This window comes from Citrobacter sp. Cpo089, assembly GCF_030332695.1.
Classification (GTDB): Bacteria; Pseudomonadota; Gammaproteobacteria; order Enterobacterales; family Enterobacteriaceae; genus Citrobacter; species Citrobacter portucalensis.
Map to the genome: position 1 here is coordinate 158,121 of NZ_JAOWHJ010000073.1, position 57,671 is coordinate 215,791.

51 protein-coding genes, 3 tRNA genes and 1 pseudogene (2 of these 55 cut by a window edge) are annotated in these 57,671 nt (G+C 53.9%); 32 read left to right on the forward strand and 23 right to left on the reverse strand.

All coding sequences use genetic code 11. From position 1 onward, the window contains the following. The 7 genes from fecD to OGX92_RS20625 all read right to left on the reverse strand — a co-directional run. On the reverse strand, positions 1–68 hold the beginning of the coding sequence (fecD, locus tag OGX92_RS20595) for a Fe(3+) dicitrate ABC transporter permease subunit FecD (protein WP_240389264.1). It extends 889 nt beyond the left edge of the window; the window shows 68 of its 957 coding nt (coding positions 1–68); the start codon lies at positions 66–68; the stop codon falls past the left edge of the window. Then, positions 65–1,063: an iron-dicitrate ABC transporter permease FecC gene (fecC, locus tag OGX92_RS20600; RefSeq protein WP_240389265.1), complete on the reverse strand. Its 999-nt coding sequence runs from the start codon at positions 1,061–1,063 to the stop codon at positions 65–67. Before fecC ends, fecD begins: the two co-directional genes overlap by 4 nt. Further along, complete coding sequence (locus OGX92_RS20605; RefSeq protein WP_003832216.1) at positions 1,060–1,959, reverse strand: Fe(3+) dicitrate ABC transporter substrate-binding protein FecB; 900 nt, start codon at positions 1,957–1,959, stop codon at positions 1,060–1,062. Before OGX92_RS20605 ends, fecC begins: the two co-directional genes overlap by 4 nt. 73 nt (positions 1,960–2,032) lie before the next feature. Continuing rightward, positions 2,033–4,357, reverse strand: coding sequence for a TonB-dependent Fe(3+) dicitrate receptor FecA (gene fecA / locus OGX92_RS20610; RefSeq protein WP_286587009.1), 2,325 nt, complete (start codon positions 4,355–4,357; stop codon positions 2,033–2,035). Positions 4,358–4,443: 86 nt separating this feature from the next. Further along, the gene (fecR, locus tag OGX92_RS20615; protein WP_128317709.1) at positions 4,444–5,397 is read right to left on the reverse strand and encodes a ferric citrate uptake sigma factor regulator FecR; all 954 of its coding nucleotides are present in this window, start codon (positions 5,395–5,397) and stop codon (positions 4,444–4,446) included. Then, positions 5,394–5,915 carry a ferric citrate uptake sigma factor FecI gene (gene fecI, locus OGX92_RS20620; protein WP_003832221.1) on the reverse strand — a complete coding sequence of 174 codons (522 nt, stop codon included), beginning with the start codon at positions 5,913–5,915 and terminating at the stop codon, positions 5,394–5,396. The genes fecR and fecI overlap by 4 nt, the downstream gene beginning before the upstream one ends. A gap of 291 nt (positions 5,916–6,206) precedes the next feature. Further along, positions 6,207–7,190 carry an alpha/beta hydrolase gene (locus OGX92_RS20625; RefSeq protein WP_240389266.1) on the reverse strand — a complete coding sequence of 328 codons (984 nt, stop codon included), beginning with the start codon at positions 7,188–7,190 and terminating at the stop codon, positions 6,207–6,209. Between the two features lie 183 nt (positions 7,191–7,373). Between OGX92_RS20625 and OGX92_RS20630 the strand changes: the two are divergent. After that, positions 7,374–7,460, forward strand: a pseudogene (locus OGX92_RS20630) (type II toxin-antitoxin system PemK/MazF family toxin); the annotation flags it as partial. 75 nt (positions 7,461–7,535) lie between these two features. On the opposite strand, the gene OGX92_RS20635 reads toward OGX92_RS20630, so the two are convergent. Further along, a tRNA-Asn gene (locus OGX92_RS20635) sits at positions 7,536–7,611 on the reverse strand. Between the two features lie 326 nt (positions 7,612–7,937). On the opposite strand from OGX92_RS20635, the gene nac reads away from it, so the two are divergent. Beyond that, a complete protein-coding gene (nac, locus tag OGX92_RS20640; protein ID WP_008784390.1) occupies positions 7,938–8,855 on the forward strand; it encodes a nitrogen assimilation transcriptional regulator NAC in 918 nt (305 codons plus the stop codon). Positions 8,856–8,956: 101 nt separating this feature from the next. Further along, positions 8,957–9,907, forward strand: a complete 951-nt coding sequence (cbl, locus tag OGX92_RS20645) for an HTH-type transcriptional regulator Cbl (protein WP_003832224.1) — start codon at positions 8,957–8,959, stop codon at positions 9,905–9,907. Between the two features lie 530 nt (positions 9,908–10,437). On the opposite strand, the gene OGX92_RS20650 is transcribed toward cbl, so the two are convergent. Continuing rightward, positions 10,438–10,513: transfer RNA gene (locus OGX92_RS20650), tRNA-Asn, on the reverse strand. A gap of 99 nt (positions 10,514–10,612) precedes the next feature. Next, positions 10,613–12,100, reverse strand: coding sequence for an EmmdR/YeeO family multidrug/toxin efflux MATE transporter (locus tag OGX92_RS20655; protein ID WP_003846749.1), 1,488 nt, complete (start codon positions 12,098–12,100; stop codon positions 10,613–10,615). A 160-nt stretch (positions 12,101–12,260) separates the two neighbouring features. Between OGX92_RS20655 and OGX92_RS20660 the strand changes: the two genes are divergently transcribed. After that, positions 12,261–12,336, forward strand: a tRNA-Asn gene (locus tag OGX92_RS20660). Between the two features lie 82 nt (positions 12,337–12,418). Here OGX92_RS20660 and paaZ read toward each other — a convergent pair. After that, on the reverse strand, positions 12,419–14,464 hold the full coding sequence (paaZ, locus tag OGX92_RS20665; protein ID WP_126956023.1) for a phenylacetic acid degradation bifunctional protein PaaZ: 2,046 nt from the start codon (positions 14,462–14,464) through the stop codon (positions 12,419–12,421). Between the two features lie 285 nt (positions 14,465–14,749). On the opposite strand from paaZ, the gene paaA reads away from it, so the two are divergent. The 13 genes from paaA (at position 14,750) to paaY (ending at position 25,895) form a co-directional block, all read left to right on the forward strand. After that, a complete protein-coding gene (gene paaA, locus OGX92_RS20670) occupies positions 14,750–15,679 on the forward strand; it encodes a 1,2-phenylacetyl-CoA epoxidase subunit PaaA (RefSeq protein ID WP_193133915.1) in 930 nt (309 codons plus the stop codon). A 10-nt stretch (positions 15,680–15,689) separates the two neighbouring features. Next, entirely contained in the window at positions 15,690–15,977 is a 288-nt protein-coding gene (gene paaB / locus OGX92_RS20675) for a 1,2-phenylacetyl-CoA epoxidase subunit PaaB (RefSeq protein WP_003832229.1), read from the forward strand. Between the two features lie 7 nt (positions 15,978–15,984). Beyond that, the gene (gene paaC, locus OGX92_RS20680; RefSeq protein ID WP_286587010.1) at positions 15,985–16,740 is read left to right on the forward strand and encodes a 1,2-phenylacetyl-CoA epoxidase subunit PaaC; all 756 of its coding nucleotides are present in this window, start codon (positions 15,985–15,987) and stop codon (positions 16,738–16,740) included. 11 nt (positions 16,741–16,751) lie between these two features. Next, entirely contained in the window at positions 16,752–17,249 is a 498-nt protein-coding gene (gene paaD, locus OGX92_RS20685; RefSeq protein WP_063941442.1) for a 1,2-phenylacetyl-CoA epoxidase subunit PaaD, read from the forward strand. 7 nt (positions 17,250–17,256) lie between these two features. Next, on the forward strand, positions 17,257–18,327 hold the full coding sequence (paaE, locus tag OGX92_RS20690; RefSeq protein ID WP_286587011.1) for a 1,2-phenylacetyl-CoA epoxidase subunit PaaE: 1,071 nt from the start codon (positions 17,257–17,259) through the stop codon (positions 18,325–18,327). Then, the gene (gene paaF, locus OGX92_RS20695) at positions 18,324–19,091 is read left to right on the forward strand and encodes a 2,3-dehydroadipyl-CoA hydratase PaaF (RefSeq protein WP_063941444.1); all 768 of its coding nucleotides are present in this window, start codon (positions 18,324–18,326) and stop codon (positions 19,089–19,091) included. Before paaE ends, paaF begins: the two co-directional genes overlap by 4 nt. Before the next feature lie 2 nt (positions 19,092–19,093). Next, positions 19,094–19,882 carry a 2-(1,2-epoxy-1,2-dihydrophenyl)acetyl-CoA isomerase PaaG gene (gene paaG / locus OGX92_RS20700; RefSeq protein ID WP_063941445.1) on the forward strand — a complete coding sequence of 263 codons (789 nt, stop codon included), beginning with the start codon at positions 19,094–19,096 and terminating at the stop codon, positions 19,880–19,882. Positions 19,883–19,885: 3 nt separating this feature from the next. Beyond that, positions 19,886–21,301: a 3-hydroxyacyl-CoA dehydrogenase gene (locus OGX92_RS20705; protein ID WP_286587012.1), complete on the forward strand. Its 1,416-nt coding sequence runs from the start codon at positions 19,886–19,888 to the stop codon at positions 21,299–21,301. Beyond that, positions 21,234–21,650, forward strand: coding sequence for a hydroxyphenylacetyl-CoA thioesterase PaaI (paaI, locus tag OGX92_RS20710; RefSeq protein WP_286587013.1), 417 nt, complete (start codon positions 21,234–21,236; stop codon positions 21,648–21,650). The genes OGX92_RS20705 and paaI overlap by 68 nt, the downstream gene beginning before the upstream one ends. Next, a complete protein-coding gene (pcaF, locus tag OGX92_RS20715) occupies positions 21,650–22,855 on the forward strand; it encodes a 3-oxoadipyl-CoA thiolase (protein WP_003832241.1) in 1,206 nt (401 codons plus the stop codon). Before paaI ends, pcaF begins: the two co-directional genes overlap by 1 nt. A gap of 28 nt (positions 22,856–22,883) precedes the next feature. Next, entirely contained in the window at positions 22,884–24,203 is a 1,320-nt protein-coding gene (gene paaK / locus OGX92_RS20720) for a phenylacetate--CoA ligase PaaK (RefSeq protein ID WP_286587014.1), read from the forward strand. 157 nt (positions 24,204–24,360) lie between these two features. Beyond that, the gene (gene paaX / locus OGX92_RS20725) at positions 24,361–25,287 is read left to right on the forward strand and encodes a phenylacetic acid degradation operon negative regulatory protein PaaX (RefSeq protein WP_286587015.1); all 927 of its coding nucleotides are present in this window, start codon (positions 24,361–24,363) and stop codon (positions 25,285–25,287) included. Positions 25,288–25,298: 11 nt separating this feature from the next. Continuing rightward, positions 25,299–25,895, forward strand: coding sequence for a phenylacetic acid degradation protein PaaY (gene paaY / locus OGX92_RS20730; RefSeq protein WP_003832248.1), 597 nt, complete (start codon positions 25,299–25,301; stop codon positions 25,893–25,895). 22 nt (positions 25,896–25,917) lie between these two features. On the opposite strand, the gene fhuE is transcribed toward paaY, so the two are convergent. Beyond that, entirely contained in the window at positions 25,918–28,104 is a 2,187-nt protein-coding gene (fhuE, locus tag OGX92_RS20735) for a ferric-rhodotorulic acid/ferric-coprogen receptor FhuE (protein WP_286587016.1), read from the reverse strand. Between the two features lie 349 nt (positions 28,105–28,453). On the opposite strand from fhuE, the gene hinT reads away from it, so the two are divergent. The 8 genes from hinT (at position 28,454) to OGX92_RS20775 (ending at position 35,306) form a co-directional block, all read left to right on the forward strand. Continuing rightward, complete coding sequence (hinT, locus tag OGX92_RS20740; protein ID WP_003030826.1) at positions 28,454–28,813, forward strand: purine nucleoside phosphoramidase; 360 nt, start codon at positions 28,454–28,456, stop codon at positions 28,811–28,813. 2 nt (positions 28,814–28,815) lie between these two features. Next, positions 28,816–29,190 carry a YcfL family putative periplasmic lipoprotein gene (locus OGX92_RS20745; RefSeq protein ID WP_079937935.1) on the forward strand — a complete coding sequence of 125 codons (375 nt, stop codon included), beginning with the start codon at positions 28,816–28,818 and terminating at the stop codon, positions 29,188–29,190. Positions 29,191–29,203: 13 nt separating this feature from the next. Next, positions 29,204–29,845, forward strand: coding sequence for a penicillin-binding protein activator LpoB (gene lpoB, locus OGX92_RS20750; protein ID WP_003832255.1), 642 nt, complete (start codon positions 29,204–29,206; stop codon positions 29,843–29,845). Further along, entirely contained in the window at positions 29,826–30,650 is an 825-nt protein-coding gene (thiK, locus tag OGX92_RS20755) for a thiamine kinase (protein ID WP_003832257.1), read from the forward strand. The genes lpoB and thiK overlap by 20 nt, the downstream gene beginning before the upstream one ends. A gap of 10 nt (positions 30,651–30,660) precedes the next feature. Continuing rightward, positions 30,661–31,686: a beta-N-acetylhexosaminidase gene (gene nagZ, locus OGX92_RS20760; RefSeq protein WP_286587017.1), complete on the forward strand. Its 1,026-nt coding sequence runs from the start codon at positions 30,661–30,663 to the stop codon at positions 31,684–31,686. 21 nt (positions 31,687–31,707) lie between these two features. Continuing rightward, a complete protein-coding gene (gene ycfP, locus OGX92_RS20765; RefSeq protein ID WP_003030817.1) occupies positions 31,708–32,250 on the forward strand; it encodes an alpha/beta hydrolase YcfP in 543 nt (180 codons plus the stop codon). A gap of 1,043 nt (positions 32,251–33,293) precedes the next feature. Then, on the forward strand, positions 33,294–34,598 hold the full coding sequence (gene ndh, locus OGX92_RS20770; protein WP_003832263.1) for an NADH-quinone dehydrogenase: 1,305 nt from the start codon (positions 33,294–33,296) through the stop codon (positions 34,596–34,598). A gap of 168 nt (positions 34,599–34,766) precedes the next feature. Next, on the forward strand, positions 34,767–35,306 hold the full coding sequence (locus OGX92_RS20775) for a glycine zipper 2TM domain-containing protein (protein WP_003030814.1): 540 nt from the start codon (positions 34,767–34,769) through the stop codon (positions 35,304–35,306). Positions 35,307–35,363: 57 nt separating this feature from the next. Here the strand turns inward: OGX92_RS20775 and OGX92_RS20780 are convergent, their stop codons facing one another. Further along, on the reverse strand, positions 35,364–37,544 hold the full coding sequence (locus OGX92_RS20780) for a TonB-dependent siderophore receptor (protein ID WP_240389271.1): 2,181 nt from the start codon (positions 37,542–37,544) through the stop codon (positions 35,364–35,366). Positions 37,545–37,799: 255 nt separating this feature from the next. Then, the gene (comR, locus tag OGX92_RS20785) at positions 37,800–38,435 is read right to left on the reverse strand and encodes a TetR family copper-responsive transcriptional repressor ComR (RefSeq protein WP_003832266.1); all 636 of its coding nucleotides are present in this window, start codon (positions 38,433–38,435) and stop codon (positions 37,800–37,802) included. A gap of 243 nt (positions 38,436–38,678) precedes the next feature. Between comR and bhsA the strand changes: the two genes are divergently transcribed. After that, positions 38,679–38,936, forward strand: a complete 258-nt coding sequence (gene bhsA / locus OGX92_RS20790; protein WP_003030810.1) for a multiple stress resistance protein BhsA — start codon at positions 38,679–38,681, stop codon at positions 38,934–38,936. An 86-nt stretch (positions 38,937–39,022) separates the two neighbouring features. Here bhsA and ldtC read toward each other — a convergent pair whose 3' ends face one another. The 3 genes from ldtC to OGX92_RS20805 all read right to left on the reverse strand — a co-directional run bounded on the left by ldtC (position 39,023) and on the right by OGX92_RS20805 (position 44,773). Beyond that, positions 39,023–39,988 carry a L,D-transpeptidase LdtC gene (ldtC, locus tag OGX92_RS20795; RefSeq protein WP_126318429.1) on the reverse strand — a complete coding sequence of 322 codons (966 nt, stop codon included), beginning with the start codon at positions 39,986–39,988 and terminating at the stop codon, positions 39,023–39,025. A 155-nt stretch (positions 39,989–40,143) separates the two neighbouring features. After that, positions 40,144–43,590 carry a transcription-repair coupling factor gene (gene mfd, locus OGX92_RS20800; protein ID WP_286587018.1) on the reverse strand — a complete coding sequence of 1,149 codons (3,447 nt, stop codon included), beginning with the start codon at positions 43,588–43,590 and terminating at the stop codon, positions 40,144–40,146. 118 nt (positions 43,591–43,708) lie between these two features. Continuing rightward, positions 43,709–44,773 (reverse strand): acyltransferase family protein, encoded by a 1,065-nt coding sequence (locus tag OGX92_RS20805; RefSeq protein WP_003832275.1) that lies wholly within the window; start codon positions 44,771–44,773, stop codon positions 43,709–43,711. Positions 44,774–45,034: 261 nt separating this feature from the next. On the opposite strand from OGX92_RS20805, the gene lolC reads away from it, so the two are divergent. The 5 genes from lolC (at position 45,035) to cobB (ending at position 50,010) form a co-directional block, all read left to right on the forward strand. After that, positions 45,035–46,234, forward strand: a complete 1,200-nt coding sequence (gene lolC, locus OGX92_RS20810; RefSeq protein ID WP_286587025.1) for a lipoprotein-releasing ABC transporter permease subunit LolC — start codon at positions 45,035–45,037, stop codon at positions 46,232–46,234. Then, on the forward strand, positions 46,227–46,928 hold the full coding sequence (lolD, locus tag OGX92_RS20815; protein ID WP_003832278.1) for a lipoprotein-releasing ABC transporter ATP-binding protein LolD: 702 nt from the start codon (positions 46,227–46,229) through the stop codon (positions 46,926–46,928). The genes lolC and lolD overlap by 8 nt, the downstream gene beginning before the upstream one ends. Further along, positions 46,928–48,172: a lipoprotein-releasing ABC transporter permease subunit LolE gene (gene lolE / locus OGX92_RS20820; RefSeq protein WP_003030804.1), complete on the forward strand. Its 1,245-nt coding sequence runs from the start codon at positions 46,928–46,930 to the stop codon at positions 48,170–48,172. Before lolD ends, lolE begins: the two co-directional genes overlap by 1 nt. Before the next feature lie 89 nt (positions 48,173–48,261). Then, positions 48,262–49,173, forward strand: a complete 912-nt coding sequence (gene nagK / locus OGX92_RS20825; protein WP_126956049.1) for an N-acetylglucosamine kinase — start codon at positions 48,262–48,264, stop codon at positions 49,171–49,173. Positions 49,174–49,188: 15 nt separating this feature from the next. Further along, complete coding sequence (gene cobB, locus OGX92_RS20830; RefSeq protein WP_003832281.1) at positions 49,189–50,010, forward strand: Sir2 family NAD+-dependent deacetylase; 822 nt, start codon at positions 49,189–49,191, stop codon at positions 50,008–50,010. A gap of 102 nt (positions 50,011–50,112) precedes the next feature. Here the strand turns inward: cobB and potD are convergent, their stop codons facing one another. Genes potD through potA form a run of 4 tightly spaced genes read right to left on the reverse strand, consistent with a single transcriptional unit; the run spans position 50,113 to position 53,940 of the window. Beyond that, positions 50,113–51,159 carry a spermidine/putrescine ABC transporter substrate-binding protein PotD gene (potD, locus tag OGX92_RS20835; RefSeq protein ID WP_220395346.1) on the reverse strand — a complete coding sequence of 349 codons (1,047 nt, stop codon included), beginning with the start codon at positions 51,157–51,159 and terminating at the stop codon, positions 50,113–50,115. A gap of 27 nt (positions 51,160–51,186) precedes the next feature. Continuing rightward, on the reverse strand, positions 51,187–51,966 hold the full coding sequence (potC, locus tag OGX92_RS20840; protein WP_003030794.1) for a spermidine/putrescine ABC transporter permease PotC: 780 nt from the start codon (positions 51,964–51,966) through the stop codon (positions 51,187–51,189). After that, positions 51,963–52,820 carry a spermidine/putrescine ABC transporter permease PotB gene (potB, locus tag OGX92_RS20845; protein ID WP_003832285.1) on the reverse strand — a complete coding sequence of 286 codons (858 nt, stop codon included), beginning with the start codon at positions 52,818–52,820 and terminating at the stop codon, positions 51,963–51,965. The genes potC and potB overlap by 4 nt, the downstream gene beginning before the upstream one ends. Beyond that, positions 52,804–53,940 (reverse strand): spermidine/putrescine ABC transporter ATP-binding protein PotA, encoded by a 1,137-nt coding sequence (gene potA, locus OGX92_RS20850; RefSeq protein WP_003832287.1) that lies wholly within the window; start codon positions 53,938–53,940, stop codon positions 52,804–52,806. The genes potB and potA overlap by 17 nt, the downstream gene beginning before the upstream one ends. Positions 53,941–54,190: 250 nt before the next feature. Here potA and pepT point away from each other — a divergent pair, with 250 nt between their 5' ends. Continuing rightward, a complete protein-coding gene (gene pepT, locus OGX92_RS20855) occupies positions 54,191–55,417 on the forward strand; it encodes a peptidase T (RefSeq protein ID WP_003832289.1) in 1,227 nt (408 codons plus the stop codon). 102 nt (positions 55,418–55,519) lie between these two features. On the opposite strand, the gene roxA is transcribed toward pepT, so the two are convergent. Then, positions 55,520–56,641 carry a [50S ribosomal protein L16]-arginine 3-hydroxylase gene (gene roxA, locus OGX92_RS20860; protein WP_003030786.1) on the reverse strand — a complete coding sequence of 374 codons (1,122 nt, stop codon included), beginning with the start codon at positions 56,639–56,641 and terminating at the stop codon, positions 55,520–55,522. A 92-nt stretch (positions 56,642–56,733) separates the two neighbouring features. Continuing rightward, positions 56,734–57,671, reverse strand: the 3' portion of a protein-coding gene (gene phoQ, locus OGX92_RS20865; protein WP_149335809.1) for a two-component system sensor histidine kinase PhoQ. 526 nt of this gene lie beyond the right edge of the window; 938 of the gene's 1,464 nt are visible here — the last part of the coding sequence; the start codon falls outside the window, past its right edge; it ends in the stop codon at positions 56,734–56,736.

The window sequence follows — 57,671 nt, forward strand, 5'->3', positions numbered from 1 at the left end:
ATTTGTAGTGACAAAGCCGAAAGTCCTGCCAGCGCGAGGGCGATGAAAATGACGAACGCAATTTTCATCCACGCCTCCTGACCAGCCAGACAAAACAGGGTGCACCAATCAGCGCCACTACTGCCCCCGCGGGCAATTCGCCAGGGAAGGCCAGCGCTCGGGCCATAACATCAGCCAGCAGCAGCAGTGTGGCGCCCATAAGCATGCTCATCGGCAGGACCTTGCGCTGATCGAATCCCACCCAGAAGCGAGCCAGATGCGGCATCAGCAGACCGATAAACGCCACCGGACCTGCCACGCTGACGCAGGTACCGACCAGAAGCAGCACCAGAATATTGATGATCAAACGGAGCTTCGGCAGATTCACCCCCAGCGTGCGGGCGGTGCTGTCACTGACGTTAAGCAGGTTCAGTTGATTAGCCAGCAGCAATACCACCGGTACAGCAACCACTACCATTGGGAAAAGCTGCCAGAACTCCTGCCAACGAGCGTGGGATACGCCTCCCGCAAGCCAGTAAAAAATGCCGTAGGCGTGATCTTCCGTCAGCAGCAGAGTGATGCGGGTAAGGGCCATGCAGAAAGCCGAGAACGCGATGCCCGCGAGGATCAGTTTGTTTCTGTCCTGGGTGTGGCGAAATCCACCACCTGCGGTCATCACCATCAGCCAGCTTACGCCGCCACCGCAGGCGGCGATAAAGGCGATGGAGTAACCCGTAACGGGCGCAGGGCTGATAGCGCTGGTAAGCGCCATCGCCAGCGCTGCGCCACTGTTAATACCGAGTAGTGAAGGGGAGGCCATTGCATTATGCGTCAGGGTCTGCAGCAGCGTCCCCGCCAGAGCCAGGCTTGCGCCGATCAAAATGGCGACCAGGCTTCTCGGCAAACGAAGGTTTTGCACCAGCGCTTGTGGAAGCGTCGGCGTATGGCCTGGCAGCAGGGCGTGAATGGCATCAACGCCAGAAACAGGAATGGCCGAGTAGCAAAACAGACTCAGCCAGAAGATAGCGATAAGCGCGACAAGGGGAAGCCCCCACTGTAGCGCTGGATGTTTGAAAACTGTCATTTCACATCGGATAAAGGCTGGTGGTGAAAGATTTTTACCGTGTCGCTGGCAATGCGTTCGGCTGCGAAAATGCCGCGCATCCGCGCCCAGGCGTTACTGTCGACCGACGCCGTCTGCTGCTTCTGCGCCGCAGTTAACATCTGCCACAGCGGGTCTTGTTGCCAGCGTTTCACGATGCTCTCTTCACGATAGTGCGCGACCAGCAGCCATGCCGGATTGAGCGCCAGCAGCTGTTCCAGACCGATGGAAGGCATAGACGAACCCGCCATAGCCGCAGGCACCGTCAGCCCCAGAGAGGTCAGGACGCCCCCGGTCCAGGTCTCCTGCGTGTGCAGGTTGAACTGCTGCTCTCGGGACGTACCAAACACCACCATCGTGTCTTTTGGCAGTTGGCTGGCCCACTCTGACATCTGTTGTTGGTGTTGCGCCAGGCGTGACTGCATCTGTGCCTTTTTACCCACGATTTCACCGATGATGGCCGCAGACTGAAGATTTTCAGCGTAGGTTTCATTGCGGGACTTGAGCAGCAGCACCGGTGCGATTTGCTGTAAGGCGCTGTAAATACCCGCATGGCGGCTGCTGTCGGCAATGATCAGATCCGGTTTCAGCGCGCTGATGGCTTCTAAACTCGGCTGCGCACGCGTGCCGACAGACTGCCAGGGTTTCAGATGGGTACGAACCTCTGGAAGAATACGCATGGCATCGTTATCGTCGGCAATGCCGACCGGACTGACATCGACAGCAGCCAGTGCGTCCGCGAACGACAGTTCCAGCACCACTATCCGCTGTGGCGTTTTATCAAGCGTAAAGGTGCCATGTTCGTCATGAACCGTGGCGGCAAAAGCATGGCCGGTGAGCAGCAGAGCGGCGAATAGCGTGCGTAATGGTGTGAACATGTAAATTGCCTGCGTCGGGTGGCGTTTCGTTTGCCCGACCTACAAAACAGCATGCAGGCCGGGTAAACGGGGTTTAGAACTTCAACGAACCCTGCATATACAGCGTGCGCGGCTGACCTGCGTAGATGCCTTTGTTGTTGTCGTCGTAAGAGCGGGTGAAATACTCTTGGTCGAAGATATTTTTCACACCGAACGCCAGGTTCAGGTCTGCCATCTGCGGGCCGAAGTCATAGGCTACGCGTGCGCCCCAGAGCATAAAGCCAGGGATGCGACCGGTACTACCGTCAGCGCTCTCTTTAACGGTGTTGGCGTTATCCGCAAACTGGCTGGACTGGAAATCGCTATTTAGGTTGAAGGTCCAGTTGCCCGGCTTATAGTCCACGCCCAACGTGCCTTTGTGTTTTGGTGAGAAGGGCACCTGATTGCCATAGGTATCGCCTTTCTCGCGAATCTCAGCGTTCACATACGCATAGCTTGCGTAGACTGAAACGTTGTCGAGCATTGGCGTCAATGTGCCAAGATCATAGCGAGTCTGAGTTTCCAGTCCGGTATGGCGCGTTTTACCGCGTGCGGTAACGGTGTCGTTGGTTTGGTTGGAATCGTACTGATTATTAAAGTTAATCAGGAACAGCCCCATTTCCGCCGTCAGCGCGCCATCGTCGTATCGGGTTCCGAGCTCCCAGGTTCGCGCTTTTTCCGGTTCCACATTGCCGCTTTGCACAGCCTTGCCAATTTGGCTGTACTGTACGGTGCCGAATGAGCCTTCAGTGTTTGCATAAAGATTCCAGCTATCAGTCAGGTGATAAAGTACGTTTAGCGCCGGAAGTGGGGCGTTGTAGCTTACTTCCTCATGTGAGCCTTTGATGGCGTTGTTCTGGTATGACTCGATATGTTCAAAACGCATACCCGGTGTGATAGTCCAGTTGCCAATGTCGATTTTGTCATCCAGATACCAGGCGTGCGCTTCGGTGCCGGAACGAGTGTCGCGATCGTAAGGGCTGGCGCTGGACGGCAGTTGTCCGCTGCTGGTGGTCGTGTAGTAACGCATTTCATGCGTCGACTCGCTCACATAGCGGTATCCCACGCCCACTTCGTGCGCAGAAGGACCCACCATAAAGCTCTGACTGTAGCGTGGTTCAATGCCGCGTACCCAGTAGTTACGCGGTGAAAGGGTGAGGCGTTTTCCCTGTTCCAGGTAGCCGCTGCGCAGAGTTTCAGTGTAGAAGCCCTGAATATTGAATTTATGCTGGCTGTCCGGCTGGAACTGGTAGCCGAGGCTCGCCAGTTTGCGGCGCCCCCAGAAGCGATCGTAAGGGCGCGTGGATTGCCAGCGGTCGGCGTCGTAATCCGCGCGAGACAGGCCGCCGGGCATGTCAGCTTCACCGTCGTAGTATTGCAACAGGCTGTTGAAGGTATGCACTTCGTTTGGCGCATATTTGCTTTTCAGCATCAGGTCGTCGATGCGGGTCGCGCTGTGTTCGCGCCAGTCGCTTCCACGTGTGCCGGAGTAAAGCAGGGCGGTACCAAAACCGTTATCCGCCGTGCCGCCCACTATCAGGTTGTGCGTTTCTTTTGGGTTATTTTGTGAAGATGTTGGGCTGAGCTGGCCTTCCACGCCGGCTTCCATGCCGAAGTCTTGCGGAATAGCGCGGGTAACAAAGTTCACCACCCCGCCCACGCTTTGTGGCCCGTAACGCACCGCGCCACCGCCGCGAACCACGTCGATGGCGTCCATATTTCCGAGTGAGACAGGCGCCAGTGAAAGCTGCGGCTGGCCGTAAGGAGCAAACGGTACGGGAATACCGTCCATCAGCACCGTTGAACGGCTGGCCAGGCGCGGATTCAGGCCGCGAATACCAAAGTTCATCGCCAGATCGTGGCTACCGGTGCCGTTGTTTTCTGGGGCGGTAACGCCAGGAATGCGGTTCAGTACCTCGCGCATGGATGTTGCGCCGGTTTTGGCGAAATCCTCACGGCGGATAACGTCACGTGCGCCAGCATGTTCGAAAACGTCGTTTTCGCGCGCATCCCCCAGCCAGTCGCCCACCACGGTCAGGGCATCTTCTTGCGGTGTTGGTGCGGGCTCCAGCGTCCAGCTGTTATTACCCAGCGGTTTCACCTGCAGGCCACTACCGTTCAGCAGGTGTTGCAGGCCGGTTTCGACGTCGTAGTCACCGTGAAGACCGTTACTCTGTTTGCCGCGCGTCAGGCTGGCGTCAACCGACAGGGTAATTCCGCTGAGCGCGGCATACTGATTAAGGGCTTTGTCGAGCGAACCCGGTGCAATATCAACCTGCGCTGCGAAGGCGGATAACGACAGCCCGGCCAGCGGTAGCAGGCTCAGGCGAACGGCGTTAACCAAAGGTGTTGTTTTGCGAAAAACGCGTAAAGGCGTCATACCTTCTCCATCATCATTTTTGTTGTGTTCATCTATGAGTCGAATGAGAAGGGGAAAAAGGACAATAGAAATGAGAATTATTTTGCTTACAATGCGGAAATATTTACCCAGTATCGTGTAACTGACTGAATTTTCACTGGAAGAGTCTTGGCAATAACATCCAGGATTGCATCAGTATTTTTCAGCGGGAAAGTGCCACTCAGGCGTAACCCGGCCACAGCCGGATCGCAGCGCAGCACGCCGTTGCGATAACGGCTCAGCGTGGCAATCACTTCACCCAAAGGTTTATCGCTGAAGCTCAGAATGCCCTGCGTCCAGGTGGCGCTTTCATCATCCGCTGAGGCTATTGCACCAAATTCAGACGCGCTAAACTGCAGGCTCTCGCCAGCGCTGACGATGCGTTTTTCCTGCGGACGATTTGCCAGTAAGACTTCAACAGCGTGTTGTTGAACGACAACGCGTGTGACGTTGTCCTGCTGGTAGACGGTAAATTCTGTGCCTAATGCGGTGAGCTGGCCCTGGCGGGTCACAACGCGGAAAGGTCTCTGCTGCGCGTCTTTTGCGGTGGTAATAGCAATTTCGCCGTACCAGAGATGGACAGCGCGTTGACGCGTATCAAAACGAACGTCCGCGGCGCTTTGTGTGTTGAGCGTCAGCAGCGAGCCATCTTCCAGCCGCTGATGGCTGACCGCGCCTTTGGCGGTGCGGTAATCCGCGCGCAGACCTTCACCGGCTTCAGATTGCCAGAGCTGCCAGCCGCCGCCTACGCCAAGTAGCAGCAGTAGCCCTTTCATAACATGGCGACGGGTAAGGCGCGTATCGTGCAGCGCCCGGCTGGCGACATCGCCCGGTACGCGGCTGAGCTGGCTGCGCAGGTTTTCAACCTGTTGCCAGGCCCACTGATGATCTTTGTCCTCTTCGTACCATTGTTGCCAGCGCGCTTCTTGCTGTGGGCTGACACGCTCGCCGCTCAATACAGCATACCAGTGCGATGCCGAGCGCAATGCCTGGCGGCGAGAATCAGTGATAGAAGCGTTCACAGGCCGTGATCCAGACGAAACAGCAGACAATGTTCGATAGCCTTTGCCATATACTTTTTCACCGAGCTGACGGAGATACCGAGCTTCAGCGCGATCTCGCTGTATGTCAGACCATCCAGTTGCGAAAGCAGAAACGCTTCTCGTGTTTTTCCGTTCAGCCCGTCAAGCATGCTGTCGATGAGTTGCAGGGTTTCGAGCTGGCTCTCGCGTTCCTCGGGGGAAGGCGCGAGCGCCTCCGGCATAAGCGCCAACATCTCCAGATAGGCTTTTTCCAGCGCGTTTCGGCGAAACAGGTCGACCATCACCCGTTTGGCGAGAGTGCACAGAAAGGAGCGCGGATCGCGGATCGTCGAGAGCGAGTCGCTGCCCATTACCCGTAGAAAAGTGTCCTGGGCAATGTCATCTGCATCAAAGGCGGACTGGAGTTTGCGCGTCAGCCAGCTTTTCAACCAGCCGTGATGTGCGCCATAAAGCGACTCGAGCGTAAAGGAAGCAGTGGTAGTGGCGTGGTCAGACATGTGGAATGTATCAAAAGTTAATTATCACGCGTTTATAGTAATATGAGAATGGTTATCATTACAATTATAAATATAATTGTATTACGTTGAACTTCTTAATGCTTTGTTATTTATAAAAATGTTATGAGGTGGATATCGGATGGGGAAGGGGGAGTCTGCTTTTGGCATGTGACGGTTGGAATGACATCTGACCATGTCTGCTGTGAGCATGGAGCAGACGAATGCTTTAAAGCATGCTGAACTCTTTAAAAGTAAACCGTTTTTGGGAGGACACCGAGAGCAGAGCAGCTGTTACTTTTCGGGAAAAGGTGAGTTGCAGATCAGGAAATGCTCAATCGAGTCGATTAAACCGGGAGCTAAGGGGAGCGCTGGTTCAGCGTATGTCGCGATATTCGCTTTGCGATCGTCCGAAGTCACCTCTTTCATAACATGGTTCATATTGGGCAGTATAACCAGGGACGCTTGAGGATTCGCGGCCTTAAGCAGTCTTGCATCCGTTTCTTCCACCTGGAGATCGCGTTGCCCTTGTAGCACTAATACGGGTTTGGAAATACTCGAAATGAGATGACCAGGATTATATGAAAACGCATTGATCAAAAAACCCTGAACAGCAGGATTAAAGATACTTTGCAGTGCTGGGTGAATATTCGTAATATCGACTCGCCGCCGATGCTCCAGAGCATCAATTATCGGCAGTGCCTGCTTTAATAGAATTTCATTTTCCGGATTAGCGTTAAGTTGCCCCCTCAACACCTCGCCCATCGGCCTCCCGGGCGTTGCGATAAGAATCACACCGCACACATTCTCTTCTTGAGCCGAGGCAAGTGCGACTACGCCCCCTTCACTGTGCCCTAAAACCCAAATACAGGGGGTGTGCATGTGACGTCTAAGCACGTCTACCCAGGATCGAACGTCGTCAACATAGTCAGCAATCGTCACCGCATTGGCATCCTCTACGGCCATTGCGCTAGCGAACATTCCACGTTTGTCGATACGAAGCGTCGCAAAGCCTTTGGCAGCAAGGCCTTCAGCAAGAAGTCGGTAAGGCGATGCATTCACACCAAGCGGGTTGTTTCCATCCCGATCGGTTGGCCCGGAGCCAGGAATGATAAGAACAACGGCTGTTGGTTTTGAATTCGGGGTGAGTAACGTGCCTTTCAAAGGACCTTTTGGCCCTGCGGCATCCAGGACAGTTTCGGAAAAGGTCACCGGTACTGCCGCCAGACTCACAAATGGGCAAGCGCCCAAAAGGGCAATTGAGGCGGCAATATTCATTGGAGATGTTCCTGTAAAATTCAGCGTACCCGTCAATTTATATTATAAATTTGGCCTGCTCTCCATGGATTAATATATCAGCGGCGATAGAAAAGTCCTCTGCTGGCACAGAGCGGAGGTACTGGGTGAGTTTAAAGTCTGCAGTGAGCGAAGAGCGGACATCTCAACTCATTGGTGTTCCTGTCTATTGATATGGAAGCCCGGAACGGCAAGTGTCTGGAACAAATACCTGCGGCTATTATGAATGAAGTGTTGGCCAGACTAAGTTGAGGTTTTGATATGCGCAATGAGCAATGGCATAAAAGCAAAAAGCCTGCTTAGTTTCCTAAGCAGGCTTCTTAAATATGGCTCCTCTGACTGGACTCGAACCAGTGACATACGGATTAACAGTCCGCCGTTCTACCGACTGAACTACAGAGGAATCGTTTGAACGAGGCGCATATTAGCGAGGGTGGTGAGGCTTGTCAAAGGGGTAAATACATTTGTGTGTTCGTTTGCTGACAAAATCAGCAAAGCGGCGATCTTTCCGTCTTTTTATGCTTTTGCCCCATTCTGGTGCGTGTCTACCTCTTCCAGGGCAGACTGAATGAGATACTTAGGTGTGCAGAATGATCTTTCTCCGCTTTTACTCCTGACTTTACGCGGCTTTAACCGTAAAACACCGTTTTAGACGAAAGTGGCAAGCATCTTGCAGTCCTGAATTTAATGACTGCCAGCACGGGTTCTGGTATTCCGACAGGAGGCAAAATGAACTTCAGACGACTGAAATATTTCGTGAAAATCGTCGATATTGGTAGCCTGACCCAGGCAGCGGAAGTGTTGCACATTGCGCAACCCGCGCTGAGCCAGCAGGTCGCTACGCTGGAAGGTGAGCTGGATCAGCAATTGCTGATTCGTACCAAGCGTGGCGTCACGCCGACGGAAGCAGGAAAAGTGCTATATACCCACGCCCGGACGATTTTACGTCAGTGCGAACAGGCGCAACTTGCGGTTAATAACGTGGGCCAGACCTTGAGTGGACAGGTCTCTATCGGCCTTGCGCCGGGGACAGTCGCGTCATCCATTACCATGCCGTTATTACAGACGCTACGTGCCGAACTGCCTGATGTGCTGGTCTATTTGCATGAAAACAGTGGGGCAGTGCTGAATGACAAGCTGCTCAGCGGGCAATTAGATATGGCAGTGCTCTATGAGCGTTCACCTGTGGCGGGCATCAGCAGTCAACCGTTGCTTAAAGAGGATCTCTACCTGGTCGGCACGCGTGAGTGTCCTGGCCAAAGCGTCGATTTAGCCGCGGTGGCGCAGATGAATTTGTTCTTGCCACGGGATTACAGCGCGGTTCGCCTGCGCGTGGATGAAGCTTTTTCGCTACGTCGCTTAACGGCTAAAGTGATTGGCGAAATTGAGTCTATCTCCACCCTAACGGCCGCCATTGCCAGTGGTATGGGTGTCACAGTGTTGCCTGAGTCGGCCGCCCGTTCATTATGCAATGCGGCTAACGGCTGGATGGCACGCATCACAACACCATCGATGAATCTGCCATTATCGTTGAACGTATCAGCCAGAGGGAGCTTATCGCCCCAGGCGCAGGCCGTGAAGGAGATCCTGTTGTCGCTGGTCAGCCGTCCGGCGCTGGAAAATCGCGAGCTGCAGCTGGTCAGCTAAACCTTATTCCCACAAGGAATAAGATGCAGGTTTTTATTATTTGTTATGCCGGGCATCAGACTTTAACAATAGCGTAATGTCTGATGTGCCCGGAGCGAAATGTGAATTTCCAGCAACTTAAAATAATCCGCGAGGCGGCCCGTCAGGATTACAACCTGACAGAGGTCGCGAATATACTGTACACCTCGCAGTCGGGCGTCAGCCGACACATTCGTGAACTTGAAGATGAACTTGGCATCGAGATTTTTATCCGTCGCGGTAAACGCCTGTTGGGCATGACCGAACCGGGTAAAGCCTTGCTGATTATTGCCGAGCGTATTCTGAATGAGGCCAGTAATGTTCGTCGACTGGCGGATCTGTTTACCAATGACACGTCCGGCGTTCTGACGATTGCCACCACGCATACCCAGGCACGCTATAGCTTGCCTGCGGTGATAAAAGCCTTTCGTGAGCTGTTCCCTGAGGTGCGTCTGGAACTTATTCAGGGTACGCCACAGGAGATTGATGTCCTGCTACAAAATGGCGGGGCAGATATCGGAATTGCCAGTGAGCGGCTGAGCAGCGATCCATTGTTGGTGGCTTTTCCCTGGTTTCGTTGGCATCACAGCCTGCTTGTTCCTCACGACCATCCATTAGTGAAAGCTTCTCCACTCACGCTGGAGTCTATCGCTCACTGGCCGTTAATTACCTATCGTCAGGGGATTACAGGGCGTTCCCGCATTGATGAAGCATTTGCTCGCAAAGGGCTGATACCGGATATTATTCTCAGCGCCCAGGACTCGGATGTGATTAAAACTTACGTGTCGCTGGGGTTGGGGATTGGGCTGGTGGCAGAGCAATCCAGCGGCGAGCAGGAAGAGGGGACCTTAACCCGTCTTGATACCCGGCATTTGTTTGATGCAAATACCGTTTGGCTAGGGCTTAAACGCGGACAGCTGCAGCGCAACTACGTCTGGCGATTCATCGAGCTATGCAATGCAGGGTTATCCGTCGATGAAATTAAGCGCCAGGCGATGGAGCCAGATGAGGCGGTGATTGATTATCAGATTTAACTACAAAAGCCCGTGAGTAAACGGGCTTCCCTGACGTCGCTGAATGGCGGGTAGAAAGCTGCGTTACCTCAAAGTCTCCAGCCTCAGATCCTGCGTCGGTACCCGCGACAATATCGAACAAGACACCGCCCGTCCCGAATCCGCATAAATAAACTGAAATCCATTCTTCACCGAAAGAACATCTCGATTGGTAAACATATAGAATTTATTACTCTGACTACGCCGGGCAACGTAGCGTGACTTTCTCACCGGCTATTGTACTCAGTGGAATTACTAATAAAGCGGTTAGCGCTGCTTTCAGCAGTATCGGCATGGGCAAGTATGGGTCTCATTTTGATGTCGTTGCACGATAAGATACTTAACCATGACGTTAACGAATTGGATCATAGAGACATTTTGCATATGCAGACGGACATTCTCCCGTCGTCAGTATGGAAAAGCCTGGATGTGGAGTGAAGCGCTTTACCCGGCAAATGGGATCGCAGAAAAGCAAAAAGCCTGCTTAGTTTCCTGAGCAGGCTTCTTAAATATGGCTCCTCTGACTGGACTCGAACCAGTGACATACGGATTAACAGTCCGCCGTTCTACCGACTGAACTACAGAGGAATCGTTTGAACGAGGCGAATATTAGCGATGCCGCTCAGCGTTGTCAAAGCCTGAATAGATAAATGCGATCGTTTGCTGAAATATTCCCCATTTCGCCGCTTATTCAGACGCAACCGGTTGTTTTATGCACTTTTCGCGTTCGGGGCGCGGGTATTTCCACAGCCAGCGTCCGGTGACCATACGCCAGTAAAATAACGCGGCGCGTACGGCCCAGTCGAAGAACATACCTAACCAAACGCCGACAACGCCCCATCCTAATACGATACCCAGGGTGTAACCCGCGACTACGCGGCAGCCCCACATGCCCAGCATCGATACCCACATAGCAAAACGTGCATCTCGCGCACCTTTAAAGCCTGCTGGTAACACCCAGGATGCAGCCCATATCGGCATAAATGCTGCGTTGAGCCAAATCAGGATGACTATGACCTCTTTTACATCCTGATCGTGGGTATAAAACGAGGCCATCACCCCGGCGAAAGGAGCGGTTAGCCAGGCAATTGCCGTCAGGCCGATCGTCGACAGCCAGAATACATGCCGCAGCTGGATTTCAGCCTGGGCAATCTGACCATTTCCCAGACGCCTGCCGGTAATGATTGTCGACGCGGAACCTAAAGCATTCCCCGGTAAGTTGATAAGCGCGGCGATAGAAAATGCAATAAAATTCCCGGCGATAACGCTGGTTCCCATGCCTGAAACAAACATCTGCGTCAAAAGTTTACCGCCATTGAACAGCACTGACTCGATACTTGCCGGAATGCCGATCCCCATCACCTCCCAGATAATGGCGAGATTGAGTGGCTTAAAATAGCTTTTGAAGGGAATTCGCAGCGCGGGGTTAAAACCAATCATCAGTACCCAGATGATGGCAATCGCCCCGATGTAGCGCGAAATGGTCAGTCCCAGGCCTGCTCCCACAAATCCCAGACCTTGCCAGGAAAAGATCCCGTAAATCAGGATGCTACTGATGATGATATTCAGGATGTTCATGCCGCCGTTAATCAACAACGGTATTTTTGTATTTCCGGCTCCACGTAGTGCGCCACTGCCGATCAGCGCAATGGCTGCCGCCGGGTAGCTGAGCACCGTCAGCTCCAGATAGGTGAGTGCCAAAGCTTTAACGTCTGGCGTTGCTTCACCTGCGACAACGTCAATAATCTGTTGACCAAAATAGTGAATGACAGCTGCCAGAACGGTAGCAAAAATTGTCATGATCACCAGTGATTGTCTGGCCGCGGCTCTGGCCCGTCGACGATCTCGTTTCCCGAGGCTAAATGCTACAACCACGGTGGTGCCCAGATCGATGGCGGCGAAAAATGCCATGATGACCATATTAAAGCTGTCGGCGAGTCCGACACCGGCCATCGCTTCTTTTCCCAACCAGCTGACCAGGAAGGTACTCAGAACACCCATCAATAGCACACAGGTGTTTTCCAGAAAAATGGGGACAGCCAGCGGAGTGATTTCGCGCCAAAAGAGAACCTTATAACTCTTGCGTTTGGCATACCAGGGCGTGCGGGAAGCGACCTGGCGTAAGGCAGCGGAGACGTTCAAAGTGGACCTTAACGAAGAAAGTTGAAACCTCATTTCAAATGATGAGGGAGAATCAAAAAAGCTGCAAAGTTTTTTCTATTTAAAATGTCTGTAAATGCAACAAACTGTCGAGAGAAGCATCAATTGATTCGCATTCGAGGAAATGGGGTTTGACAAAATTTTTTTCGCCGCTAAGATAAGCCTCCACAACGATTCCTCTGTAGTTCAGTCGGTAGAACGGCGGACTGTTAATCCGTATGTCACTGGTTCGAGTCCAGTCAGAGGAGCCATATTTAAGAAGCCTGCTTAGGAAACTAAGCAGGCTTTTTGCTTTTTGTTTCAAGCCTGATCGAGCGAACCTACACCGGAATCTTACGCCGGGAAATCCCCATGCTGACGCGCAACCAACGTCAGAATGGAATACAGCGCCACCGCCTGCTGGTGCTGATTAAAGATCTCCACCGACCACTCCACCACGCCGGTCGCTTTTTCTTCGGCATTGCGCTGACGTTTCACTGTTTTGCGTTTGCAGGTTAAACGTACCTGGATAGTGTCGCCCGGCTTAACCGGCTCGATAAAGCGCAGATTTTCCATGCCATAGTTGGCAATCACCGGACCGACGCCCGCGTCAACAAACAGACCGGCTGCGGCGGAAATCAGGAAGTAACCGTGCACCACGCGCTCGCCGAAAATGGAATCGGCTGCTGCAATCTTGTCCATATGGGCGTAGAAGTGGTCACCGCTGAGGCAGGCAAAGTTAACGATATCCGCTTCGGTCAGTGTACGACGTGGCGTCAGCAGGCTGTCGCCCGGCTGGATCTCTTCGAAGTATTTACGAAACGGGTGAATACGATCTTCCTCTACCCGAGCGCCACGCACCCACTGTTGGCTTACCGCCGCGAGCATGGTTGGGCTGCCCTGAATGGCGGTGCGTTGCATGTAGTGTTTCACCGCACGCAGACCGCCCAGCTCTTCACCGCCGCCTGCACGTCCAGGCCCGCCGTGGACCAGCTGTGGCAGCGGAGAGCCGTGACCGGTCGATTCCGCCGAGGACTCTTCGTTCAGCACCTGAATACGCCCGTGGGCGCGGGCCGCACCGAGGATAAACTCTCGCGCCAGTTCGCCGCTCGCCGTCACCAGCGTTCCTGCCAGACTGCCTTCACCGGCGCGCGCCAGCGTCATGGCATGCCCGGTATTTTGATACGGCATCAGCGTGGCGACCGGACCAAAGGCTTCAATTGCATGTACCGCGGCAATTTCATCCGGCTGCGGACAAAACAGCAGCGTTGGCGGGAAGAAAGCCCCAGCCGTGCTCAGATCTGCTTTTCCGCCCAGCAGCACCTCACACCCGGCTTCAACCAGACGATTCACATTATCCTGCACGTCCTGACGCTGATCATTATTCACCAGCGACCCCATCTTCACGCCTTCCTGCGCCGGATCGCCCACTACCACTTTTTGCAGACGGGTAATCAGCGCCTCGCTGACTGCTTTCACCTGCGCCTGTGGCACGATAATGCGGCGTATAGCGGTACATTTCTGCCCGGCTTTGGTCGTCATCTCGCGTACGACTTCACGTACAAACAATGCAAACTCAGGCTGTTCTGGGGTGACGTCATCACCAAGCACACAGCAGTTGAGTGAATCCGCTTCCATGGTGAATGGAACCGATTTAGCCACCAGGTTGGGGTGCACGCGCAACTGCTGCCCGGTATGAGCAGAACCGGTAAAAGTCACCACATCCTGGCTGTCGAGGTGATCGAGCAGGTCACCCGCGCCGCCACAGATAAGGCTAATTGCGCCGTTCGGTACCAGGCCACTGTCGATAATCGCTTTCACCATTGCCTGAGTGAGCTGCGCGGTGGCGGTTGCAGGTTTGATAATGGCTGGCATCCCGGCAAGCCAGGTTGGCGCCAGCTTCTCCAGCATACCCCAGCAGGGGAAGTTAAAGGCGTTGATATGCACCGCAACACCGGATTTGGAGGTCAGCACGTGGCGTGCGGCAAAACCGCCCTGTTTGGACAGCGGGATCAGTTCGTCTTCCGGCCACAGCGTATCGTCCGGCAGCTCGCGGCCACCGAGACTGGCATAAGTGAAAAGCGTGCCAATGCCGCCTTCGATATCGACCCAGCTGTCACCGCGCGTTGCTCCGGTTTGCGCAGATATGGCATAGAAATCGGCTTTCAGTTCCATTAAATGCTTCGCCACCGCTTTTAGCATCGCGCTGCGCTCAATAAAACTCATTGCCTGTAACGCTTTGCCGCCGTGCTCAATAGCAAAGCGGCGCGCCTGCGCCATATCCAGTCCAACGCTTGTCACTTCCCAAAGCGCTTCACCGGTAAGGGCGTGGTGGATGGTGCGGGTGCGGCCCCGGCCTGTCTGCCAGGCACCGGATAAATAACTGGCTAACTGCTGCATCGTTAATCTCCAGATGTGTTCCGTAATATCTCTTTAAATAGTTCTTTTATGAATCACAAAATGCAAGCGAGATTTTAATAATTTATTAACAATGAGATCGCGAACACTTTACCTTCATTGGTTATCTATCTGTTATTAATGGATAAACAAAAACCATTTGCGACAAGTATCGCAAAACCAGCAAACAAAATTTGTGGTTTTATTTAACCAAGATGTAACTTTTATAAAACAAAGTGATTTAAAAATATTGATTTGTTGAAATTATCGGAATCATAAGGTGATGACATGACAGAAGAACAACGCTTTGACCAGCTCATCGCGCAGGAAACGGCCATCGAGCCGCAGGACTGGATGCCGGACGCATACCGTAAGACGCTGATCCGCCAGATTGGCCAGCATGCGCACTCGGAAATTGTCGGCATGTTGCCGGAAGGCAACTGGATAACCCGCGCACCCACGCTGCGGCGTAAGGCCATTCTGCTGGCAAAAGTACAGGACGAGGCCGGACACGGACTGTACCTCTACAGCGCGGCGGAAACACTGGGCTGCGCGCGTGAAGATCTGTACCAGAAGATGCTCGACGGCCAGATGAAATACTCCTCCATTTTCAACTACCCAACTCTGAGCTGGGCGGATATCGGTGTGATCGGCTGGCTTGTCGATGGCGCGGCGATTGTTAACCAGGTGGCGCTGTGTCGTACCTCCTACGGCCCGTATGCCAGGGCGATGGTCAAAATCTGCAAAGAAGAGAGCTTCCATCAGCGTCAGGGCTTCGAAGCGTGTATGGCGCTGGCTACCGGTAGCGAGGAACAGCGTCAGATGCTGCAGGACGCCATCAACCGTTTCTGGTGGCCTGCGCTGATGATGTTTGGCCCGAACGACGACAACTCACCGAACAGCGCCCGCAGCATGGCGTGGAAAATCAAACTGCACTCCAACGACGAACTGCGTCAGCGCTTTGTTGATAACACGGTCCCGCAGGTAGAAATCCTCGGTATGACCGTGCCGGACGCCGACCTACAGCTTGATGAAGCGACGGGGAAATATCGATTCGGCGAGATCGACTGGCAGGAATTTAATGAGGTCATCAACGGTCGTGGTGTCTGCAACCACGAACGTCTGGGCGCAAAGCGTAAGGCCTGGGAAGAAGGGGCATGGGTGCGCGAGGCCGCACTGGCGCACGCCGAAAAGCAACAGGCCCGCGACGCGGCGTAAGGAGAGAGTCATGAGCAAAACATACTGGCCGTTATACGAAGTTTTTGTCCGCAGCAAACAGGGGTTATCGCACCGTCACGTTGGCAGTCTGCATGCCGCCGATGACCAGATGGCGCTGGAAAATGCCCGCGATGCCTATACTCGCCGCAGCGAAGGCTGCTCCCTCTGGGTGGTGAAAGCCAGCGAAATTGTTGCGTCACAGCCGGAGGAACGCGGTGAATTTTTCGACCCGGCGGAGAGCAAAGTCTATCGCCATCCCACGTTCTACACCGTGCCGGACGGCATGGAACATATGTGAGGCAACGATGAATAACCTGAATCCCGTTGCAACCTATGCCCTGCGTCTGGGCGATAACGGCCTGGTGCTGGCTCAGCGTCTGGGTGCCTGGTGCGGCCATGCGCCGGAGCTGGAGATTGATCTGGCGCTGGCTAATATCGGCCTCGACCTGCTGGGGCAGGCGCGCAACTTCCTCAGCTACGCAGCCGAACTGGCGGGTAGCGGCGACGAAGACACGCTGGCTTTTGGTCGTGATGAGCGTCAGTTCCGCAACCTGTTGCTGGTAGAACAACCTAACGGCAACTTTGCCGACACGATCGCTCGCCAGTTCTTTATCGACGTCTGGCACGTGGCGTTGTTCACTCGTTTGGTTAACAGCCGCGATAAGCAGATTGCGGCTATCGCTGCCAAAGGACTGAAAGAGGTGCGTTATCACCAGCGCTTCAGCCGCGGCTGGCTGGAGCGACTGGGGAATGGTACTGACTACTCCGCGCAACTGATACAGAAGGCGGTGGACAATCTGTGGCGTTACACCGGCGAATTGTTCCTTGCCGACGAACTGGAGATCGGTCTGGCCAGGCAGGGCATTGCCGTCGATCCGCGCGAACTGCAAACCGAATGGCAAACGACAGTACACACTGCGCTGATTGATTCTGGTTTACACGTTCCGCAAGAGGCGGCGTTTCGCAACGGCGGCAAGCAGGGGCTACACAGCGAACATCTCGGGCCGATGTTGGCCGAGATGCAGTACTTGCAGCGTGCGTATCCTGGTCAGCAGTGGTAGCAGGGGGGGCTATGCAACGTCTTACCGCGATCGCACCGCCAGAGGTGCACACCGTTTGGGGGCTGTTAAGTGCGATTTCCGATCCGGAAGTGCCGGTGCTGACCATCACCGATCTCGGCATGGTACGCAGCGTTGAGCGCTGCGGCGACGGCTGGGTAATCGGCTTTACGCCGACGTACTCCGGCTGCCCGGCCACCGAGCATCTACTGGGTGAAATTCGCGCGGTGATGGCGGAGCGCGGCTATACGCCAGTACATATCGTCCTGCAGCTTGACCCACCGTGGACCACTGACTGGATGAGCCCGGACGCCCGCGAACGCCTGCGCCAGTATGGTATCAGCCCGCCGCAGGCCCACGCCTGTCATGCCGAAATGCCAACTGACGTACAGTGCCCGCGCTGCGCCAGCACCCATACCTCGCTGATTAGCGAATTCGGTTCCACGGCCTGTAAAGCGTTATATCGCTGCGACAGCTGCCGCGAACCCTTTGATTACTTTAAATGTATTTGAGGTTGCGATGACAACATTTCATTCGCTTACCGTGGCCAACGTCGAAGCGGAAACGCGCGATGCGGTGACCATCACTTTCACCATTCCTGACGCGCTGCGTAATGACTACGCCTTTCGACCGGGCCAGCATTTGACGCTGAAAGCTCACCTCGGTGGAGAAGAGCTGCGTCGTTGTTACTCCATTTGTCGCAGCCGCTCGCCGTCGGAAATTAGCGTCGCGGTTAAAGCTATCGACGGTGGGCGTTTCTCCCGCTATGCCCAGCAGGATATCCAGCAGGGTATGACGCTGGAAGTGATGGTGCCGCAAGGCCATTTTGGCTACCAGCCGCAGGCCGAGCGCGAAGCCGAATATCTGGCGATTGCCGCCGGGTCCGGCATTACGCCGATGATGGCGATTATTGAAGCGACGCTGACGACCGAACCGGCCAGCCAGTTCACGCTGATCTACGGCAACCGCAGCAGCCACAGCATGATGTTCCGTCAGGCGCTGGCCGATCTGAAAGACCGCTATCCGCAGCGTTTACAGGTGGTGCACCTGTTCAGTCAGGAGTCGATGGACAGCGATCTGCTACAGGGTCGTATTGACGGCGACAAACTGCGTGCGCTGGGCAAAAACTTGCTCGATTTCAGCCGCTTTGATGACGCCTTTATCTGTGGCCCATCGGCGATGATGGATGAAGCCGAAGTGGCACTGCGTGAACTGGGTATAGCGGAAAAATCCATTCACCTTGAGCGTTTTAATACGCCGGGGACCAGCGTGAAACGCGCCACCGGCATCCAGGCGGAAGGCCGCGCGGTCACCCTTCGTCAGGATGGGCGCGATCGCCTGATTTCACTGAATGCGGAAGATGACAGCATTCTCGACGCCGCGCTGCGCCAGGGTGCTGACCTGCCGTTCGCCTGTAAAGGCGGCGTGTGCGCCACCTGCAAATGCAAGGTGGTCAGTGGCGAGGTGGCGATGGCCGCCAACTACAGCCTTGAAGCCGATGAACTGGCGGCGGGCTATGTGCTGAGCTGCCAGGCGCTGCCAACCAGCGGTGACGTAGTGGTCGACTTCGATGCGCGGGGGATGGCATGAGCGAACTGCTGATTTCCCGTCACGACCGTGTACTGCAACTGACTCTGAACCGTCCGCAGGCGCGTAACGCCCTGAACAATGCGCTGCTAACGCAGATTGCTGACGCGCTGGAAAGCGCGGCGGCGGACGCCAGCATCAGCGTTTGCGTGATTAGCGGCAACACGCGCTATTTCGCCGCCGGGGCCGATCTCAATGAAATGGCGGAAAAAGATCTGCCCGCCACTTTCGACGATATTCGCCCACGCCTGTGGGCACGTATTGATGCCTTCAACAAGCCGTTGATCGCGGTGGTTAACGGTTACGCACTGGGCGCGGGCTGCGAGCTGGCGCTGCTGTGCGACCTGGTGATTGCCGGGGATAACGCGCGCTTTGGTCTGCCGGAGATTACTCTCGGCACCATGCCAGGGGCGGGCGGTACGCAGCGGCTTATCCGTTGTGTTGGCAAAGCGCTGGCCAGCCGAATGGTGCTGAGCGGTGAAAGCATTGATGCAGAACGAGCGCAACAGGCCGGGCTGGTGAGTGACATTCACCCGGCGAACCTCTCCGATGAATACGCGCTCAAGCTGGCGGCGACCATCGCCCGTCACTCACCGCTGGCGCTGCGGGCGGCAAAACAGTCTCTACGCGCTGCGCAAGAAGTGGGTCTCCAGGCCGGTCTGGTGCAGGAACGTCAGCTGTTTACGCTGCTGAGCGGCACCGAAGATCGTCGTGAAGGCGTCAGCGCCTTTTTAGAAAAACGCACACCGGAATTTAAAGGACGCTAATCGTGGACGCATTTATTCTCAGCGAAGTGGAGCAGGGCGTGATGACTATCACCCTGAACCGCCCGGACCGACTCAACAGCTTTAACGACGTGATGCACCAGCAGCTCGCCGACTGCCTGAGACAGGCCGAGCGCGACGAAGCCATTCGTTGCCTGCTGATCACCGGTGCCGGACGCGGGTTTTGCGCCGGACAGGATCTGAACGACCGTAACGTTGACCCGAGCGGCCCCGCGCCGGATCTTGGCATGTCGGTGGAACGCTTCTACAACCCGCTGGTGCGCCGCTTAGCCGCGCTGCCGAAGCCGGTTATCTGTGCCGTCAACGGCGTTGCCGCTGGTGCTGGTGCCACACTGGCCATGGGCTGCGACATCGTCCTCGCCGCGCGCTCGGCGAAGTTTGTCATGGCCTTCAGCAAGCTCGGCCTGGTGCCGGACTGCGGCGGAAGCTGGGTGCTGCCGCGCGTAGCCGGTCGCGCTCGCGCCGTCGGCTTACTGATGCTTGGCGATAACCTCAGCGCCGAACAGGCCGCGCAGTGGGGCATGATCTGGCAAGTGGTCGACGATGCCGAGTTGAAAGATACCGCGTTGACCATGGCGCGCCGTTTCGCGACGCAGCCGACCTATGGCCTGGGGCTGATTAAGAAAGCCTTGCAGCTTTCCGAAACCAACACGCTGGATCAGCAGCTTGAGCTTGAGCGCGACTACCAGCGCATGGCCGGTCGCAGCGACGACTATCGCGAAGGGGTCAGCGCCTTTCTCGGCAAACGCCCACCACAGTTCAGCGGGAAATAAGCCATGACGAAAACACTTCACCGCGTTGCCGTGATCGGCGGCGGAACAATGGGTGCAGGCATTGCCGAGGTGGCTGCCAGCGCCGGGCATTCGGTCCTGCTGTATGACATTTCCGCTGAGGCGATTACTCGCGCCATTGAGGGTATTCGCCAGCGACTCGACGTTCGTGTTGGTCGTGGAAAAATTAGTGCGGAACAGGCCAGTGAGCTGCTGGCACGAATCGTACCCGCGACTGAACTGAATCAGCTTGCCGATGCACAACTGGTGATTGAAGCCGCTTCCGAGCGGCTGGAAATTAAAAAAGCGCTGTTCAGTCAGTTGGCGGAGATCTGTTTGCCGTCAACGCTGCTGACCAGTAATACCTCGTCGATCTCAATTACCGCAATTGCGGCGGGAGTGAAGCATCCGGAACGTGTGGCGGGGCTGCACTTCTTTAACCCGGCACCGGTGATGAAACTGGTGGAAGTGGTGAGCGGCCTTGCCACCTCAACTGAGGTAGTCGAGCTGCTTTGCCAGTGCGTAATCGCCTGGGGCAAGCAGCCGGTGCGCTGCCGCTCAACGCCGGGTTTTATCGTCAACCGCGTGGCGCGTCCGTACTACGCTGAAGCCTGGCGCGCGCTGGAAGAACAGGTTGCGTCAGCGGAAGTGATTGATGCGGCGCTGCGTGACGGCGGCGGCTTCCCGATGGGACCGCTGGCGCTGACCGACTTGATTGGTCAGGACGTCAATTTTGCCGTGACCTGTTCGGTGTTTAACGCCTTCTGGCAGGACCGCCGTTTTCTACCGTCTTTGCTGCAACAGGAGCTCGCTCTGGCGGGGCGTCTGGGCAAGAAGAGCGGCCACGGCGTCTATTGCTGGCCTGCTGAAGTATCGCCTGAACTGGCTGTTGCAGCGGTAGCGCCTGAAAATGCAGCAAAAAATATCAAGCGTGACGTTGTCACTGAACTGGATGATGTGCTGCTCCTTGAAACAACCGGTGAAACCGCGCTGGCCTTAAGCGTGCAGCACCAGCGCCCGGTGGTGGTGTATGACCATGCTGTGGGCGACACCGTCGTGCTGGCAAGCGCATCAACCAACCCGGCTTCAGCCACCGACAAAGCGGTGTACTACTTCCAGCAGCAGGGCAAAAAAGTGCTGCGTATTGCCGACTACCCAGGGCTGCTGGTATGGCGCACGGTAGCGATGCTGGCGAACGAAGCGCTGGATGCGCTGCAAAAAGGAGTCGCCAGCGCCGAGGATATCGATATCGCCATGCGCTTGGGGGTTAACTACCCGCACGGGCCGCTGGCCTGGGGCGAATCGCTCGGCTGGGGACGTGTGCTGCGTCTGCTGGAAAACCTACAACAGCACTATGGCGAAGAACGCTATCGCCCGCGCCATGTATGTGAAAGACACCTGCGCGCAGGCGCTGGGGATTGAAATTATTGAGATGGACGACGGTTATTCGCAGATGACCATGACCGTGTCGCCGTCGCAGCTGAATGGCCATCAGACCTGTCACGGCGGGCAACTGTTTTCGCTGGCGGATACTGCCTTTGCTTACGCCTGCAACAGTCAGGGACTGGCAGCAGTAGCCTCAGCAGCCAGTATCGACTTTCTGCGTCCGGCCTTTGCAGGTGACAAATTGACCGCCACCGCGCGGGTTAAGCAGCAAGGCAAACTCACTGGCGTTTACGACATTGAAATTGTCAATCAGCAACACAAAACCGTGGCTCTGTTTCGCGGTAAATCCCACCGCATCGGTGGCACGATTACAGGAGAAGTCTAATGCGTGACGCATTTATTTGTGACGGTATTCGTACCCCGATTGGTCGCTACGGCGGGGCGCTGGCAGGCGTGCGTGCCGACGATCTGGCGGCTATCCCGTTGCGTGAATTACTCAACCGCAACCCACGCCTGGATCCCAGCGCTATTGACGATGTGATCTTCGGTTGCGCCAACCAGGCGGGCGAGGATAACCGCAACGTGGCGCATATGGCGACCTTGCTGGCGGATTATCCGCACAGCGTTGCCGGCACGACCATCAACCGTCTGTGCGGCTCCGGGCTTGATGCGATCGGCTTCGCTGCTCGCACGATCAAAGCCGGTGATGCCGATCTGCTGATCGCCGGTGGTGTTGAGTCAATGTCACGCGCGCCGTTTGTAATGGGCAAAGCGACCGCGCCGTTTCAGCGTCAGGCAGAGATGTTTGATACCACCATTGGCTGGCGTTTTGTGAACCCGCTCATGCAGCAACAATTCGGAACTGACAGCATGCCCGAAACGGCGGAGAATGTAGCTGAATTGTTAAATATAAGCCGAGAGGACCAGGACGCCTTTGCGTATCGCAGCCAGCAGCGCACGGCGAAAGCCCAGTGTGACGGCATTCTGGCGCAGGAAATTGTGCCGGTACAAATCATTGGCAAGAAAGGGGCAGTTAGCGCAGTACGTGAAGATGAACATCCGCGTGCAGAAACCACGCTGGAGCAACTCGCACAACTGAAAACACCGTTTCGTAAGAACGGCGTGGTCACCGCAGGCAATGCCTCTGGGGTGAACGACGGCGCGGCAGCAATGATCGTAGCCAGCGAGCAACACATAAAGGCCCAGGGACTAACGCCGCGTGCACGCATTGTCGCCATGGCGACCGCGGGCGTTGAACCGAAGTACATGGGTCTTGGGCCAGTTCCTGCGGTACGAAAAGTGCTGGAGCGCGCCGGGCTGAATATCAACGATATGGATGTGATTGAGCTGAATGAAGCCTTTGCCGCCCAGGCGTTGGGTGTGATGAGACAGCTTGGACTGGCAGATGACGCAGAACACGTGAATCCCAATGGGGGGGCTATCGCTTTAGGTCACCCGCTGGGGATGAGCGGTGTGCGGTTAGCGCTGGCCGCAACGCTGGAGCTGGAACGACGCAATGGACGTTATGCGCTGTGTACGATGTGTATTGGCGTGGGTCAGGGCATTGCCATGATCCTTGAGCGAGTGTGAGCTAATTGACCTGCGAGTGCCCTACAAAATGACAACGACAACAACAAAATTAGATCCGATTGAAACCGCATCGCGTGACGAATTACAGGCTTTGCAAACCGAGCGCCTGAAATGGACGTTAAAACACGCCTATGAAAATGTCCCGATGTACCGCCGTAAGTTCGACGCGGCGGGGGTTCACCCGGATGATTTCCGTGAGCTGAGCGATCTGAGCAAGTTTCCCTGCACCACCAAGCAGGACCTGCGTGACAACTATCCCTTCGACACCTTCGCGGTACCGATGGAGCAGGTGGTGCGTATCCATGCATCATCCGGCACCACGGGTAAACCGACTGTGGTGGGCTATACGCAAAATGATATTGATACCTGGGCTAATATCGTCGCCCGCTCGCTGCGTGCCGCAGGCGGTACCGCGAAAGATAAAATCCACGTCGCTTATGGCTATGGCCTTTTCACCGGCGGCCTGGGCGCGCACTACGGCGCGGAGCGCTTAGGGGCAACGGTTATCCCAATGTCCGGCGGGCAGACTGAAAAGCAGGCGCAGCTGATTCGCGATTTCAAACCTGACATGATTATGGTCACGCCGTCTTACTGCCTGAACCTGATTGAAGAGCTGGAGCGCCAGATGGGCGGTGACGCGCGGGGTTGTTCACTGCGTACCGGTGTCTTTGGCGCAGAGCCGTGGACAACGGGGATGCGCGCGGAGATCGAACGTCGCCTCGGTATTACGGCGCTGGATATTTATGGCCTCTCGGAAGTTATGGGGCCGGGCGTGGCGATGGAGTGCATCGAAACGGGTGATGGTCCGACAATATGGGAGGATCATTTCTTCCCGGAAGTGGTCAATCCGGATGACGGTACGCCACTGGCCGACGGCGAGCACGGCGAACTGCTGTTCACCACGCTGACGAAAGAAGCGCTACCGGTCATTCGTTATCGTACCCGCGACCTGACGCGCCTGCTGCCGGGTACCGCGCGCACGATGCGTCGTATGGATCGCATTAGCGGGCGCAGCGACGATATGCTGATTATTCGCGGCGTCAACGTCTTCCCATCGCAGGTGGAAGAAGAGATCCTCAAGATTGAGCATCTGGCTCCGCATTACCAGTTGGAAGTGGATCGCCGAGGGCATCTTGATTCGCTTTCGGTACGCGTGGAGCTTAAAGAGAGTAGCCTGGTGCTAAGCCATGAGCAGCGCTGCCAGATTTGCCATCATTTGCGTCATCGTATTAAGTCGATGGTCGGTATTTCAACGGACGTAAGCATTGTTAACTGCGGCAGCATCCCGCGCTCTGAAGGTAAGGCGTGCCGGGGGTTCGACCTGCGCAAAGTTGCCGCCAACGGTTAACCCTGTAGGCCTGATAAGCGTAGCGCCATCAGGCAGAACAGTGCAACGCTGCCGGATGGCGGCGTTGCCTTATCCAGCCTACAAACTCCTGGCGTTTCGCTGCTTTATTCCTGTGCTATGATTCAAAAAGGACAAAAATAACAACACTATGAATCATATGGAAAAACTCGATAATTTTATTCAGCAGGCGGTCACCGCGATGCCGGTCAGCGGCACCTCGCTTATCGCCTCGCTTTACGGGGACTGTTTATCGCAACGCGGTGGAGAAGTCTGGCTCGGTAGCGTTGCCGCGCTGCTGGAAGGGCTTGGCTTCGGTGAACGTTTTGTACGTACCGCACTGTTTCGCCTTAATAAAGAAGAATGGCTGGACGTAGTACGTATCGGCCGCCGCAGTTTCTACCGCCTGAGTGATAAAGGGCTACGCTTGACGCGCCGCGCCGAGAGCAAAATCTATCGTGCCAGCGCCCCTGAGTGGGACGGTACCTGGCTGCTGCTGCTGTCGGAGGGGCTGGAGAAAAATACCCTGGCCGAAGTTAAAAAGCAGCTGTTATGGCAAGGTTTTGGCGTACTGGCGCCGAGTCTGCTGGCGTCGCCATCGCAAAAGCTGGCGGACGTACAGTCGCTGCTCCATGAGGCTGGGGTGGCGGAAAATGTCATCGTTTTTGAGGCGCATTCGCCGTTGGCACTCTCCCGCGCTGCGCTGCGTGAGCGGGTAGAAGGGTGCTGGCACTTAACCGAACAAAATGCCATGTACGAGGCGTTTATCACGCTGTTCCGTCCGTTGTTACCGCTACTGCGTGACGCCGGGCCGGACGAACTTACGACAGAGCGCTGCTTCCAGATCCGCTTGTTGCTCATTCACTTCTATCGTCGGGTTGTGCTCAAAGATCCGCTGCTGCCGGAAGAATTGCTGCCTGCTCACTGGCTGGGTCAGACGGCGCGTCAGCTGTGCATTAATATTTATCAACGTGTTGCGCCCGGCGCCCAGGTTTTCGTCAGCGAAAAAGGCGAGAGTTCGGTGGGGGAACTGCCCGCGCCGGGGCCGCTCTATTATCAACGTTTCGGCGGATTAGCCGAGGTGTAACAGGAGAAGCCATGCCGATTTACCAGATTGACGGGATGATCCCGGTAGTTCCTGCAGAAAGCTATGTTCACCCAACCGCAGTGCTGATTGGCGATGTCATTCTCGGCAAAGGTGTTTATGTTGGTCCCAACGCCAGCCTGCGCGGAGATTTTGGACGTATCGTGGTTAAAGATGGGGCGAATATCCAGGATAACTGCGTGATGCACGGATTTCCCGGTCAGGATACGGTGGTGGAAGAGGACGGACATATCGGCCACGGGGCGATTCTGCACGGCTGTGTGATTGGGCGGAACGCGCTGGTCGGCATGAGTGCGGTGATTATCGATGGCGCGACCATCGGTGAAAACAGTATCGTTGGTGCCTCGGCGTTTGTGAAAGCGCGCGCTGAGATGCCTGCCAACCATCTGATTGTCGGTAGCCCGGCGAAAGCGATTCGCATGTTAACTGAGCAGGAACTGGTGTGGAAAAAACAGGGCACTCGCGAGTATCAGGTGCTGGTGGAGCGCTGTCAGCAGACGCTTGCAGAAGTGGAGCCGCTGACTGCGGTAGAACCCGACAGAAAGCGGCTGGAGTTTGATGAGAATTTGCAACCTAAGTCAGCGAGTTAGCGATTCTACGCAATACCCGGCGTCAGAACTGATAGCTGGCGGTGATGCTGACGTTGCGCGGTTCGCCATAAACGATAGAACCGTCGATATTCGTGTCGTAGGTTTTATCGAACAGGTTATTGAGGTTACCCTGCACTGAGAAGTTTTTTGTTACCTGGTAGCGGGTGAACAAATCTACCAGGGCGTAGCTTCCCTGTTCCGCGCGGAATGTGCCATAAGGCGTGACCGTATCGCTGTAAACACGATTCTGCCAGTTAACTCCACCGCCGACGGTCAGTTCCGGCATGGCTGGCAGGCGATAACGGGTAAACAGTTTGACCGTGGTCCGCGGCAGGTTTGGGTTTACTGCATTGCCTTCGTTGTCTTCTGCAACATAGCGTGTCGCACCAAACGTCATCTGCCAGTTATCAGTGATCGCACCGTTAATCTCGAATTCAACCCCTTTGCTGACCGTGCCATCCATCGCTTTAAAGGCCGTGTCGCCATTGCTACCGGCGATTGGCACGCCGGTTGATTGCGCTACGTTGTCCTGTTCAATGCGGAACACCGCGAGCGTGGTGGTTAAACGGCTGTTCATCCAGTCGGACTTCAGACCAAGCTCATAGTTGTTGCCGGTGATCGGAGAGAGATATTTACCGGAGCTGTCGCGCTTGTTCTGCGGCTGGAAGATTGAGGTATAGCTGGCGTAGGTAGACCAGTTATCGTCAATGTCATATACCAGACCCGCATACGGCGTGGTGTGGTTTTGCTCCATGCTGTAGGTCAGGGTGTCGATACGCCAGTTGGTGTAACGTGCGCCGACAATCAAATGCAGTGGGTCAGCCAGCGAAATACGCGTTGCGGCGTACAGCGATTTCATGTGCGTGGTATCGTCCTGAGCCAATGACTGCGGGTTCCAGTTGGTTTCCGGGAAGTTACCATCGTAGGTATAGAAGCTGCCGATTTCGTTGGGGAAAACGTTCGCCCACGAGCTTTCATAACGGTTATTCTGTTTACTGTAGCTGCCGCCCAGCATCAGATTATGCTGACGACCAAACAGATCGTAACCGCCGTCGGCAAATAGATCGACAGCATCCACTTTACGTTTGCCGCTGTTCCAGCCGGTTCCTCCGACGTAGTCATATCCCGGACCATAGTTGCCATATGGGCCAATCAGCGTGCCGTCGGCCTTATTAACATAGGCATCGACGTACATCATTTTACTGTCGAACTTGACCTCGGAGTGGGTGGCGTTCATGGTCGCCTGCCAGGTATCGGCAAAACGTTGTTTGATGGTGACAAACACTTTGTTGAAGTCTTTATCGTTGTAAGCCCAGTCCGGCGCAGTGCTGCGCGAACGGTCATAGCTGTTTTTACTGCCATCGGTATTCCAGCGCGGCAATCCACCCCAGGTTGGGCTGTTGATATCAATGCGCTGATATTCATAGCCCGCAGACAGGCTGGTGGTGTCACCCAAATCGGCATCGACAATCCCGGAGAAGAACATTTTTTCGCTATTGTAGCGATCAAGCCAGGAGTCGTTATTCTGGTAACCCGCCACGATGCGGCCGCGCACGTTGCCGTCTGCCGTAAGCGGGCTTTGCAGATCGGTCACATAGCGTTGTTTATTCCAGCTGCCATATTCCGCTGAAACATTACCGGTGAACTCGCGGCTGGTGGCATGCTTACGGATCATGTTAATGGAGGCTGAAGGGTTACCCGTCCCGGTCATTAGCCCGTTTGCGCCACGGACCACTTCGACACGCTCAAAAAGGGCGGTGTCAGAAAGGGCGTCACCGAGATTCCAGCGGGATTCAAAATAGGTCGGGATCCCATCGACCATATAGTTATCAATCTGAAATCCGCGCGAGTAATAGCTGCTGCGATCTGAATCCGCCTGGCTTTTGCTTATCCCCAACGTGTTGTCCATCACATCGCCCAGCGTTTGCAATTGCTGATCTTCCATGCGTTGCTGGCTGACAATGCTGACCGATTGCGGAATATCGCGCTGTGTCATCTGCATTTTTGTGCCAGCGGTGGTCGATTTAACGCTGTAATCCTGCTCCTCACTGGATGCGGATGGAGCAGAACCCTCCACGATCACTGTCTCTTCTGCAGGGGCTGCGAGGCTGGTGGAAGGTAAAAGGGCTAGCGTGATGCATGCTGCCAGCAAAGAAAGGGCAAGCCCCGGTTGGCGTTGAACATTCCCGTTGAGTGTTGTGAAAGACATCGAAAAGCCCTTGATAATTATTAATATTAAGTTCGAATCACCGATAGTTGTGATGAACCCTTTGGTTGTAAATTATTAAATGCGCATGTAAATACAAATGCGAAATATACGCATTAGCAGTCAATGTGTAAACAGATGCTACGACATAAATGAAATATTGTTTCAGTACTAAGCTTGAGCAATAGCGCAGGGAAATGGTTATAAGAGCAGCACTGACTGAGGTTTTCGCTTAAAAAATCGAGGGTTAAAGTTGAAAGAGCGTGAGTAACTCGCTCATACTCTATACTCGCAGAGTTACCCGGCGTAGCATGGCAAAACGCCTGGGCTGTTAATGAAAAAGGAAAACGTCGTGGCAGAAGAAACTATATTCAGCAAAATTATTCGTCGTGAGATTCCGTCGGATATCGTATACCAGGATGAACTGGTCACTGCGTTTCGTGATATTTCCCCTCAGGCACCAACGCATATCCTGATCATTCCTAACATTCTGATCCCAACTGTCAACGATGTGACGGCGGAACATGAACAGGCATTGGGCCGCATGATCACCGTTGCGGCGAAAATTGCTGAGCAGGAAGGCATTGCTGCAGATGGGTACCGCTTAATCATGAACACCAACCGCCACGGGGGGCAGGAGGTGTATCACATTCATATGCACCTGCTGGGTGGACGTGCGCTTGGCCCAATGCTTGCGCATAAAGGTCTGTAAGCATGACCAGAGGATGCATTGCGCTTTCACTGGGTTTGCTGTTGCTGGCGGGTTGTCGAACACATCCTGAAATTCCGGTAAGTGATGAACAGTCGCTGGTGATGGAATCAACGATTCTGGCGGCGGGTATAACAGCAGAACAGCCCACGTTAACCACGTCTGATATTCAGGCCTCGGCATCCTCTCGACTCTATAACGAAAGACAAGAACCCGTTACCGTTCATTATCGGTTTTACTGGTATGACGCCAGAGGGCTGGAAATGCACCCTCTGGAAGCGCCACGCAGTGTGACTGTTCCGGCTCATTCGTCGGTGACGCTGTATGGCAGCGCCAATTATCTGGGGGCGCACAAGGTTAGACTTTATCTTTATTTGTAAGGGGTGAATCTTGATGAACAAAATGAATCGCTACGCACTGATTGCCGCGCTGGCGATGTTTCTCTCTGGCTGTGTGGTGCAACGTGAGCCCGCGCCGGTAGAGGAAGTCAAGCCGGTGCCGGAACAGCCTGCGCAGCCGCAACAGCCGGTTCCGGTTGTGCCAACGGTGCCAACCATACCGCAGCAGCCGGGCCCGATTGAGCACGAGGACCAAACGGCGCAGCCGACGCCACGTCAACGTCATTATGACTGGAATGGGGCGATGCAGCCGATGGTCGGCAAAATGCTGCAGGCCGACGGCGTCAAAGCGGGTGGCGTTCTGCTGGTTGATAGCGTGAATAACCGTACCAACGGCTCGTTGAACGCGGGGGAAGCCACCGAGACCTTGCGTAACGCGCTGGCGAATAACGGTAAGTTTACTCTGGTTTCCGCTCAGCAACTGGCCGTCGCCAAGCAGCAGTTAGGTCTGTCGCCAAACGATAGCCTGGGAACACGCAGTAAAGCGATTGGTATCGCCCGTAACGTTGGTGCGCAGTATGTGCTTTATTCCAGCGCATCTGGCAACGTCAATTCGCCTGCGCTGCAAATGCAATTAATGCTGGTACAAACTGGCGAGATAATCTGGTCAGGTAAAGGTGCCGTTCAGCAACAATAACAGACTCACGCGCGGCGAAGTGTTGTCGCGCTATTTCCCGCAGTATCATCCCGTTGCAACCAGCCAAACCGGCCTGAGCGGCGGGAGCTGCATCATTGAACACCGTTCCCACCGGCTGGTACTGCGCTGCCATCACGACCCTGACGCACCGGAATCTCATTTCTTACGCCAATACCATGCGCTAAAACACCTGCCAGAAAGCCTTGCGCCACGTCCTCACTTTTATACGCGTGGGTGGATGGCAGTCGAGTTTTTTCACGGTAAGGTAGAATCCAGATTACCGGACGCCGACGAACTCGCAGGCTTACTGTATCATCTGCACCAGCAACCCCGATTGGGCTGGCGAATTAGCCTGCTTCCGCTACTTGAACAGTACTGGCAGTGTGGCGATCCGGCGCGTCGTACACCATGCTGGCTGCGCGCGCTGAAGCGGCTAAGGAAACGAGGTGAGCCCCGACCTTTGCGCCTGGGGCCGCTGCATATGGATGTTCACGGTGACAACATCGTACGTACTGCCTCAGGGCTGCGGCTGATTGACTGGGAATACGCCGGAGACGGTGATATTGCCCTGGAGCTGGCGGCAGTATGGGTTAGCGATGAATCCCAGCACCAACAGTTGGTTAGCACCTACGCCCAACGAGCGCACATTGAGCCAGACGTTTTGTGGCGACAGGTCAGACAATGGCAACCCTGGATAATGATGCTGAAGGCGGGGTGGTTTGAGTATCGCTGGCGGCAAACCGGCGATCGACAATTTATCAGGCTGGCCGATGAAACCTGGCGGCAGCTAACAATGAAAGGATAAGGAGAGCAGTGTGGGCCCAGTAATGTTGGATGTCGAAGGGTATGAGCTGGACGCTGAAGAGCGTGAGATTCTGGCACATCCGCTGGTAGGTGGGTTGATCCTCTTTACCCGAAATTATCATGACCCGGAACAGCTGCGTGAATTAGTGCGCCAGATCCGGGCTGCGTCACGTAACCATCTGGTGGTGGCGGTAGATCAGGAAGGCGGACGCGTACAGCGTTTTCGTGAAGGCTTTACCCGCCTGCCTGCGGCTCAATCCTTTGCTGCGTTGCACGGTCTGGAAGAGGGCGGCAAACTGGCTCAGGACGCCGGGTGGTTGATGTCCAGCGAAATGATCGCGATGGACATTGATATCAGCTTTGCACCGGTACTGGATGTGGGCCATATCAGCGCGGCAATCGGCGAGCGTTCTTATCATGCCGATCCGCTAAAAGCGCTGGCGATGGCGACCCGCTTCATTGACGGGATGCATGCTGCTGGCATGAAAACGACCGGTAAACATTTCCCAGGACATGGGGCGGTGACGGCGGATTCACACAAAGAAACCCCAACCGATCCACGCCCAGAAGCCGAGATTCGTGCGAAAGATATGTCCGTGTTCCAGACGTTGATTACGGAAAACAAACTGGATGCCATTATGCCTGCGCACGTCATCTACAGTGATGTAGATCCGCGTCCGGCGAGTGGTTCACCTCACTGGCTGAAAACGGTGCTGCGCCAGGAGCTTGGCTTCGATGGTGTCATTTTCTCCGACGATTTGTCGATGGAAGGGGCGGCGATTATGGGAAGCTATGCGGAGCGTGGACAGGCATCGCTGGATGCAGGTTGCGATATGATCCTGGTCTGCAATAATCGTAAGGGAGCGGTCAGTGTGTTAGATAATCTGTCGTCGATCAATGCAGAACGTGTTACACGTTTGTATCATAAAGGTTCATTTTCACGTCAGGAACTGATGGACTCGGCACGCTGGAAGACGGTAAGCGCTCAACTTAACCAACTTCATGAGCGCTGGCAGGAAGAGAAAGCAGGTCATTAACGCAAGTTTGGCGAGGATGCGATGATTATCTATTTACACGGTTTTGACTCTAACAGCCCGGGCAACCATGAGAAGGTGTTGCAGCTGCAATTCATCGACCCGGATGTCAGGCTGATTAGCTACAGTACGCGGCATCCTAAACATGATATGCAGCATCTGCTGAAAGAAGTGGACAAAATGCTGCAGCTGAATGTGGATGACCGTCCGCTGATTTGTGGTGTGGGGCTCGGGGGATATTGGGCTGAACGGATTGGTTTCCTGTGTGATATTCGTCAGGTAGTGTTTAATCCCAACCTGTTCCCGTATGAGAACATGGAAGGCAAAATCGACAGACCTGAGGAGTATGCAGACATCGCAACAAAATGCGTGACCAATTTCCGTGAGAAGAATCGCGATCGCTGCCTGGTGATCCTGTCACGTCATGATGAAGCGCTTAACAGTCAGCGTTCGTCGGAAGAGCTGCATCATTTTTACGAGATAGTCTGGGACGAAGAGCAGACGCATAAGTTTAAGAATATCTCTCCGCATTTGCAGCGCATCAAAGCGTTCAAGACGTTAGGTTAATTCTTATTGAGCGTTTAAAAAAACAGCCTCCAGGCTAATGCTCGTCAGTTACGAACGTATGGTGAACATGTGATCCCGGCTCAGGGTTCCGTTCACCTCAGCGGTGTCATTTCTCTGAAGCGCAGATACCTGTGAACGTGCAAGGGAGGCTCACCGCCGCCTCCCTTGCAACCCAGGCTCCCGGCGGGAAAACCGTCGCTGCGCGATTATTCGCCCCATCCCTGGGACTTACCCCTTCGGGGCCAGCGCAAGCGCTGTTCAAAATTGCTCCCGGCAATTTTGTTATTCGTCTTATGCCGTCTGCCTGTCGGGTCGGGGTCGAGCCTGCATCCATGCAGGCCGTCCCCTCTGTCCGCATCCCTGCGGACAGACCCGGTCAGCCGTCAATGCCTCATCGATTTTCAGCCGGACCGGGGTCATCGCTTCAACGCACTGACTTCCAGTTAAATCTTTTTTGCTGTTTAAACAAAAAACGCAGATGGTCAGGTGTGGGCTGGTCCGGCTGAAAATTGCCGACGTGTTTCCGTAAGGCCGGGAGAGCCAGCATGGATGCTGGCTCAGGGCGCGCTTTGCAAGGACGCTTCCTCGCGCCCGGCCCGGTAGCCTGGAGGAATAAGCGGAGGGTATTGCGCAGCAACAATTTTCCTGCCGGGAGCCGGGATTGTAAAGGGCGTGGCGGAGAACGCCCTTTACACGTTCACAGGAATCGGTGCTTAAGAGAAATGATGAGCATGAGGTGAACGGAACTCTTTCTCCGAGATAGCATGTTCTTTACCTCGGGCAGCACAGCTTGAAGCTTTCTGAAACTGAGGTGCTAACTGACTGGCATTACAGCCATCGGGCTGTTTTTTTGTTCTTAAAGTTCCGGTTGTCTATCTTTTCAGCATCAAAACTTGATACACATCAATTTTGGTATGACCAATGCACCGTTCGTGTTATTCTCACTCTCGAAGAACATTTTCATTACCGTAACTTGTTGTTAATTAAAGGCTATGCTTATAACCTTTAATTAACAATTGGTTAATAAATTTGAGGGGGTCACGTTGACTACACCATTGAAAAGGATCGTGATTGTCGGCGGCGGTGCTGGCGGACTGGAAATGGCGACGCAGCTGGGTAAAAAACTCGGGCGTAAGAAAAAGGCCAAAATCACACTGGTAGACAGAAACCACAGTCACTTGTGGAAACCGTTACTGCATGAAGTGGCGACGGGTTCACTGGACGAAGGTGTGGATGCGCTGAGTTATCTGGCTCATGCCCGTAACCATGGCTTCCAGTTCCAGTTAGGCTCGGTGGTGGATATCGATCGTGAAGCGAAGACCATTACTCTCGCTGAGCTGCGTGATGAGAAGGGTGAGCTGCTGGTTCCTGAGCGTAAAGTGCCGTATGACACGCTGGTGATGGCGTTGGGCAGTACGTCCAACGATTTCAACACCCCTGGCGTGAAAGAAAACTGCATTTTCCTCGATAACCCGCATCAGGCGCGTCGTTTCCACCAGGAGATGCTGAATCTGTTCCTGAAGTATTCCGCGAATCTGGGCGCTAACGGAAAAGTGAATATCGCCATTGTGGGTGGCGGTGCGACGGGGGTTGAACTCTCCGCTGAGCTACACAATGCGGTAAAACAGCTGCACAGCTATGGCTACAAAGGGCTGACCAACGACGCGCTGAACGTTACGCTGGTCGAAGCCGGTGAGCGTATTCTGCCTGCGTTGCCGCCGCGTATTTCCGGTGCTGCGCATAATGAGTTAACCAAATTGGGCGTACGCGTACTGACCCAGACGATGGTAACCAGCGCTGACGAAGGCGGACTGCACACCAAAGATGGCGAATACATTAAAGCCGATCTGATGGTGTGGGCGGCGGGTATCAAAGCGCCAGACTTTATGAAAGATATTGGCGGTCTGGAAACGAACCGTATTAACCAACTGGTGGTTGAGCCAACTCTGCAGAGCACGCGCGATCCTGACGTGTACGCGATTGGCGACTGCGCTTCCTGCGCCCGTCCGGAAGGCGGTTTTGTGCCTCCGCGCGCTCAGGCTGCACACCAGATGGCGACCTGTGCGATGAACAATATTCTGGCACAGATGAACGGCAAGCCGCTGAAAGCGTATCAGTACAAAGATCACGGCTCTCTGGTATCGCTCTCTAACTTCTCTACCGTGGGTAGCCTGATGGGCAACCTGACCCGTGGTTCGATGATGGTGGAAGGGCGTATTGCGCGCTTTGTGTACATCTCATTGTACCGCATGCACCAGATTGCTTTGCACGGCTACTTCAAAACCGGCCTGATGATGCTGGTCGGCAGTATCAACCGGGTGATTCGCCCACGTCTGAAACTGCATTAATATCGACTTGTGGCGTCGGATGATTTTACGCATCCGGCGCCTTCCTTCAGAGTTGTCTGAATCATTCCGCTTTCGCTCCACCTCCCGCTATTTTCATCCGTAATCTGATTGGCATTCCTTACCTTCTGTTGCAAAGTTGTTGCTAATAGCAAAAAAGGAGGAAGTCCCGTGAATAAATCAATGTTGGCGGGTATAGGGATTGGCGTAGCTGCTGCGCTGGGTGTTGCAGCGGTGGCCAGTCTGAACGTTTTCGAGCGTGGCCCACAGTATGCGCAAGTTGTCTCTGCAACACCGATTAAAGAGTCAGTAAAAACACCACGTCAGGAGTGCCGGAACGTAACGGTCACGCACCGTAAGCCGGTACAAGATGAAAACCGTATCGCGGGTTCCGTACTGGGCGCGGTTGCGGGTGGTGTTATTGGGCATCAGTTTGGCGGTGGACGTGGTAAAGATATTGCCACCGTGGCCGGTGCTTTAGGCGGCGGCTATGCAGGTAACCAGATTCAGGGTTCGATGCAGGAAAACGATACTTACACCACCACGCAGCAACGTTGTAAAACGGTGTATGACAAATCTGAAAAGATGCTGGGCTACGACGTGACGTACAAAATTGGCGATCAGCAGGGGAAAATCCGTATGGATAAGGACCCCGGTGCGCAAATTCCGTTGGATAACAACGGACAGTTGGTACTGAATAACAAAGCGTAAAATAGCATTATCCTGAACATTAGCCCCCCATTCGCTCAGGCTGGGGGGCTTTTTTTATCAGAAGGTTAAGGCGTAGTTCAGACCAAAAGTACGACCCCGGCCCTTGTATTCATACAGTGACGGGCTGCCGTAGGTTGGGCTGTACAGCAGTGGCGCACGTTGTCCCCACAGTGTGGTGTACTCTTCATTCAGCAGGTTTTCCACGCTGAAGGTCAGCTTACCCAACGGGAGCTGATAGCTGCCGATAAAGTCCATGGTGTTATAGCCATCGAGCTTGTTACCGCTGGCGTCGGTCAGATCAAATGTTTGCTGGCTCTGTACGCGCAAGGTCCACGGTTCTGGTGCCCAGCCGACCCACGCGGTTGCTTTGGACGGTGAGGCCAGCGTGACATCCCATTTTTGCCATTTACCGTTCTGCTTCACTTCCGATTTAATGACATTGAAGTTGCCGCCCAGACTCCAGTCCGTATTCGCAATGAAATAATCCACTGCACCTTCAAGGCCATAAATGCGGCGATCGTCGGGCTGAACGTTAATGGTCATATCGCTGCGGTTGATAACGATCGATTTATCCGAAGTCGAGTAGTAAGCGGCCAGTTGCGTGCGCAGACTATCGCCGGTGTAGCGCCACCCCAGTTCGTACGAGTTCACTTTAATCCCTTCCAGACGTGAATCCGCCACGTTGACGCTGCGCTGGAGCTGGTAATGATCGCCAACCAGCGAATAGGTACCGTTACCGTAATATTTCCCTGGGTCCGGAAGCTCCACGCCCTGAGAAAAGTTAAACCACGTTTGCTGACGGTCGGTCAGGTGGGCAAGGATACCGGCGTTGAACAGGAAATTATCATAATCGGTTTTGCCGCCTGGAATGGTATCGGCAGAGTTCGCAAGCCCGGTCGCGATTCCCTGCTGTTGAGCATAGCCAACGAAATCATCAACCCTGTTTTCGGTCCACTGATAGCGCACGCCGCCGCTGAGGGTAAAGATATCGTTAATGTCATAGCTGTTTTGCAGGAAAGGCGCGAAGTTGGTGATGCTGTAACCGGGGTAACGCCCGGTAGTATAAGCTGTACGGTTATCCATACCGCCGGAGGGTAGGGACCAGGCCAGATCGAAGAATTTCTGATTGGAGTCGAAGGTTTCGTGATCGGCATCGACACCCCACGTCAGCTCCCAGTTATCCATCAACTGGCTGTTGAGAGTAATTTTGGCACCAAACTGGTCTGTGTCCTGCTGTGATGCGGAGAAACTGGTGACCTTACCTTTGCTGAGCGTAGGGAAGGGGTAGAATTTCAGTGATTCATCACGGTAATAGATTTGGCTGACCAGGTTCTGGCCATAAAAATCCGCATCTGAATATTGCAGGCTAATAAGATGACGTTCGGTGCCGGGAATACGATCGGAATTCAGTCCGCTGCTGGTGTATGCTTTGCCGTTTCCGGTCACGGCGGACATGTTCTCGCCGAGATCCAGCCCGTAATCGTCATCCCCCTGACTCTTATAGTACTGAGTAACCAGTTGCAACTGACGGTTGTCGTCAAGTTCAATTGTCCCGGTGCCCATGATGTCCAGACGATCGGAGTGCTGTAGCCCGGTTTGGGTGTTATCCAGCAGCAGGGCATCGTGATTACCGTCATACCAGCCGCCAAATCGTTGATACGCGACGGACATACGCCCGGAAGCTCGATCGGTTCCGCCACTCACCGCCGCGGCAACACGTTCATCATGATCGTTGCTATTGTTGAAACCGCTTTTGCTCCCCAGTTCGAGTTCTACTTCACGCTCCGGCTGGCCTTTTTTGGTGACAATGTTGATTAATCCGCCGGTACTGCCACCGCCATAAAGTGAGGTTGCGCCTGAAATGACTTCAATGTGCGCAATATTAAACGGGTCAATGGAGTCAAGTTGACGGCTGTCGGTTCGCGAGGAGTTCAGACGGACGCCGTCAATGAGCACGACAATGGCGCGACCACGCATGTTCATGCCGTAGTTTGTGCGTCCCTGGCTACTAACATCGATTCCTGGGATTAGCTGAGCAAGAACATCCTTGAACTCTTTTCCTCCCTGAACCTGTTGTTCAATCTCGCTTCCTTCAATAACCCAGGTCGTTTGCGCCATTTCTGCCACGGTGCGCTGGCTACGGTTGGCGCTGACGATGAGATTCTCTTCCTCAGCCGCAATGGCCGGAAGGGTTAAAGACAACAGGAGAGGATTGAGCACCCAGAGACGCTTATGCATTTGTATTCCTTTTAAAAAAGAGTCGATCTGTTTTTGTTATGACGGTAAAGAAACCGATGGTTACATTGTGAAACAGGCGTTAAAACAAATGCGAATATTGCTGATAATAATTGTCGTTATCAATACATTTTACAAAAAATGATCGGGTAAGATGATGAAAACAATGAAGAATGTAGGGGTAATGCGTGAAATTCTAACCGGGGGCTTTATCAGCTCCCGGGGTTGTGAGTACTGCGGGGGAATTACGGGAAAGGGTTAAGCTTTGACGAGTTCGGGCCACAGACGCAGCGTTGTATGTGCGATCTGCATCAGTTTTTCAAACGTTGCACCTTCCCGGGCGCTGATCGACATACCTTGTAAAATACAGTTCAGGTATTCGGCCAGTTTTTGCACGTCGCAATGGGCTGGAATTTCGCCTCGTTGCTGGCGCTGGCGAAGAAACTGGGTAAGCGTCTGTTCCTGCATTGCATGGCGGGATTTCACCGTGTGCGCAATATCGCGGGAAGAGGCCGCCAGCGTCGCAGAAGTGTTAATCATGAAACATCCCGCCGGGGTGTCCTTGCTGGTAAAGCAGGTCGCTATGGCGGTGAAATAGTCTTCTAGTGCGGACTCAAGGCTTTTTTCTTCACAAAACAGTTGGGCTTCGTGTTTCGCCGCAAAGCGGGTGATGTAGCGGTCCAGTACGGCACGGAACAACCCTTCTTTATTGGTGAACTCCGCATACAGCGTGGGCGCTTTTGCGCCGGTGGCTTCCACGAGATCGGCGAGTGATGTCGCTTCATATCCGTGCTGCCAGAAGAGTGTCATGGCCTTATCAAGCGCGGCTTCCCTGTCGAACACTTTTGGTCGGCCACGGCTTTTTTTAGCACAACCTGTCGTTTCAGTTGTCATGGCGCCGATGTACCTTTGTTGGGTTTATTGAATAACCATTATAAAAATATTCGACTGCACACTCCAGCGGATTCACGATAAAAATAATTTATAGCTATTAGCATGAAAAATAAGACCTTTATATTTTATATAACGATCATTATAAAAAAATGTTGACGTGTGACATGGATCACATCTATGATTTACCTATCGATCGTTAAGTTAATATTTTCGACACCCATTCATCTGCTAAAGGTCACTATCATGAAAAACGTAAAAACACTGTTTGTCGCTGCTGTTCTTAGCTCACTGTCATTTGCAAGTTTTGCCGCTGTTGAAGTTCAGTCCACTCCTGCGGGTCAAGAGAAAGTCGGTACTATTTCTGCGAATGCGGGGACTAACTTAGGTTCTCTGGAAGATCAACTGGCGCAGAAAGCCGATGAGATGGGTGCTAAGTCTTTCCGTATTACTTCCGTTACCGGTCCTAACACTCTTCACGGAACTGCTGTTATCTACAAATAAGATTTAACCCATCGCAATGCCACTGCGAGTTAAATAAAAAAACCCCGCGGAATAAAATCCAGCGGGGGTTTTTTTATACGCTACGATTACAGCGGTTGTTGAGCAACGTCATGATGACGGGTCACATCGACCGGCATGCCTGAGCGAATCTCCATCGCATGATCCATGACGGCGGTATCTGTTTGCGCCGCATTTTTAAATGTCTGCATGGACGCGTTCAGCACGATCGGCAGCAGTTGCGGATCGTCATTGATTTTTTCGGACAGCGGTTGGTGTACTTCCACCAGGCGCACGCCATTAGGCTCTACGGATGCTTTAATCGGCGTATTGATAATATTGACCTTAGTTCCGGGCGTTACCTGACGGAACAGGGTTTCGATATCACCGTCGCGCAGACGAATACAGCCGGAACTGACACGCATTCCGATGCCAAAATCAGCATTTGTACCGTGCAACAGGTACACGCCGCCGTATGCCGCTAAGCGAATCGCATGATGGCCCATCGGGTTATCCGGACCGGCTGGCACAACGGCAGGCAGGTCAATCCCGTTTGCTTTGTATCGCGCGCGGATATTTGCCGTTGGCGTCCAGGTGGGATTGGCGCGTTTATCAGAGATGGTGGTTACCATCGTAGGCGTCAGCGTGTCACCACCTAACTGGCCAATACCAATAGGATACACGGTCACCGAATTGGTCCCCGGCTGGTAATAATAAAGACGCAGTTCGGCGAGGTTGATAACAATACCTTCGCGCGGGGCGTCAGGTAGCAGAGTTTGTAACGGGATCGTCAAAACGCTGCCCGGACGTGGTACGTAAGGGTCAACGCCAGGGTTGGCCTGCAGTAGCGCGAGAAAGCCGACATTGTACTTTTTCGCAATCGCCTCCAGAGAACCGCCATTGTCTTCAACAACATGAACGGCATTCTGACCCACCAGACGGCTTCCCGGTGGCGGCAGCGGCCAGGTGTTTGCCTGAACCGGAAGTGCTAACGCGAATGTCGCTGCAAGCGTAAAAAACGCGAGCCAGCGAGAGAGTCGTTTATTGTTTAACATCACCATAAATCCATTGTTTTTACGTGGTTTTTATTATGTAAAAGTAAACGAGAATTATGGCTGTTTGCTGTGTCGGGAAGTGCAGGGAAGTGCAAAGAGTTTGTAAATTCATCAGGCCGGGTGAGTGGTGTGCTCACCCGGCCTGTTCGCTATGCTTATGCTACGGCGTTTTCTTCAAGCTGACGCATAAACTGGCGGACCCAGTCGATCCGCGTTTTACGCTCGCTCAACTCCTGCATGAATTTCAGCCGGGTTGGACCGTCCAGACGGAAGTGCTGCGGCTGCTTTTGCAGTAAACCAATCAGCCAGACCGGGTTGACGTGGTTTTTCTCGGCAAATTCAATGGTACCGCCTTTTTCATTGCCTTCGAGCTTTCTGATCCCCAGTTTCTGCGCCTGCTGGCGTAAACGGGCGATATCCAGCAGCGTACGAGCCGGGTCGGGCAGCAAGCCAAAACGGTCTATCAGCTCAACCTTAATTTCTTCCAGTTCGTTTTCGCCTTTCGCACTGGCAATGCGCTTGTAGAACGACAGTCGGGTGTTTACATCCGGGATATAGTCATCCGGCAGCAGAGACGGCATGCGCAGTTCAACTTCGGTTTGCTGGCTGGTGAGATCTTCCAGTGACGGCTCACGCCCTTCTTTGAGCGCATCGACCGCGTTTTCCAGCAGTTCCATATACAGTGAGAAGCCGATGCTTTCCATGGAACCACTCTGATCTTCACCCAGTAATTGCCCGGCGCCGCGAATTTCGAGGTCGTGGGTCGCCAGCGCAAAACCTGCGCCCAAATCTTCCAGCGAGGCGATGGCTTCCAGACGTTTTTGCGCGTCGGTGGTCATTGCTTTCGGATGCGGCGTCAGCAGCCAGGCGTAAGCCTGGTGGTGAGAACGTCCCACACGACCGCGCAGCTGGTGTAATTGCGCTAAACCGAAGTGATCCGCTCGTTCGATGATGATGGTGTTAGCGGTGGGGATGTCGATCCCGGTTTCGATAATGGTGGTACACACCAGCACGTTAAAACGCTGATGGTGGAAATCGTTCATCACGCGTTCCAGTTCGCGCTCGCGCATTTGTCCGTGACCGATACCAATACGCGCTTCCGGCACCAGTTCAGCCAGCCTGTCAGCGGTTTTCTGGATGTTTTCGACGTCGTTAAACAGATAATAAACTTGTCCCCCGCGCAGAACTTCACGCAGGATCGCCTCGCGTACCACCAGATTGTCGTATTCGCGCACGAAGGTTTTGACCGCCAGACGACGAGCGGGTGGTGTGGCGATAATCGACAGATCGCGCATGCCGCTCATTGCCATATTGAGCGTACGTGGAATTGGCGTTGCCGTCAGGGTCAGAATATCGACATCTGCGCGCATCGCCTTGATGCGTTCTTTGTGGCGAACGCCGAAACGGTGCTCTTCATCGACAATCAGCAGACCCAGATCTTTTAACTTCACATCCGCTTGCAGCAGTTTGTGCGTGCCGATGAGAATATCAATTTTTCCCTCGGCAACTTGCTCCAGAATCTGCGCTTGCTCTTTGGCGCTACGGAAACGGGACAACATCTCAATGCGTACCGGCCAGTTGGCAAAGCGGTCGCGGAAGTTGTCGAAGTGCTGCTGTGCGAGCAGAGTGGTCGGCACCAGCACGGCAACCTGCTTGTGGTTCTCTACGGCGAGAAAGGCCGCGCGCATCGCGACTTCGGTTTTACCAAAGCCGACGTCGCCGCACACCAGACGGTCCATGGCCAGCGGTTGACACATATCGCTGAGTACCGCGTTAATCGCCTGCGCCTGGTCAGGCGTGGTTTCAAACGGGAAGCTGTCGCAAAACAGCTGGTACTGTTCACGGTCATGCTTAAAGGCAAAGCCTTCTTTCGCCGCGCGCTGGGCATAAATATCCAGCAGCTCTGCCGCAACATCGCGCACCTTCTCAGCGGCTTTCTGTCGGGCGCGTGACCAGGCATCGCCGCCAAGTTTATGCAGCGGCGCATTCTCTTCCGCGCCACCGGCATAGCGGCTGATCAGATGCAGTGACGACACCGGCACGTACAGTTTGGCGTCGTTGGCATAAGTGAGCATCAGGTATTCACCGGTGATGCCGCCCGCTTCCAGCGTGGTCATACCGGCATAACGACCCACGCCGTGCTCCAGATGCACCACCGGTTGACCGGGATGCAGCTCTGCGAGGTTACGAATTAACGTATCCGGGTTGATGGTGCGACGAGAATCCTGGCGGCGGCGCGCCACGCGTTCCCCAAGCAGATCGCTTTCACAAATCAGCGCCAGATTGCGTTTGCTATCGATGAAGCCGTGCTCAGCTGCGCCAATCATCAGATAACGACCGTTATCTACGGCTTCATCGAGTCGCAATATCCGCTTCGGCGCCACTTTGATACGGGCGAGCAGTTCGCCAAGCGCTTCACGGCGGCCTTCACTTTCCACCGAGAAAATCACCGGACCGGTGAAGCCTTCAAGGAATTTACGTAACGCATCTAACGGCGCTTTTTGCTGCGCCTGAACGGCAATATCCGGCAGCTTCTGGAACCCGAGGTTGGTATTTGCTGCTTTGTTCGCCAGACTCTCGGTTTTCAGTTGAACGCGCGGCCAGCGTTTAAGTTCAGAAAACAGCTCATCAACCCGCAGCCACAGCGATTCCGGCGGCAGAAGCGGGCGCATCGGATCAACACCGCGATTTTCAAAGCGTGACAGGGTATCGGCCTGGAAGCGTTCTGCGCTGGTCTCGATATCACCGGTATTCACCAATAATGTATTGGAGGGGAAGTAGCTGAACAGCGGCGGCAGCGGCTCGCAGAAAAACAGCGGTTGCCAGTATTCAATACCCGCAGGTAACGTGCCTTTGCTAACCTGCTGGTAAATATGTTCGGCGTCGCGTTTCACCTCAAAGGTATCGCGCCACTGGCTACGGAATAGCTCGATGGCCGTTTTGTCAGTCGGGAATTCGTGCGCGGGAAGCAAATTAATGGCATCGACTTCTTCCAGCGTGCGCTGGGTGTCGGTATCAAACAGACGCAGGCTGTCGATTTCGTCATCAAAGAAATCCAGACGATAAGGCAACTCGCTGCCCATCGGGAACAAATCCAACAACGCGCCGCGGGTGGCGTATTCGCCGTGTTCCATGACCTGATCAACATGGCGATAGCCCGCACTGTCCAGCTGTTCACGCAGAGCGTCACGTGAAAGTCGCTGGCCCTTTTTCATGACCAGCGCATGGCCGTGCAGATAGCTGTGCGGACAAACGCGCTGCATCAGTGTATTTACCGGAACGATCAGCACGCCGCGCTGCATGGCAGGCAGTTGATACAGCGTGGAGAGCCGCGAGGAGATAATCTCCTGATGGGGAGAAAAGCTGTCGTAGGGTAGCGTTTCCCAGTCGGCCAGGTTCATCACCATCTGGTCGGTAAACTGACGAATTTCATCATGCAGACGCAGCGCATTTTGCATGTCCGGCGCGATCAGGACCACTGGACCCGCGTGATGTTCGGCGATTTCGGCGACCAGCGTTGCGCAGGCTGCACCGGTAAGCTCACCTAACTGGCGCTGATCGCCAGCTTTCGCCGGGAGCGTATAACGATGTTGTTCAGGCATTCGGTTGTCAGGATCTCGTTTAGATATACATCTGATAAGCAATGTTCTTTATTATCCGTGATCGTTTCTCATAAGCAAATTGATTCGCCCCCTGATGGGGGCAAAAAGCGCGTAGGGGTTAGCGCGAGACAGCCGATAAAGAAGGCGGGGAAAAGAGCAGATCGGCCACTGTTTTTTGTGAAATTTTACGTACCAACAGGCCAAACAAGGTGCACAGCAGCAGGCAGGCGAACGGATACACCAGCAGCAGGGCCAGCTCCGCATAGGCAGGCCAGGCGGTATAATTGATTTTAGGGATTAGCGTTAAGCTGAACAGCTCAACCAAAATACGGTGGGTGGTGTAGATGGCAATGGTATTGGCACCAATCACGCTTAACGGGCCGGACTCACGCATACCAAAGCGCAGCTCAAATTGATAAAACAGCTTCATGATCAGCACAATGGAAAGCAGAGAAAGTAATAGTGAGACATTTGCCAGCCACGCGACGACGGCGGCGATTGCGCTAACCAGAACAATGACCGCATGGCGGCGCAGAGGCACCTCCTTGATCCATACCATCAGCGTTGCGCCAAACCATGCACCGAGGCTGTACCAGGGCAGATTGCGAATCACGCTGTTCATTCCCCACCACGGCGTCGGGACAAAATTGATCGCCACGCTCAGCACCACAAATAACGCCAACAGCGGCGCCGCCCAGCGGCTGAAAATCTTACACAGAACAAAATAGACAATCAGCGCATACAGATACCACAAGCTGGTGCTGGCGGTCAGCATTCCGTGGGTAAAACCTGTGATCGAATCGGCATAAGCGGCGTTGGCGGCATGGCTCAGATCGCGCTGTGGGGCCAACCAGTTATTGAGCGCGACTAACGCTAGCCATTGCACCACACCCCAAAGTACCAGCACCCAGGCAATGCTCCAGATCCGTTTTTCCACGCAGGTTGTCCACGGGACGCTATCAATGTAGCGACGGATCAGATATCCCGAAATAAAGAAAAACACCGGCATGCGAAATGGCGCCAGGTACAAATTGAGGTAAATCCAGCATTTGCTCAGCAGCTCTGAAAGCGGATGCTGAAAAGTAGTAAGGTGCGGGTAAAATGTGATTACCGAGTGGTAAATCACCACCAGACAAATACATAACCCTTTGATTTGATTAATCCATAGTTCTTTTTTCTTCATCGAGACGGCGTATCCATATTGTTGGCTATAGCCTGCCATCCTGCGCAACCCGCTGTGCGCTGTAATGCGTAACTGTCTGCATTTTGTTTTTTTAAGATAAAGATCAGGGACCCGGGCTGAAGGGAAGAGGGACAACTTTAGCGAATTGATTTATTTATACTTTTAGGAATAGTGCTGACGAACACTTACGGTTCAGTCATTTACCCATTCCGCTTTCGCTTATATACTCGTGACTTTGCTAACAGCAACCAGACGGATTTCATGTACCAACCTGTCGCTCTATTCATCGGCCTGCGTTATATGCGTGGGCGTGCAGCAGATCGCTTCGGTCGCTTCGTTTCCCGGCTCTCCACCATAGGCATTACTCTCGGGGTAATGGCGCTGGTCACGGTGTTGTCGGTGATGAACGGTTTCGAGCGCGAGCTGCAAAACAATATTCTTGGCCTGATGCCTCAGGCCGTACTCTCGTCTGAACAGGGTTCCCTCAACCCGCAACAACTGCCGGAAAAAGCGGTGGTGTTGAACGGCGTCAACCGCGTTGCACCCATAACTACGGGAGATGTGGTGCTGCAAAGCGCGCGTAGCGTGGCGGTCGGCGTGATGCTCGGTATCGATCCGGCACAAAAAGATCCGTTAACGCCGTATCTGGTCAATGTGAAGCAAACAGATCTGCAACCGGGTAAGTATAATGTCATCCTCGGCGAGCAGCTTGCCGGGCAGTTGGGCGTGAACCGTGGCGATCAAATCCGTGTGATGGTGCCCTCGGCCAGCCAGTTTACGCCGATGGGGCGTTTGCCGAGCCAGCGTTTGTTTACGGTGATTGGCACTTTCGCCGCCAACAGCGAAGTCGATGGCTACCAGATGCTGACCAACATTCAGGATGCCTCGCGTCTGATGCGCTATCCGGTGGGTAATATCACTGGCTGGCGTCTGTGGCTGAACGAACCGTTAAAAGTTGACACGCTGAGCCAGCAAACGCTGCCGCAAGGTACCAAATGGCAGGACTGGCGCGAGCGCAAAGGGGAACTGTTCCAGGCCGTGCGCATGGAAAAGAACATGATGGGGCTGCTGCTTAGCCTGATCGTGGCGGTGGCGGCTTTTAATATTATTACCTCGCTGGGTCTGATGGTAATGGAGAAGCAAGGGGAAGTGGCGATTTTACAAACGCAGGGGCTAACGCCGCGGCAGATAATGATGGTGTTTATGGTTCAGGGGGCCAGTGCCGGGGTGATTGGCGCGCTGCTGGGCGCTGTACTGGGTGCATTGCTCGCCAGCCAACTGAACAATCTGATGCCAATTATTGGTGTGCTGCTGGATGGCGCTGCGCTGCCGGTCGCTATCGAGCCGCTGCAGGTTATCGTCATTGCGCTGGTGGCGATGGCCATCGCGCTGCTGTCTACGCTTTATCCTTCCTGGCGCGCTGCCGCCACTCAACCCGCTGAGGCTTTACGTTATGAATAAGATCCTGCTGCAATGCGACAACCTGTGCAAACGCTATCAGGAAGGCACTGTGCAGACCGATGTACTGCACGATGTCAGTTTTTGCGTCGGTGAAGGTGAGATGATGGCGATTGTCGGCAGCTCCGGCTCCGGCAAGAGTACGCTGCTGCATCTGTTAGGTGGATTGGATACCCCGACTTCCGGCGACGTCATTTTTAGCGGTCAGCCAATGAGCAAGCTCTCGTCGGCGGCGAAAGCGGAACTGCGTAATCAGAAGCTGGGCTTTATTTACCAGTTCCACCATTTGCTGCCGGATTTTACCGCGCTGGAAAACGTAGCGATGCCGCTGCTGATCGGCAAGAAAAAACCGGCTGAAATCACCGAGCGCGCACGGGATATGCTGAAAGCAGTAGGGCTGGATCATCGTGCCAGTCATCGCCCGTCTGAACTGTCTGGCGGCGAACGCCAGCGTGTGGCCATCGCGCGTGCGCTGGTGAATAACCCGCGCCTGGTCCTGGCAGATGAGCCAACAGGTAACCTGGATGCGCGTAACGCGGACAGCATTTTTGAGCTTCTGGGCGAGCTGAACCGCTCTCAGGGCACGGCATTTCTGGTGGTGACGCACGATCTGCAACTGGCGAAGCGGATGAGTCGCCAGCTTGAAATGCGCGATGGTCGCCTGACGGCTGAACTGAGCCTGATGGGAGCTGAGTAATGGCTTCGCCTTTATCGTTATTGATTGGTCTGCGCTTTAGCCGTGGTCGGCGTCGCGGCGGTATGGTTTCTTTGATTTCGGTGATATCTACCGTTGGCATCGCGTTGGGTGTGGCGGTGCTGATCGTCGGTTTAAGTGCCATGAACGGATTTGAGCGTGAGCTGAACAACCGTATTCTGGCCGTAGTCCCACACGGAGAGATTGAAGCCGTAAATCAACCGTGGAATAACTGGCAGGAAGCGCTCGACAAGGTACAAAAAGTGCCGGGTATTGTCGCCGCGGCGCCTTATATCAACTTTACCGGACTGGTGGAGAGCGGGGCGAACTTACGCGCGGTGCAGGTGAAGGGCGTTGACCCGAAACAGGAACAGCGTTTAAGCGCGCTGCCATCCTTTGTGCAAAACCACGCCTGGGATAATTTTAAAGCCGGTGAACAACAAATCATCATTGGTAAGGGTATTGCCGATGCGCTGAAGGTGAAGCAGGGCGACTGGGTGTCGATTATGATCCCTAACGCCAGTGCGGATCATAAGCTACAGCAGCCTAAACGCGTGCGTTTGCACGTGACGGGGATCCTGCAACTGAGCGGTCAGCTCGATCACAGCTTTGCCATGATCCCAATGGAAGATGCGCAGCAATATCTCGATATGGGAACCAGCGTTTCCGGGATCGCGCTGAAGGTTAACGACGTGTTTAACGCCAATAAGCTGGTGCGAGACGCGGGTGAAGTCACCAATAACTATGTTTACATCAAGAGCTGGATTGGCACCTACGGCTATATGTACCGCGATATTCAAATGATCCGCGCCATTATGTATCTGGCTATGGTGCTGGTGATTGGCGTGGCCTGTTTTAATATCGTTTCCACGTTAGTGATGGCGGTAAAAGACAAAAGTGGCGATATTGCGGTATTAAGAACACTCGGGGCGAAAGATGGGTTGATCCGTGCCATTTTTGTCTGGTACGGCCTGCTGGCGGGTCTGTTCGGTAGCCTGATAGGCGTTGTCATCGGGGTGGTTGTCTCGTTGCAACTGACGCCGATCATAAACGGGATTGAGGCGCTTATCGGCCATCAGTTCCTGTCCGGCGATATCTATTTCATTGACTTCCTGCCATCGGAATTACACTGGCTGGATGTGATTTACGTGCTGGTGACAGCACTCGTGCTGAGTCTTTTGGCAAGTTGGTATCCGGCGCGTCGCGCCAGCAATATTGATCCTGCGAGAGTACTTAGCGGCCAATAACAACAATAATACACGACAGCATTCATGCTGCATCAAGGCGTAGCCAACGCAGAGGCATCTTGAAGGATGACGTGTATCAAGGAGCGGTGATGTATTACGGATTTGACATCGGCGGGACCAAAATTGCGCTGGGCGTGTTTGATAAGCAACGTCGTCTGCAATGGGAAACTCGCGTTCCTACGCCTCGCGACAGCTACGACGCTTTCCTTGATGCGGTCTGCAATCTGGTGACGGAAGCGGATCAGCGGTTTGGCATCAAAGGTTCGGTAGGCATCGGCATTCCGGGCATGCCGGAAACCGAAGACGGCACGCTGTACGCGGCCAACGTTCCTGCCGCCAGTGGCAAACCGCTCCGCGCCGATCTCAGCGCTCGCCTTGACCGCGATGTGCGTCTGGATAACGATGCGAACTGTTTTGCTCTCTCCGAAGCCTGGGATGACGAGTTCACCCAGTATCCGCTGGTGATGGGGTTGATCCTCGGTACGGGCGTCGGCGGCGGCCTGGTGCTTAACGGGAAATCCATCACCGGACGCAGCTATATCACCGGTGAGTTTGGTCATATTCGTTTGCCGGTTGATGCGCTGACGCTGATGGGCTTTGATTTCCCGCTGCGCCGCTGCGGATGCGGTCAACTGGGATGCATCGAAAGCTATCTTTCCGGCGGTGGATTTGCGTGGTTGTATCAGCATTACTACCATCAACCGCTGGATGCCCGCGAAATTATCGCGCTGTGGGAGCAGGGTGATGAGCACGCGCTGGCCCACGTTGAACGCTATCTGGATTTGCTGGCGGTGTGTCTTGGGAATATCCTGACTATCGTCGATCCTGATTTGGTGGTGATTGGCGGAGGCTTGTCGAATTTTACCGCTATTACGACGCAACTGACGAACCGATTGCCGCGTCATCTGCTGCCGGTTGCCCGGGTACCGCGTATTGAGCAGGCACGGCACGGTGATGCCGGCGGGATGCGCGGGGCTGCTTTCCTACATCTTACCGATTAATACAAAGAGGTTGTTATGCTGTCGCGTCGGGGTCATCGGTTAAGCCGCTTTCGTAAAAATAAACGCCATTTGCGCGATCGCCTGCGTCAACGAATCTTTTTCAGAGACAGAGTGGTGCCTGAATTGATGGAAAAACCAAGAGTGCTGGTACTGACTGGAGCGGGAATCTCCGCTGAGTCAGGAATTCGAACATTCCGCGCGGCGGATGGTCTCTGGGAAGAACATCGGGTAGAGGACGTTGCGACTCCGGAAGGATTTAGTCGAAACCCGGAACTGGTTCAGTCGTTTTATAACGCCCGTCGCCATCAGTTGCAACAGCCGGAAATCCAGCCCAACGCGGCGCATATCGCACTGGCAAAACTCGAAGCCGAGTTGGGCGATCGTTTTTTACTGGTGACGCAGAACATTGATAATCTGCATGAGCGTGCGGGCAGCCAGAACGTTATCCATATGCACGGCGAGTTGCTCAAAGTTCGCTGTTCGCAAAGCGGGCAGATTCTGGAATGGACGGGCGATGTGACCCCGGAAGATAAATGTCATTGCTGCCAGTTTCCGGCACCGCTGCGACCACACGTAGTGTGGTTTGGTGAAATGCCGCTGGGTATGGATGAAATTTATATGGCACTGGCAATGGCAGATGTGTTCATTGCGATTGGCACATCGGGACATGTTTATCCGGCAGCGGGTTTTGTGCATGAGGCGCGGCTGCATGGGGCACATACGGTAGAACTAAATCTCGAACCGAGCCAGGTAGGCAGCGAGTTTGAAGAGAAGTATTACGGTCCGGCAAGCCAGGTAGTGCCTGAGTTTGTTGAGAAGTTATTGAAAGGGCTGTGATTTTTTTTGCCGGATGGCGGCAAATGCCTTATCCGGCCTACGGTTTGCATTTATGTAGGCCCGATAAGCGTCGCGCCATCGGGCATTCCTTACAACGCTGAATTAGCGTCCTGCTTTTAGCTTCTGATAATACTCTTCGTAGATAGCACTGGCGGAACCGACATCGTTCTGCCATTCCCCTTTGTTGATGGTTTCTGCATCAGGGTAGAGCGTTTTGTCGTTCGCGACCTCAGGACTTAACAGCTTGCGTGCTGCCAGGTTTGGCGTCGGGTAACCGATAGTTTCTGCGACTTCTTTCGCCACGTCCGGGCGCAGCAGGAAGTTAATCAGCTTCAGTGCACCTTCTTTGTTTTTCGCGTTAGCCGGAATAGACAGGCTGTCCATCCAGAAAATGCCACCTTCTTTCGGCCATACCACTTCCAGCGGTGTGCCCGCCTGACGCGCAACATACGCGGAGCCGTTCCACACCATCCCCAGATTAACTTCGCCTTCCATATACGGGTTGGCCGGGTTGTCAGAGTTAAATGCCGCAACGTTAGGCATCAGCTTCTTCAACTCGTTATAGGCGGCTTCAATCTCTTTAGGAACGGTGGTATTGCCGGAATATCCCAGCTTGCGCAGCGCCATCTGGAACACTTCTCGCGCATCATCGGTTAACAGCAGACTGCCTTTGTACTCCGGCTTCCACAGATCGGCCCAACTGGTGACGGTTTTAGGATCGATAGCATCGCTGTTGACGCCAATGGCCGTCGCACCCCAGATATACGGGATGGAGTAGTCATTGTTCGGGTCAAACGGCTTGTTGAGCATTTCCGGATCGAGGTTGTGGAAGTTGGTCAACGTCGATTTGTCGATCTTCTGGATCATGCCTTCTTTACGCATTTTATCGACGTAATAGGTGGACGGAACCACCAAATCGTATGCGCCGTCTTTATAGGTTTTGAGCTTGGCGTACATGGTTTCATTCGACTCGTAGGTCGAATAGATAACCTTAATGCCGGTTTCTTTGGTGAACTGTTCCAGCAGACCCGGTGGTACGTATTCAGTCCAGTTATAGAAATAGAGCGTGTTGTTGTCATTCGCGTGAGCGGCGCTCATGCCCAGTGCCAGAGCACCCGCCGCGAGCAGGTGGCGTGACCATTTTTTCATCATTTAACGTCCCCTGAATTAAGGGCCTTAGCGGCCCTTGGTTTTATCACGTGCAATAAGCTGGCTGGCAATCACCATAACCAGCGACAGAACCAACAAAATGGTCGCCAGCGCGTTCACCTCTGGTGATACGCCGACTTTAACCATTGAGTAGATTTTTAATGGCAAAATTTCATAACCCGGTCCGGTGACGAAAGATGAAACAACAACATCATCCATCGACAGCGTAAAACTCAGCAACCAACCCGCAGCCACCGCAGGCATAGCCAGTGGTAGTATTATCTTGCGCAGAATAGTTACTTCGCTGGCACCCAAATCTTTAGCCGCCTCAAGCATGCGGACATCAAAACCTTTCAGGCGAGAGTAAACCGTCACCACCACAAAAGGCAGACAAAAAGTGATATGCGAGAACAGCAGCGACCAGAAACCCAGTTGAATGCCGATCAGCATAAACAGCACCAGCAGAGATATTGCCATCACAATATCCGGCGACATCATCACCACGAACAGCATGCCACTGACGAACGGTTTACCGCGAAAACGGTAACGGTACAGCGCAACCGCAGTAAGTGAGCCGATCAAGGTGGCAAACGTGGCGGATAGCACCGCCATCGTCAGCGAGTGCTGTGCTGCCTGCAACAGGCTGTCGTTATTCATCAGCAGGCCGTACCATTTGGTAGTAAAACCCTGCCAGTTGATGCCAAAGCGCGAACTGTTAAAGGAGTTCACAATCAGAATGATGATTGGAATATACAGATACGCGTAGATAGCGGTCATAAAACCGCCGCGAAGCAGTCGACCGATCATTCGAGTTCCACCTTCTTGTTCAGTAAGCGGGAGGCGCGCCAGTAGATCAGCAGCATCAGACCCATCACGATGGTCAGCGTAATGCTGGTGGCTGCACCAAACGGCCAGTCGCGGATGTTCAGGAACTGAACTTTAATTACGTTACCAATCAGCAGGTTTTTCGCACCGCCCATTAAGTCGGAAACGTAAAACAGCCCCATTGCGGGCAGCATGACCAGCAGGCATCCGGCGATAATCCCCGGCATCGTCAACGGAATAATGATGCGAGTGAAGGTCTGAAGCTTATTGGCACCTAAATCGCGTGCGGCTTCCAGCAGCGGTTTATCGAGCTTTTCAATGCTGGAATAGAGCGGCATCACCATAAACGGCAGCAGGATGTATACCAGCCCGATAATCACCGCGCTGGGGGTAAACATAATGCGAATGGGTGTATCGATAACGCCGAGCCATAACAGAAACTCGTTGAGATAGCCTTTGGTACTGAGGAAAATTTTGAGTCCGTAGATGCGAATAAGGGAATTGGTCCAGAACGGAACAATCAGCAGGAATAGCAGCAGCGGGCGTACTTTTTCCGGCAGTTTCACCAAAAACCAGGCAAACGGGTAGCCGAGTACCAGACAGGCGAGCGTGGCAATCAGCGCCATATTGAGGGAGTGAACCAGCACCTCAAAATAGAGCGGATCGAGCAGACGCGTATAGTTCTCCAGCGTAAAGACCATTTTGACGAAATTGGCGTCGTCACGGGTCAAAAAGCTGGTGCCGATGATCATCAGGTTGGGCAGAAAGACAAATAACACAAGCCAACCGACAATGGTGAAGATCACCACACTCTGGAATTTACTTGTGCTCTTCATCAGCCAGTACGACCTCCCAGCTTTCTACCCAGTTAATTGCCATTTTCTGGTCGAGCGAGTGGTCAAAGTCAGGATCATCTTCGTTGAAGAATTCGCTGACCATCACCATCTTGCCATTTTCCAGTTCTACAACCGACTCCAGCGTCATGCCTTTGTAGTTGCGTTCGCGCACGTAGCCGATCAGGCCTTCGATATGATTATCATCGTTGATTTCATCAACGCGTAAATCTTCAGGGCGTAACAGAACGTGCAGCTTTTGTCCGGGAACTACCGCGAAGTTGACATAAATATTGCACTCGCGGCCTTCAACGTTAGCACGAACACGTTGTTCATCCAGACGTTCAATCACCGTGGCGTTAAACATATTGATCTCGCCGATAAACCCGGCGACAAACAGATTCTTTGGCTCTTCGTAGATTTCGCGCGGCGTACCGTCCTGCTCAATCTTACCATCGCGCATCACCACGATGCGGTCAGACATAGTCAGCGCTTCTTCCTGATCGTGTGTGACAAAGACAAAAGTGATACCAAGCTTACGCTGCAGCGCTTTCAGTTCGTTCTGCATCTGCTTACGCAGCTTGTAGTCCAGCGCAGAGAGGGATTCATCTAACAAGAGTAAGCGGGGTTTGTTGACCACTGCTCGGGCAATCGCTACGCGCTGCTGCTGTCCGCCGGAAAGTTGATGCGGTTTTCGCTGGGCAAACTCTTCCAGTTGCACCATGCGCAGGGCTTCGGTAACGCGGGGAGAAATGTCGGCTGCGGGCGTTTTTTGCATGCGCAAACCAAAGGCCACATTCTCAAACACAGTCATGTGGGGGAATAGCGCATAGCTTTGGAAGACGGTATTCACGTAGCGATTTTCCGCTGGAACGTGAGTGATGTCCTCGTTGTCCAACAAAATATGACCGGAATCAACCGTTTCCAGACCGGCAATCAGGCGAAGAACGGTTGTTTTACCGCAGCCAGAGGGGCCAAGCAGCGTAAGAAACTCGCCATTATTGATGGTCAAATCCAGGCTGGAAATCACCTCTTTGCCATCGAAACTTTTGCGAATTCCCGCTAATTGCACCAGTGGAGAAAGCGAACGCGGTTGTTTATTCAATTTTTTACTCTGTCCCATGTAAACGCAACGGATGGCTGACCGATGCGGGGTTTGTGGTTAACCACCTTGATGACTCTTAATGAGGGCCGTTATTCTACGGCAAACCATTGTAATCGCCAATCCTTGTTGCGAATTACTGACTTAGCCCTATAGTCAGAGGGGATGTCAGGGCGAAATATTCTCACTTGCGGGGATAAAAGTGACCTGACGCAATATTTGTCTTTTGTTGCTTATTGATAATGTTGTCACAAAAAGTGAGGGTGACTGCATGGATAAACTACTTGAGCGTTTTTTACACTACGTGTCGCTGGACACCCAATCAAAATCGGGCGTGCGGCAGGTACCCAGCACCGAAGGACAGTGGAAATTATTACAACTGCTCAAACAACAGCTCGAAGAGATGGGGCTGGTTAATATTTCACTGAGCGAAAAAGGCACGCTGATGGCAACGTTACCTGCTAACGTTGCTGGTAATATTCCTGCGATCGGCTTTATTTCCCATGTGGATACCTCACCGGATTTCAGCGGTAAAAATGTCAATCCGCAAATCGTTGAAAACTATCGCGGTGGCGATATTGCGTTAGGCATTGGTGATGAAGTTTTATCGCCGGTGATGTTCCCGGTGCTGCATCAACTTCTGGGTCAGACGCTGATCACCACAGACGGTAAAACGTTGTTGGGCGCGGATGATAAAGCAGGCGTGGCGGAAATCATGACCGCACTGGCTGTGCTTATCCAAAAAAATATTCCGCACGGTGATATCCGCGTGGCCTTTACGCCGGACGAAGAGGTGGGTAAAGGGGCGAAGCATTTTGACGTTGCGGCATTCGATGCGCAGTGGGCCTATACCGTTGACGGTGGTGGCGTAGGTGAGCTGGAGTTTGAAAACTTCAACGCCGCGTCGGTTAATATCAAAATTGTTGGCAACAATGTGCATCCCGGCACCGCAAAAGGGGTGATGGTGAATGCGCTGTCCCTGGCGGCGCGTATTCACGCTGAGGTTCCGGCAGATGAAAGCCCTGAAAAGACGGAAGGCTATGAAGGCTTTTATCATCTGGCGAGCATGAAAGGGACGGTCGATCGGGCGGATATGCACTACATTATTCGTGATTTTGACCGTAAGCAGTTTGAAGCGCGTAAACGCAAGATCATGGATATCGCCAAGAAGGTTGGCAAAGGGTTACACCCAGACTGCTATATCGAACTGGTGATTGAAGACAGTTACTACAATATGCGCGAAAAAGTGATTGAGCATCCGTACGTGCTGGATATCGCCCAGCAGGCGATGCGCGATTGTGATATTGAGCCGGTGCTGAAACCGATCCGTGGCGGCACTGACGGCGCGCAGCTGTCGTTTATGGGATTACCGTGTCCGAATCTGTTCACCGGCGGCTACAACTATCATGGCAAGCATGAGTTTGTGACGCTGGAAGGAATGGAAAAAGCGGTGCAGGTGATTGTGCGTATTGCTGAATTGGCCGCGAAACAAAAATAAAGCATGTGTAGTTGCCGGATGGCGCTTTGCTTATCCGGCCTACAATATTTCACTCCAGTAGGCCTGATAAGACGCATGGCGTCGCATCAGGCACAGTCCGCATTACCCTTCGAAGAACCAGTACCCGCTGTTGACCAGCGCGGCAAGCATGGCAAGGAAAGAAGGATCCTCCAGCGCATCCTCAAAGTTCTCAGCCGTCAGCACAATATGACTGGCCAGCGCTTCCAGCGCAGGACGATGTGGCGAGTCAATTTTCTCACCGTTAGCGTAGACGTCATCGCCAATGCGCAATACGCGCAATCCGCCCAGACGCACTAACACATCACCTTGTTTCAGGGCATCATAAATTTCGTCTGGCTGATACGGTGGCTCCGGCGGGGCAATATCCAGCTCATGACGAGACTGAGAGATAAACTCGCCAAACCACTGCTGAAAATGTTCTGGCTGATTAATCAGACCCAGCATCATTTCGCGCAGCTTGTCCATTTCCTGCGGCAGAACATCTGCCGGATGATCGCGCGGTGGCAGGTCAGGATCGCTGTAATAGGTGCTGCCCAGTTCGCGTTGCAAAACGTAATCGGCGAACCCGCTGATCAGCTCGCGAGTGTTTGGCGCGCGGAAGCCAACCGAATAGTTCATCGCGTTTTCTAACGCATAGCCTTCGTGCGGGAATCCCGGTGGAATGTACAGGATATCGCCGGGTTCCAGCTCTTCATCAATGATGGCTTCGAACGGGTCGACCTGAAGAAGATCCGGGTGAGGGCAGTGCTGCTTCAACTGCAGCTTTTCGCCTACGCGCCAGCGACGACGACCGGTTCCCTGAATGATAAATACATCGTACTGATCCAGGTGTGGGCCAACGCCGCCGCCGGGTACAGAGAAAGAAATCATCAGATCGTCGATACGCCAGTCCGGTAATTCACGGAACGGGCGCATCAGCGCGGCGGTAGGTTCGTGCCAGTGGTTGACCGCCTGCACCAGCAAAGACCAGTTGTTCTCGCCAAGATGGTCGTAGCTTTCGAAGGGACCATGGCTAACCTGCCATTTACCATCCTGATGGCTGACGAGTCGGCTGTCGACTTCGCTTTCCATTGCCAGTCCAGCCAGTTCGTCAGGAGAGAGTGGGTCGATAAAGTTGTTAAACCCGCGTTTTAAGACCACCGGGCGTTTCTGCCAGTGGCGTTCAAGAAAATCGGGCCAGTTAAGTGTGAGTTGGTATTCCATAGTGAGCATCCCGCAGGCTGGTATCTGCAACCGATTATAACGGATACTTAACCTCAAGCGTGAAGTCAGTACATATTTATTACATGCGACGATTACTCGTCTTTCTGGCCCGGCTGCTGGCGGCCAAAAATAACTTCCATGCGCGCTCCACCCAGCAGGCTATCACCAGCAATAATTTGCCCGTCATACTGTTCGGTGATTTCTCGCGCCACCGCCAGACCGACGCCTTGTCCGGGACGTAGTGTATCTACGCGCTGTCCACGGTCAAACACCACTTCCCGTTTGCTTTGCGGAATACCAGGACCATCGTCTTCGACCAGAATATGCAGCTGATCCTCAGACAGTTGCGCCGAAATCTCGACAAACTCCAGACAATATTTACAGGCGTTATCCAGGACGTTGCCCAACACCTCGACAAAGTCATTCTGTTCACCCACAAAGCTGATCTCAGGTGAGATATCGAGATTAATGTTGACCCCTTTACGCTGATACACTTTATTCAGCGCCGAGGTGAGCTTATCCAGCAACGGCGCGACCGGGTGCAGCTCGCGGCTGAGTAGGGCACTGCTGCCACGCATACTGGCGCGATGCAGGTAATAGCCTATCTGTTGGGAAATACGACTGATTTGTTCCAGCATGATAGGCTCTGCGTCGCTGACGTTCATCTTTTCGTTACGCATTGAGCGCAGCGTACTTTGCAGTACCGCTAGTGGCGTTTTCAGGCTATGGGTGAGATCGGTTAACGTGGTGCGGTATTTATCGTAGCGCTCACGTTCGCTTTTTAAAAGTCGATTGAGATTGCGAACCAGGCTGGTCAATTCGCGTGTGGTGGCGGGGTTTAGCATCTCACGATGATGTTCCTCAAGCTCACGGACTTCACGCGCTAGCGACTCAATTGGCCGCAGGCTCCACCAGGCGGCCACCCATAACAGCGGAATGACCAGCAACAGATTGGCGACCAGGACATAAATAAACCAGCTCCAGACCATATACGAGCGCTTTAGCTCTATAGGAATGGTGTCGACAACCA

What these genes read in the sequence shown, in the direction of transcription:
- OGX92_RS20780 (WP_240389271.1), bottom strand. Translation starts at nt 37,544, where the DNA reads ATGCATAAGCGTCTCTGGGTGCTCAATCCTCTCCTGTTGTCTTTAACC.
- potA (WP_003832287.1), bottom strand. Translation starts at nt 53,940, where the DNA reads ATGGGACAGAGTAAAAAATTGAATAAACAACCGCGTTCGCTTTCTCCA.
- fhuE (WP_286587016.1), bottom strand. Translation starts at nt 28,104, where the DNA reads ATGTCTTTCACAACACTCAACGGGAATGTTCAACGCCAACCGGGGCTT.
- cobB (WP_003832281.1), top strand. Translation starts at nt 49,189, where the DNA reads ATGCTGTCGCGTCGGGGTCATCGGTTAAGCCGCTTTCGTAAAAATAAA.
- ldtC (WP_126318429.1), bottom strand. Translation starts at nt 39,988, where the DNA reads ATGTTAAACAATAAACGACTCTCTCGCTGGCTCGCGTTTTTTACGCTT.
- paaD (WP_063941442.1), top strand. Translation starts at nt 16,752, where the DNA reads ATGCAACGTCTTACCGCGATCGCACCGCCAGAGGTGCACACCGTTTGG.
- potB (WP_003832285.1), bottom strand. Translation starts at nt 52,820, where the DNA reads ATGAAGAGCACAAGTAAATTCCAGAGTGTGGTGATCTTCACCATTGTC.
- paaX (WP_286587015.1), top strand. Translation starts at nt 24,361, where the DNA reads ATGGAAAAACTCGATAATTTTATTCAGCAGGCGGTCACCGCGATGCCG.
- fecC (WP_240389265.1), bottom strand. Translation starts at nt 1,063, where the DNA reads ATGACAGTTTTCAAACATCCAGCGCTACAGTGGGGGCTTCCCCTTGTC.
- OGX92_RS20805 (WP_003832275.1), bottom strand. Translation starts at nt 44,773, where the DNA reads ATGAAGAAAAAAGAACTATGGATTAATCAAATCAAAGGGTTATGTATT.
- potD (WP_220395346.1), bottom strand. Translation starts at nt 51,159, where the DNA reads ATGAAAAAATGGTCACGCCACCTGCTCGCGGCGGGTGCTCTGGCACTG.
- fecI (WP_003832221.1), bottom strand. Translation starts at nt 5,915, where the DNA reads ATGTCTGACCACGCCACTACCACTGCTTCCTTTACGCTCGAGTCGCTT.
- paaI (WP_286587013.1), top strand. Translation starts at nt 21,234, where the DNA reads ATGGCGAAGAACGCTATCGCCCGCGCCATGTATGTGAAAGACACCTGC.
- paaC (WP_286587010.1), top strand. Translation starts at nt 15,985, where the DNA reads ATGAATAACCTGAATCCCGTTGCAACCTATGCCCTGCGTCTGGGCGAT.
- paaB (WP_003832229.1), top strand. Translation starts at nt 15,690, where the DNA reads ATGAGCAAAACATACTGGCCGTTATACGAAGTTTTTGTCCGCAGCAAA.
- OGX92_RS20625 (WP_240389266.1), bottom strand. Translation starts at nt 7,190, where the DNA reads ATGAATATTGCCGCCTCAATTGCCCTTTTGGGCGCTTGCCCATTTGTG.
- lpoB (WP_003832255.1), top strand. Translation starts at nt 29,204, where the DNA reads ATGAACAAAATGAATCGCTACGCACTGATTGCCGCGCTGGCGATGTTT.
- nagK (WP_126956049.1), top strand. Translation starts at nt 48,262, where the DNA reads ATGTATTACGGATTTGACATCGGCGGGACCAAAATTGCGCTGGGCGTG.
- paaZ (WP_126956023.1), bottom strand. Translation starts at nt 14,464, where the DNA reads ATGCAGCAGTTAGCCAGTTATTTATCCGGTGCCTGGCAGACAGGCCGG.
- paaA (WP_193133915.1), top strand. Translation starts at nt 14,750, where the DNA reads ATGACAGAAGAACAACGCTTTGACCAGCTCATCGCGCAGGAAACGGCC.
- ycfP (WP_003030817.1), top strand. Translation starts at nt 31,708, where the DNA reads ATGATTATCTATTTACACGGTTTTGACTCTAACAGCCCGGGCAACCAT.
- lolE (WP_003030804.1), top strand. Translation starts at nt 46,928, where the DNA reads ATGGCTTCGCCTTTATCGTTATTGATTGGTCTGCGCTTTAGCCGTGGT.
- potC (WP_003030794.1), bottom strand. Translation starts at nt 51,966, where the DNA reads ATGATCGGTCGACTGCTTCGCGGCGGTTTTATGACCGCTATCTACGCG.
- paaK (WP_286587014.1), top strand. Translation starts at nt 22,884, where the DNA reads ATGACAACGACAACAACAAAATTAGATCCGATTGAAACCGCATCGCGT.
- comR (WP_003832266.1), bottom strand. Translation starts at nt 38,435, where the DNA reads ATGACAACTGAAACGACAGGTTGTGCTAAAAAAAGCCGTGGCCGACCA.
- roxA (WP_003030786.1), bottom strand. Translation starts at nt 56,641, where the DNA reads ATGGAATACCAACTCACACTTAACTGGCCCGATTTTCTTGAACGCCAC.
- pepT (WP_003832289.1), top strand. Translation starts at nt 54,191, where the DNA reads ATGGATAAACTACTTGAGCGTTTTTTACACTACGTGTCGCTGGACACC.
- bhsA (WP_003030810.1), top strand. Translation starts at nt 38,679, where the DNA reads ATGAAAAACGTAAAAACACTGTTTGTCGCTGCTGTTCTTAGCTCACTG.
- fecA (WP_286587009.1), bottom strand. Translation starts at nt 4,357, where the DNA reads ATGACGCCTTTACGCGTTTTTCGCAAAACAACACCTTTGGTTAACGCC.
- paaE (WP_286587011.1), top strand. Translation starts at nt 17,257, where the DNA reads ATGACAACATTTCATTCGCTTACCGTGGCCAACGTCGAAGCGGAAACG.
- lolC (WP_286587025.1), top strand. Translation starts at nt 45,035, where the DNA reads ATGTACCAACCTGTCGCTCTATTCATCGGCCTGCGTTATATGCGTGGG.
- OGX92_RS20705 (WP_286587012.1), top strand. Translation starts at nt 19,886, where the DNA reads ATGACGAAAACACTTCACCGCGTTGCCGTGATCGGCGGCGGAACAATG.
- pcaF (WP_003832241.1), top strand. Translation starts at nt 21,650, where the DNA reads ATGCGTGACGCATTTATTTGTGACGGTATTCGTACCCCGATTGGTCGC.
- lolD (WP_003832278.1), top strand. Translation starts at nt 46,227, where the DNA reads ATGAATAAGATCCTGCTGCAATGCGACAACCTGTGCAAACGCTATCAG.
- mfd (WP_286587018.1), bottom strand. Translation starts at nt 43,590, where the DNA reads ATGCCTGAACAACATCGTTATACGCTCCCGGCGAAAGCTGGCGATCAG.
- OGX92_RS20655 (WP_003846749.1), bottom strand. Translation starts at nt 12,100, where the DNA reads ATGAGGTTTCAACTTTCTTCGTTAAGGTCCACTTTGAACGTCTCCGCT.
- OGX92_RS20745 (WP_079937935.1), top strand. Translation starts at nt 28,816, where the DNA reads ATGACCAGAGGATGCATTGCGCTTTCACTGGGTTTGCTGTTGCTGGCG.
- paaY (WP_003832248.1), top strand. Translation starts at nt 25,299, where the DNA reads ATGCCGATTTACCAGATTGACGGGATGATCCCGGTAGTTCCTGCAGAA.
- paaF (WP_063941444.1), top strand. Translation starts at nt 18,324, where the DNA reads ATGAGCGAACTGCTGATTTCCCGTCACGACCGTGTACTGCAACTGACT.
- nac (WP_008784390.1), top strand. Translation starts at nt 7,938, where the DNA reads ATGAACTTCAGACGACTGAAATATTTCGTGAAAATCGTCGATATTGGT.
- OGX92_RS20605 (WP_003832216.1), bottom strand. Translation starts at nt 1,959, where the DNA reads ATGTTCACACCATTACGCACGCTATTCGCCGCTCTGCTGCTCACCGGC.